At 68.7% G+C, this 56,292-nt stretch carries 53 protein-coding genes (2 of these 53 cut by a window edge); 26 read left to right on the top strand and 27 right to left on the bottom strand.

Annotated features, from left to right (window positions below; all coding sequences use genetic code 11):
- Positions 1-809, bottom strand: partial view of an ATP-binding cassette domain-containing protein gene (locus ACQPYM_RS20695; protein ID WP_433023110.1) — the 5' portion only. 127 nt of this gene lie to the left of the window's left edge; 809 of the gene's 936 nt are visible here — the first part of the coding sequence; it begins with the start codon at positions 807-809; the stop codon falls past the left edge of the window.
- Between the two features lie 142 nt (positions 810-951).
- Here ACQPYM_RS20695 and ACQPYM_RS20690 point away from each other — a divergent pair, with 142 nt between their 5' ends.
- On the top strand, positions 952-1,614 hold the full coding sequence (locus ACQPYM_RS20690) for a response regulator transcription factor (protein ID WP_433023108.1): 663 nt from the start codon (positions 952-954) through the stop codon (positions 1,612-1,614).
- Positions 1,611-2,786, top strand: coding sequence for a sensor histidine kinase (locus ACQPYM_RS20685; RefSeq protein WP_433023106.1), 1,176 nt, complete (start codon positions 1,611-1,613; stop codon positions 2,784-2,786). Before ACQPYM_RS20690 ends, ACQPYM_RS20685 begins: the two co-directional genes overlap by 4 nt.
- Here ACQPYM_RS20685 and ACQPYM_RS20680 read toward each other — a convergent pair.
- Both ACQPYM_RS20680 and ACQPYM_RS20675 read right to left on the bottom strand, forming a co-directional pair.
- Complete coding sequence (locus tag ACQPYM_RS20680; protein WP_433023104.1) at positions 2,773-3,732, bottom strand: phosphotransferase enzyme family protein; 960 nt, start codon at positions 3,730-3,732, stop codon at positions 2,773-2,775. The two genes, ACQPYM_RS20685 and ACQPYM_RS20680, sit on opposite strands and share 14 nt — an antisense overlap.
- Before the next feature lie 71 nt (positions 3,733-3,803).
- A complete protein-coding gene (locus ACQPYM_RS20675; RefSeq protein ID WP_433023102.1) occupies positions 3,804-6,524 on the bottom strand; it encodes a GNAT family N-acetyltransferase in 2,721 nt (906 codons plus the stop codon).
- A 45-nt stretch (positions 6,525-6,569) separates the two neighbouring features.
- Here ACQPYM_RS20675 and ACQPYM_RS20670 point away from each other — a divergent pair, with 45 nt between their 5' ends.
- The 4 genes from ACQPYM_RS20670 (at position 6,570) to ACQPYM_RS20655 (ending at position 10,656) form a co-directional block, all read left to right on the top strand.
- On the top strand, positions 6,570-7,718 hold the full coding sequence (locus tag ACQPYM_RS20670) for an SLC13 family permease (RefSeq protein ID WP_433023100.1): 1,149 nt from the start codon (positions 6,570-6,572) through the stop codon (positions 7,716-7,718).
- A gap of 61 nt (positions 7,719-7,779) precedes the next feature.
- Positions 7,780-9,489: an AMP-binding protein gene (locus tag ACQPYM_RS20665; protein ID WP_433023098.1), complete on the top strand. Its 1,710-nt coding sequence runs from the start codon at positions 7,780-7,782 to the stop codon at positions 9,487-9,489.
- Positions 9,490-9,524: 35 nt separating this feature from the next.
- Complete coding sequence (locus ACQPYM_RS20660; protein WP_433023096.1) at positions 9,525-10,292, top strand: ABC transporter permease; 768 nt, start codon at positions 9,525-9,527, stop codon at positions 10,290-10,292.
- A 115-nt stretch (positions 10,293-10,407) separates the two neighbouring features.
- Positions 10,408-10,656, top strand: coding sequence for a DUF2630 family protein (locus ACQPYM_RS20655; protein WP_433023090.1), 249 nt, complete (start codon positions 10,408-10,410; stop codon positions 10,654-10,656).
- Here the strand turns inward: ACQPYM_RS20655 and ACQPYM_RS20650 are convergent.
- The 3 genes from ACQPYM_RS20650 to ACQPYM_RS20640 all read right to left on the bottom strand — a co-directional run bounded on the left by ACQPYM_RS20650 (position 10,653) and on the right by ACQPYM_RS20640 (position 13,056).
- Positions 10,653-11,075, bottom strand: a complete 423-nt coding sequence (locus ACQPYM_RS20650) for a TIGR03667 family PPOX class F420-dependent oxidoreductase (protein ID WP_433023088.1) — start codon at positions 11,073-11,075, stop codon at positions 10,653-10,655. The genes ACQPYM_RS20655 and ACQPYM_RS20650 overlap by 4 nt on opposite strands.
- Before the next feature lie 65 nt (positions 11,076-11,140).
- Positions 11,141-11,794 (bottom strand): LuxR C-terminal-related transcriptional regulator, encoded by a 654-nt coding sequence (locus tag ACQPYM_RS20645; RefSeq protein WP_433023086.1) that lies wholly within the window; start codon positions 11,792-11,794, stop codon positions 11,141-11,143.
- The gene (locus ACQPYM_RS20640) at positions 11,776-13,056 is read right to left on the bottom strand and encodes a sensor histidine kinase (RefSeq protein WP_433023084.1); all 1,281 of its coding nucleotides are present in this window, start codon (positions 13,054-13,056) and stop codon (positions 11,776-11,778) included. The genes ACQPYM_RS20645 and ACQPYM_RS20640 overlap by 19 nt, the downstream gene beginning before the upstream one ends.
- Before the next feature lie 110 nt (positions 13,057-13,166).
- On the opposite strand from ACQPYM_RS20640, the gene ACQPYM_RS20635 reads away from it, so the two are divergent.
- The 9 genes from ACQPYM_RS20635 (at position 13,167) to glnII (ending at position 23,999) form a co-directional block, all read left to right on the top strand.
- On the top strand, positions 13,167-13,934 hold the full coding sequence (locus tag ACQPYM_RS20635) for an ABC transporter ATP-binding protein (protein ID WP_433023082.1): 768 nt from the start codon (positions 13,167-13,169) through the stop codon (positions 13,932-13,934).
- Positions 13,934-15,913: an FtsX-like permease family protein gene (locus tag ACQPYM_RS20630; RefSeq protein ID WP_433023080.1), complete on the top strand. Its 1,980-nt coding sequence runs from the start codon at positions 13,934-13,936 to the stop codon at positions 15,911-15,913. The genes ACQPYM_RS20635 and ACQPYM_RS20630 overlap by 1 nt, the downstream gene beginning before the upstream one ends.
- A 121-nt stretch (positions 15,914-16,034) precedes the next feature.
- Positions 16,035-16,274, top strand: a complete 240-nt coding sequence (locus ACQPYM_RS20625) for a hypothetical protein (protein WP_433023078.1) — start codon at positions 16,035-16,037, stop codon at positions 16,272-16,274.
- 261 nt (positions 16,275-16,535) lie between these two features.
- Positions 16,536-18,986 carry a DNA gyrase/topoisomerase IV subunit A gene (locus ACQPYM_RS20620; RefSeq protein ID WP_433023076.1) on the top strand — a complete coding sequence of 817 codons (2,451 nt, stop codon included), beginning with the start codon at positions 16,536-16,538 and terminating at the stop codon, positions 18,984-18,986.
- Positions 18,987-18,990: 4 nt separating this feature from the next.
- Positions 18,991-19,701, top strand: a complete 711-nt coding sequence (locus tag ACQPYM_RS20615) for an LppX_LprAFG lipoprotein (protein ID WP_433023074.1) — start codon at positions 18,991-18,993, stop codon at positions 19,699-19,701.
- Positions 19,702-19,733: 32 nt separating this feature from the next.
- Positions 19,734-21,410: an MFS transporter gene (locus ACQPYM_RS20610; protein ID WP_433023072.1), complete on the top strand. Its 1,677-nt coding sequence runs from the start codon at positions 19,734-19,736 to the stop codon at positions 21,408-21,410.
- 5 nt (positions 21,411-21,415) lie between these two features.
- A complete protein-coding gene (locus tag ACQPYM_RS20605) occupies positions 21,416-22,351 on the top strand; it encodes a sucrase ferredoxin (RefSeq protein WP_433023070.1) in 936 nt (311 codons plus the stop codon).
- Positions 22,348-22,857, top strand: coding sequence for a beta-class carbonic anhydrase (locus ACQPYM_RS20600; RefSeq protein WP_433023068.1), 510 nt, complete (start codon positions 22,348-22,350; stop codon positions 22,855-22,857). Before ACQPYM_RS20605 ends, ACQPYM_RS20600 begins: the two co-directional genes overlap by 4 nt.
- A gap of 122 nt (positions 22,858-22,979) precedes the next feature.
- Positions 22,980-23,999 (top strand): glutamine synthetase, encoded by a 1,020-nt coding sequence (gene glnII, locus ACQPYM_RS20595; RefSeq protein WP_433023066.1) that lies wholly within the window; start codon positions 22,980-22,982, stop codon positions 23,997-23,999.
- A 27-nt stretch (positions 24,000-24,026) separates the two neighbouring features.
- Here glnII and ACQPYM_RS20590 read toward each other — a convergent pair whose 3' ends face one another.
- Positions 24,027-24,734 carry a carbonic anhydrase gene (locus ACQPYM_RS20590; protein WP_433023064.1) on the bottom strand — a complete coding sequence of 236 codons (708 nt, stop codon included), beginning with the start codon at positions 24,732-24,734 and terminating at the stop codon, positions 24,027-24,029.
- A 132-nt stretch (positions 24,735-24,866) separates the two neighbouring features.
- Between ACQPYM_RS20590 and ACQPYM_RS20585 the strand changes: the two genes are divergently transcribed.
- Positions 24,867-26,177 (top strand): hypothetical protein, encoded by a 1,311-nt coding sequence (locus tag ACQPYM_RS20585; protein ID WP_433023062.1) that lies wholly within the window; start codon positions 24,867-24,869, stop codon positions 26,175-26,177.
- 8 nt (positions 26,178-26,185) lie between these two features.
- Here ACQPYM_RS20585 and ACQPYM_RS20580 read toward each other — a convergent pair whose 3' ends face one another.
- The 3 genes from ACQPYM_RS20580 to ACQPYM_RS20570 are packed head-to-tail and all read right to left on the bottom strand — an operon-like array spanning position 26,186 to position 29,434.
- Complete coding sequence (locus ACQPYM_RS20580) at positions 26,186-26,644, bottom strand: VOC family protein (RefSeq protein WP_433023060.1); 459 nt, start codon at positions 26,642-26,644, stop codon at positions 26,186-26,188.
- A gap of 41 nt (positions 26,645-26,685) precedes the next feature.
- On the bottom strand, positions 26,686-27,339 hold the full coding sequence (locus tag ACQPYM_RS20575) for an HAD family hydrolase (protein ID WP_433023058.1): 654 nt from the start codon (positions 27,337-27,339) through the stop codon (positions 26,686-26,688).
- 10 nt (positions 27,340-27,349) lie between these two features.
- Positions 27,350-29,434: a DNA gyrase/topoisomerase IV subunit B gene (locus tag ACQPYM_RS20570; protein ID WP_433023056.1), complete on the bottom strand. Its 2,085-nt coding sequence runs from the start codon at positions 29,432-29,434 to the stop codon at positions 27,350-27,352.
- 439 nt (positions 29,435-29,873) lie between these two features.
- On the opposite strand from ACQPYM_RS20570, the gene ACQPYM_RS20565 reads away from it, so the two are divergent.
- A complete protein-coding gene (locus ACQPYM_RS20565; protein ID WP_203590115.1) occupies positions 29,874-30,122 on the top strand; it encodes a DUF7455 domain-containing protein in 249 nt (82 codons plus the stop codon).
- A gap of 87 nt (positions 30,123-30,209) precedes the next feature.
- Here ACQPYM_RS20565 and ACQPYM_RS20560 read toward each other — a convergent pair whose 3' ends face one another.
- Positions 30,210-31,688 (bottom strand): PLP-dependent aminotransferase family protein, encoded by a 1,479-nt coding sequence (locus ACQPYM_RS20560; protein WP_433023054.1) that lies wholly within the window; start codon positions 31,686-31,688, stop codon positions 30,210-30,212.
- A 93-nt stretch (positions 31,689-31,781) separates the two neighbouring features.
- Between ACQPYM_RS20560 and ACQPYM_RS20555 the strand changes: the two genes are divergently transcribed.
- Positions 31,782-32,411: a LysE family translocator gene (locus ACQPYM_RS20555; protein ID WP_433023052.1), complete on the top strand. Its 630-nt coding sequence runs from the start codon at positions 31,782-31,784 to the stop codon at positions 32,409-32,411.
- On the opposite strand, the gene ACQPYM_RS20550 is transcribed toward ACQPYM_RS20555, so the two are convergent.
- Complete coding sequence (locus ACQPYM_RS20550) at positions 32,404-34,398, bottom strand: amylo-alpha-1,6-glucosidase (protein WP_433023051.1); 1,995 nt, start codon at positions 34,396-34,398, stop codon at positions 32,404-32,406. The genes ACQPYM_RS20555 and ACQPYM_RS20550 overlap by 8 nt on opposite strands.
- 42 nt (positions 34,399-34,440) lie before the next feature.
- Between ACQPYM_RS20550 and ACQPYM_RS20545 the strand changes: the two genes are divergently transcribed.
- The 4 genes from ACQPYM_RS20545 (at position 34,441) to ACQPYM_RS20530 (ending at position 37,863) form a co-directional block, all read left to right on the top strand.
- The gene (locus ACQPYM_RS20545) at positions 34,441-34,926 is read left to right on the top strand and encodes a DUF456 domain-containing protein (RefSeq protein WP_433023049.1); all 486 of its coding nucleotides are present in this window, start codon (positions 34,441-34,443) and stop codon (positions 34,924-34,926) included.
- 136 nt (positions 34,927-35,062) lie between these two features.
- Positions 35,063-35,599: a hypothetical protein gene (locus tag ACQPYM_RS20540; RefSeq protein WP_433023047.1), complete on the top strand. Its 537-nt coding sequence runs from the start codon at positions 35,063-35,065 to the stop codon at positions 35,597-35,599.
- A gap of 75 nt (positions 35,600-35,674) precedes the next feature.
- Complete coding sequence (locus ACQPYM_RS20535) at positions 35,675-36,379, top strand: response regulator transcription factor (RefSeq protein WP_433023045.1); 705 nt, start codon at positions 35,675-35,677, stop codon at positions 36,377-36,379.
- Positions 36,376-37,863 carry a sensor histidine kinase gene (locus ACQPYM_RS20530; protein ID WP_433023043.1) on the top strand — a complete coding sequence of 496 codons (1,488 nt, stop codon included), beginning with the start codon at positions 36,376-36,378 and terminating at the stop codon, positions 37,861-37,863. The genes ACQPYM_RS20535 and ACQPYM_RS20530 overlap by 4 nt, the downstream gene beginning before the upstream one ends.
- A 3-nt stretch (positions 37,864-37,866) precedes the next feature.
- On the opposite strand, the gene ACQPYM_RS20525 is transcribed toward ACQPYM_RS20530, so the two are convergent.
- From ACQPYM_RS20525 to ACQPYM_RS20510, 4 genes are all read right to left on the bottom strand, one after another.
- On the bottom strand, positions 37,867-38,502 hold the full coding sequence (locus ACQPYM_RS20525; protein ID WP_433023041.1) for a class I SAM-dependent methyltransferase: 636 nt from the start codon (positions 38,500-38,502) through the stop codon (positions 37,867-37,869).
- A 58-nt stretch (positions 38,503-38,560) separates the two neighbouring features.
- On the bottom strand, positions 38,561-39,901 hold the full coding sequence (locus tag ACQPYM_RS20520; protein ID WP_433023039.1) for an FAD-binding oxidoreductase: 1,341 nt from the start codon (positions 39,899-39,901) through the stop codon (positions 38,561-38,563).
- A gap of 105 nt (positions 39,902-40,006) precedes the next feature.
- Positions 40,007-42,109, bottom strand: a complete 2,103-nt coding sequence (locus tag ACQPYM_RS20515) for a DPP IV N-terminal domain-containing protein (RefSeq protein WP_433023037.1) — start codon at positions 42,107-42,109, stop codon at positions 40,007-40,009.
- Between the two features lie 31 nt (positions 42,110-42,140).
- Positions 42,141-43,643 carry an MFS transporter gene (locus ACQPYM_RS20510; RefSeq protein ID WP_433023035.1) on the bottom strand — a complete coding sequence of 501 codons (1,503 nt, stop codon included), beginning with the start codon at positions 43,641-43,643 and terminating at the stop codon, positions 42,141-42,143.
- Between the two features lie 143 nt (positions 43,644-43,786).
- Here ACQPYM_RS20510 and ACQPYM_RS20505 point away from each other — a divergent pair, with 143 nt between their 5' ends.
- On the top strand, positions 43,787-44,515 hold the full coding sequence (locus ACQPYM_RS20505; protein ID WP_433023033.1) for a TetR/AcrR family transcriptional regulator: 729 nt from the start codon (positions 43,787-43,789) through the stop codon (positions 44,513-44,515).
- A gap of 6 nt (positions 44,516-44,521) precedes the next feature.
- On the opposite strand, the gene ACQPYM_RS20500 is transcribed toward ACQPYM_RS20505, so the two are convergent.
- The 7 genes from ACQPYM_RS20500 to ACQPYM_RS20470 all read right to left on the bottom strand — a co-directional run bounded on the left by ACQPYM_RS20500 (position 44,522) and on the right by ACQPYM_RS20470 (position 50,945).
- Positions 44,522-45,199 carry a YidC/Oxa1 family membrane protein insertase gene (locus ACQPYM_RS20500; protein ID WP_433023031.1) on the bottom strand — a complete coding sequence of 226 codons (678 nt, stop codon included), beginning with the start codon at positions 45,197-45,199 and terminating at the stop codon, positions 44,522-44,524.
- Between the two features lie 47 nt (positions 45,200-45,246).
- Positions 45,247-45,513, bottom strand: a complete 267-nt coding sequence (locus tag ACQPYM_RS20495) for a DUF6412 domain-containing protein (protein WP_433023029.1) — start codon at positions 45,511-45,513, stop codon at positions 45,247-45,249.
- 5 nt (positions 45,514-45,518) lie between these two features.
- The gene (locus ACQPYM_RS20490; protein WP_433023027.1) at positions 45,519-46,850 is read right to left on the bottom strand and encodes an RNA polymerase sigma factor; all 1,332 of its coding nucleotides are present in this window, start codon (positions 46,848-46,850) and stop codon (positions 45,519-45,521) included.
- Between the two features lie 290 nt (positions 46,851-47,140).
- Entirely contained in the window at positions 47,141-47,758 is a 618-nt protein-coding gene (locus tag ACQPYM_RS20485; RefSeq protein ID WP_360274277.1) for an HhH-GPD-type base excision DNA repair protein, read from the bottom strand.
- Position 47,759: 1 nt separating this feature from the next.
- On the bottom strand, positions 47,760-48,188 hold the full coding sequence (locus tag ACQPYM_RS20480; RefSeq protein WP_433023025.1) for a universal stress protein: 429 nt from the start codon (positions 48,186-48,188) through the stop codon (positions 47,760-47,762).
- A gap of 384 nt (positions 48,189-48,572) precedes the next feature.
- Positions 48,573-50,051 (bottom strand): glutamate--cysteine ligase, encoded by a 1,479-nt coding sequence (locus tag ACQPYM_RS20475; protein WP_433023024.1) that lies wholly within the window; start codon positions 50,049-50,051, stop codon positions 48,573-48,575.
- A gap of 105 nt (positions 50,052-50,156) precedes the next feature.
- The gene (locus ACQPYM_RS20470; protein ID WP_433023022.1) at positions 50,157-50,945 is read right to left on the bottom strand and encodes an MBL fold metallo-hydrolase; all 789 of its coding nucleotides are present in this window, start codon (positions 50,943-50,945) and stop codon (positions 50,157-50,159) included.
- 71 nt (positions 50,946-51,016) lie between these two features.
- Between ACQPYM_RS20470 and ACQPYM_RS20465 the strand changes: the two genes are divergently transcribed.
- Together ACQPYM_RS20465 and ACQPYM_RS20460 are read left to right on the top strand one after the other, a co-directional pair.
- Positions 51,017-52,375 (top strand): DNA polymerase IV, encoded by a 1,359-nt coding sequence (locus tag ACQPYM_RS20465; protein ID WP_433023020.1) that lies wholly within the window; start codon positions 51,017-51,019, stop codon positions 52,373-52,375.
- Positions 52,368-53,324 carry a tetratricopeptide repeat protein gene (locus tag ACQPYM_RS20460; RefSeq protein ID WP_433023018.1) on the top strand — a complete coding sequence of 319 codons (957 nt, stop codon included), beginning with the start codon at positions 52,368-52,370 and terminating at the stop codon, positions 53,322-53,324. Before ACQPYM_RS20465 ends, ACQPYM_RS20460 begins: the two co-directional genes overlap by 8 nt.
- On the opposite strand, the gene ddaH is transcribed toward ACQPYM_RS20460, so the two are convergent.
- Complete coding sequence (ddaH, locus tag ACQPYM_RS20455) at positions 53,304-54,071, bottom strand: dimethylargininase (protein ID WP_433023016.1); 768 nt, start codon at positions 54,069-54,071, stop codon at positions 53,304-53,306. The two genes, ACQPYM_RS20460 and ddaH, sit on opposite strands and share 21 nt — an antisense overlap.
- Before the next feature lie 86 nt (positions 54,072-54,157).
- Between ddaH and ACQPYM_RS20450 the strand changes: the two genes are divergently transcribed.
- Positions 54,158-54,676, top strand: coding sequence for a hemerythrin domain-containing protein (locus ACQPYM_RS20450; protein WP_433023014.1), 519 nt, complete (start codon positions 54,158-54,160; stop codon positions 54,674-54,676).
- Between the two features lie 123 nt (positions 54,677-54,799).
- On the opposite strand, the gene ACQPYM_RS20445 is transcribed toward ACQPYM_RS20450, so the two are convergent.
- The 3 genes in view from ACQPYM_RS20445 to ACQPYM_RS20435 are tightly spaced (each overlapping or abutting the next) and all read right to left on the bottom strand, a layout consistent with a single transcriptional unit that may run on beyond the window.
- A complete protein-coding gene (locus ACQPYM_RS20445) occupies positions 54,800-55,528 on the bottom strand; it encodes an MBL fold metallo-hydrolase (RefSeq protein ID WP_433023012.1) in 729 nt (242 codons plus the stop codon).
- The gene (locus ACQPYM_RS20440; protein ID WP_433023010.1) at positions 55,525-55,917 is read right to left on the bottom strand and encodes a YccF domain-containing protein; all 393 of its coding nucleotides are present in this window, start codon (positions 55,915-55,917) and stop codon (positions 55,525-55,527) included. Before ACQPYM_RS20440 ends, ACQPYM_RS20445 begins: the two co-directional genes overlap by 4 nt.
- Positions 55,914-56,292 carry the end of an alpha/beta fold hydrolase gene (locus ACQPYM_RS20435; RefSeq protein WP_433023008.1) on the bottom strand. It continues 476 nt past the right edge of the window, so 379 of the gene's 855 nt are visible here — the last part of the coding sequence; the start codon falls outside the window, past its right edge; its stop codon occupies positions 55,914-55,916. The genes ACQPYM_RS20440 and ACQPYM_RS20435 overlap by 4 nt, the downstream gene beginning before the upstream one ends.

The raw sequence follows: 56,292 nt of genomic DNA, 5'->3' as shown, positions 1-56,292 counted from the left end.
AGCAACTGCACCATGCGTTCGGCCGGGAGGCCGGAAACAGTCAGGGAATCCGGGCCTGCGGCAACGACCTTGGCGCCGGCCCGCGTGAGCACCCTGATCGCCTCCGGGCAGGCCGTGGTTCGCAGGGACACCCGGTCGCGGGACGCCGCCGCCAGCAGGTCGGCCACGCCGGTGTCGGCGATGGCCTTGCCGCGTCCGGCCACGATCAGGTGATCGGCGGTGTCCTGCACCTCGCTCATCAGGTGGCTGGACACCAGGACGGCTCGCCCCTCGGCGGCCAGCGACCGCAGGAAGCCACGCAGCCAGATGATGCCGTCGGGGTCCATGCCGTTGAACGGCTCGTCGAGCATGATGATCGGCGGGTCGCCAAGGAGGGCCGCGGCGATCCCGAGTCGCTGCCGCATGCCGAGCGAATAGCCGCCGGCCTTGCGCCTGGCGGCCGAAGTCAGGCCGGCCTGTTCGATCACCTGGTCCACGCGGCGCGCAGGCAAGCCCTGCGAATGCGCCAACCAGAGCAGGTGGTTGCGAGCGGTCCGACTGGGATGCAGTGCGGCTGCGTCGAGTAGTGAGCCGACGTGACTCAGCGGACGCCGCAGGCGGTGGTACGGCTTGCCGTCGATTAGGGCAGTGCCGTCGTCGACCGCATCCAGACCGAGGATTACCCGCATCGTGGTGGACTTCCCGGCGCCGTTCGGCCCGAGGAATCCGGTCACCAGGCCCGGGCGAACAGTGAAGGTCATGCCGTCGAGGGCTTGGGTCGTCCCGTAGCGCTTGCGCAACCCGGCGACGACGATTGCTGTGCCGCTCATCTGGGCAGGTAGTTGGTCGAAGGTCTCATCTGGCTAGTTCTAGACAGCGGCCGGTCGCAGCTCCGTCGCGGTGACTGCGACCTGGTTGCAACCGGGCGCCTGGCATCGTGGCGTAGGTGAGACGTCGAACGGGTGGACCGCGATGAGAGTTCTGGTGGTCGAGGACTTCGAAGTACTGGCTCGGTCGATCGCGACCGGGCTGAGGCGTGAGGGCATGGCCGTCGACGTCGTACTGGATGGCGACGCTGCCGTTGATCGGCTGGCTTCCACCCGGTACGACGTGGTGGTTCTCGATCGCGATCTGCCTGGCGTCAGCGGCGACGACATCTGCCGGGAGCTTGCGCACGGACGCGCCGAGACCCGGGTGTTGATGCTGACCGCGGCCGGCACGATCGAGGACCGGGTCGACGGGCTGAGTCTCGGCGCCGACGACTATCTGGCCAAGCCGTTCGCCTTCGCCGAACTGGTCGCCCGGGTCCGCGCCTTGGCGCGCCGCGCCGCCCCGCCGCTTCCACCGACCCTCACCTGCGGCGACATCGTCCTGGATCCGGCTCGCCGGACCGCCTTCCGCGCCGGCCGGCGGCTCGAGCTGAGTCCCAAGGAGTTCGCACTGCTCGAATGCCTGCTCGCTGCGCCAGGGCTGGTCCTGTCCGCCGAGGAACTGCTCGAACGAGCCTGGGACGAAGCCGCCGATCCTTTCAGCTCCGCGGTGAAACACACCATGCACCGGCTCCGGGCCAAACTCGGCGCCCCACCCGTCATCGAAACCATCCGCGAAGGCGGCTACCGAATCGGACCGGCATGACCGACCCGACCGGCCGATCCCGGCAGCCCCTCGCCGTCACCAGCCAGGAGCCAGGTGCTACGCAGCGGCCGCGGCGCTCTCTGCAGGCCCGGCTCACGCTTTTCTATGCCACCGGCATCTATCTCGCCGGGCTCGGGATTCTTGCCCTCGTGACCATCCCGCTCACCGGCCTGCAGAAGACCACGGCCGCCGGCAGCGCCACTCCAGGCGTGGTCACCGGAGCCGGGCGAGGGATCGACCCGCAGCAGCTCGTGATCGGCGCCGCCTTCGCCCTGGTTCTGCTCATCCCGATCGCCTGGGCAGCGGGCTGGTACGTCGCCGGCCGCTTCCTCAGGCCGCTGCGAGCCGTCACCGCTACCGCCAAAGCGATCTCGGCCGGCAATCTCGATCAGCGGCTCGACCTCGGCGAACCCACCGATGAGCTGACCGAACTCGGCTCCATCCTCGACGATCTGTTCGCCCGCCTCGAAGCCTCTTTCACCGCGCAACGGCACTTCGTCGCCAACGCCTCGCACGAGCTCCGCACGCCACTCGCCGGACTGCGGACCCTGCTGGAAGTCACCCTCGCCGATCCGGACGCCGATGCGGCCACCCTGCGCTCGGTCTGCCAAGAAGCACTCGCACTGGGCGAGCACCAGGAGCGTCTTGTGCAGGCATTGCTCACCCTCGCCACCAGCGAACGGGGCGTCACGAACTGGGACGCTGTCGACCTCACCGCCATCGTTGGCGAGGTAGTTGACTCGCACCGCGACCAGGCGCGACGGAAAGGCATCGACCTCACCGAGCACCTCGCGCCCGCGGTGACGGCCGGCGACCCGCGACTGATCGGAAGCCTCGTCACCAACCTGATCGACAACGCCATCCGCCACAACAACTCAGGCGATCGCGTAGAGATCACCACGCAGACCGTCGGTCCCCAGGTCGTCCTCGCGGTCGTCAACAGCGGGCCGGTCATCCCCGATGACCACCTCCAGCGACTCTTCCAGCCCTTCCAACGCCTGGCGCCCGACCGCAGCGGCCGCCGCGACAGCTACGGTCTCGGACTCGCCATCGTCAAGGCCGTTGCCGAAGCGCACCGCGCCACTCTCACCACCACCGCCCGTGCCGAAGGTGGCTTGGCCATCACGGTGCGATTCATGCGCCCCGACCTGGCCCCACCTAGGTCCGGCTGATGCCGGCGGCTGTCTTCAGTTGTGCGAGGTCAGGGAGGCCTGAGATCAAGCCGTGGATCTGGCGGGTGGCGTAATCGCGGTGGGCCTCGGAGTGGGTGGGGTCCATCGCGAGGCTGGCCTGGCCGTGGAGGAAGTTGAGGGTGATCGCGAGGCCGGTGGCGAACGAGGCCGGGCCGGTGATCTCGGCTGGTCCGCCCGCCGCGTGATAGGCGGTCACGATGCGCCGGAGGTTGGCTGGGTTGTGCAGGTGCCACATCAGCAGCGCACCGAGTTCGCGCTCGGGTGAGAGTGGACCAACGTTGTCCCAGTCAACCAACCAGTTGCCCCCAGCAACGTTGCGCGCGGGCCGCAGTACATTGGTGTTCTTGAGGTCGCGGTGGCACCAGACCTGGTCGCCGACCGGTTCCGCGTTGACGAGCGCGGTCAGCTCGGCCAGCTGTGGTTGGGCCTGTTGAAGGTCGTCGGCCCAGTCGACGCCGGCCTGCTGCGCCTTGTCTGCCAGCTCGTCCCAGTCGACGTCGACCCAGTGGTAGAACGGCACCGGCTCGAGCTCGCCACGGGACCAGTCGAGGGTGTGAATGACCGCCATCTGCTGAGCGAGCCACGTGGTGATCTCGACGTCCGAGTGGTCCGGCACCTCACCGTCAGCCCACTCGTACATCCGCCACCACACACCTTCATGCAGTACGACGTACTCGCCGCTGACATTCGTCAACGGCTCAGGACTCCGCACCCCGGCCACCGCACATGCGGTCCGGAACGCGACTTCCCGCCGTACCGACGCGACGTCACCTTCGAACCAGAACAACTCCTTGGCAGCAAAGACCCCCGACGCGGTCTCCAACCGCCAGACAGCCCCCATCGCTCCCCGCATGGCCTCCCGCATCCCACACGGTTCCCCCACCCGGAACAACTCCGCCAGCCCCGTCGCGTCCGCCCTCAGCATCAGCTCAGCCTAGACGGCCGAAGCATCTCCGCGCGCTGCAAATACGCCCGGCCGAAACCAGCCCTCCGAGGTCAGGTGAGGCGACGGGCCGGCGTGTCTTGGCGGGGCTTTTCGTTGGGAGCGATGCGGATGCTGGTGTCCAGGACGGTGGCGCCCTGGGCTGCGACCAGGACGGAGCGGAGGTCGCAGCGGACTACCTCCTCCAGTTCCAGGGTCAGGCGGGACACTCGATGGAGCAGGTCCTCGATGGCGGGGATGTCGACCGGGTCGGAGCCGCGATAGCCGTACAGGAGTGGAGCCGCTCGGACTTCCCGGACCATCTCGGCCGCGTCGACCGTGGTGAGCGGGGGCATGCGGTAGGCGCGGTCGCCGAGCAGGTCGGTGGCTACGCCTGAGAGGCCGAAGGAGACAACCGGGCCGAAGGCAACGTCCTCCAGGGCCGAGATGACCACCGGTACGCCGGGCGGTGCCATCTTCTGGACGACGAACTGGGCCCGGCCCGGATCCGACGCGACGCCGAAGGTCCGGGTCATCTCCGCCCATGCCTCGCGCATGTCGTCCTCGTCGTGGATGTGGCGCCAGATGTCGGCGAGGTCCGGCCGCATCCGCCACTGCTCGGCGGTCGCCTTCAGGATCACCTCGAAGCCGAGCTCCTCGGCGCGCGCGACCGCCTCGTCCGCCGACAGCACCGGGAACGCGGGCAGCACGGTGATGTCGTAGAAGCTCAGCAACCGCTGCCGGTCGGCGTCGTCGAGGTCGGCGCCGTTCGGGTGGCGCTGCAGGAACTCCGCGACGAAGTCCTCGGCGCCGGTGGTGTCGACCCCGGGCAGGTCGGGGATGCTGCTGTCCGCGCGACGCCGCCACTCGGCGTACATGGTGGCCTTGGCGAGCGCGCCGACGGCGTACTGCGGGGAGGAGAACGACGGGATCGAGCCGCGGGCCGCGCCGCCGTGCTCGTCGGGGACGCGGAGCTGCTCGGGGACGCTGCGCGAGGCGAGGAAGGTGGAGACGACCGGCTTGTCGGACTCGGCGGCCGCGGCCGCGAGCACCTGGGCGACCTCGGCGCCGTTGGACTGGACCGGCGGCGTGAAGATCACCACGACCGAGTCCACCCGGTCGTCGGCGAACACCTCGCCCAGCGCGGCACCGAAGTCGGCCGCGGTCGCCTCGGCGTTCAGCGTGCGCGGCTCCCCCGCCACGTCGAGCCCGCAACCGGCCATCGTGTCGAGGGCCAGCAGGGTCAGCGCGTCGGAGTTGCTCACGATCGCGACCCGCCGGCCCTTCGGCAACGGCTGGTGCGCGACCAGCTGCGCGACGTCGAACAACTCACCGGGAGTGTCGACGCCGATCAGCCCGCTCTGCCGGAACAGCGAGTCAATGGTTGCTGAAGGCAACGTACTGCGACGGACCGTGTGGCCGAGCGGGACACCTTGGGTGGCGCGACCGGACTTCAGCGCGATCACCGGCTTGCGACCGGCCAGCCGGCGCGCGACCCGGCTGAACTTGCGCGGATTGCCGAGCGACTCCAGGTAGAGCAGGACGACCTCGGTGGCCTCGTCGGAGTACCAGTACTGCATCAGGTCGTTGCCGGAGACATCGGCCCGGTTGCCGGCCGAGACGAAGCTCGACAGGCCGAGCCCGCGCCCGACCATGTCGGCCAGGATCGACACACCGAGCGCGCCGGACTGGCAGAAGAAGGCGACCCGCCCCCGGCTGGGCATCAGCGGCGAGAGCGTCGCGTTGAGGCTGACCCCGGACGCGGTGTTGATCACGCCCAGCGCGTTCGGGCCGATCACGCGCATCCCGTACGACCGGGCCAGCCCGACCAGGTACCGCTGGCGTTTGCGTCCCTCGTCACCGATCTCGGCGAAGCCGCTCGACACCACCACCAGGCCACGCACGCCCTTGGCCGCGCAGTCCAGGATGACGTCCGCAACCATCTCGGCCCGCACGGCAACGACGGCCAGATCGACCGGCCCGTCGACGTCCCGGATCGTCGGGTACGCCGGTACGCCGGCGATCTCGTCGGCCTGGGTGTCGGTGTTGACGGCGTACAGCCGGCCCGGGAAGCCACCGTCGCGCAGGTTACGCAGCAACGCGTTGCCGATCGTGCCTTCACGCCGGCTGGCGCCGATCACCGCCACTCCCGCCGGAGTGAGCAGCCGCGCGATCGACAGCGCCTCCGAGCGTTGCTCGCGCGCCTGCATCACCCCGAACGAGGTGTCGGTCGGCGCGATGTCGAACTCGACCATGATCACGCCGTCCTCGAACTCCCGGGCGACCTTGTAGCCGGCCTCGGTGAACACGGTGATCATCTTGCGGTTGTCCGGCAGCACCTCGGCGACGAACCGGGCGATACCGTGCTCGCGGGCCGCCTGGGCCAGGTGCTCCAGCAACAGTTGTCCCAGGCCCCGGCCCTGGTGGGCGTCCTCGATCAGGAAGGCCACCTCGGCCGTCCGCCGGCCGGTCCGCTCGTACCGGCCGACGCCGATCATCGCGTCCCCGACCGTGACGATCAGCGCGAGCCGGTCGACATAGTCCACCTGGGTGAAACGCGCCACATCGCGGTCGGACAGCCGCGGGTACGGCGCGAAGAACCGGTAGTACTTCGACTGCTCCGAGACCCGTGCGTAGAAGGCCACCAGCAGGTCCGCGTCACCCGGCGTGATCGGCCGCAGATGCGCTGTCGCCCCGTCCCGCAGGACGACGTCCGCCTCGTACTCCGCCGGATAGCCTTCCGGGTGGTCCGGGACATACTGGGCCGGCCGCTGAGGTTGCTCCGGCGCTGTCACGCGGCCAGCGTACTCACTCACCGGACTTCGGAGGGCGGCAATTCCATGTGGTGGCTGAGTGCGCTCGGCGGTCTCGCCGCGCTCGCACCCGGTGTGCTCGGTCCGTCGCAGGCGCTGGCCGTGCTCGAGCGGATCGCTCCGGTCCTGGTCTTCCTGGTCGCGGTGACCGTGATCGCCGGCCTGGCCGACGCCGCGAAGGTCTTCGAGGTCGCCGCCCGGGAGGCGGCGCATCTCGGGCGTGGCCGCACCTGGCGGCTGTGGCTCCTGGTAGTCGCACTGGCCACGGGTCTGACCATCGTGCTGTCCCTGGACACCTGCGCAGTACTGCTCACGCCGGTCGTGCTCGCGATGGCGCGCCAGCTCGACATCCCGCCGAAGCTGTTCGCCTTCACCACGGTGTGGCTGGCCGGCACCGCGTCGCTGCTGCTGCCAGTGTCCAATCTCACCAACCTGCTCGCGCTGCACCAGTTCGACCGGCTCGGTCTCGGGCTGCGCGACTATCTCGGTCTCAGCTGGCGACCGGCCGTCGCCGCGATCGTGATCACCGTGGCTGTCCTGGCCGTTCTCTTCCGTCGCGACCTGCGCCGGACGTACGTCGTACCGGCGACTCCTGAGCTCGACGACAAGGTGCTCTTCTGGGGCTCGGCGGCCGTCTGTCTCGCGCTCGGGCCTGCCTTCGTCACCGGCATCGACGTGGCTTGGCCGGCGAGTGCGGGCGCCCTGGTGCTCATCGTCCTCTTCGCCGTACGCCGACGCCGCGAGCTGACCTGGTCGCTGCTCCCCTGGCGGCTGGTTGTCACGGTCGTCGGACTGTTCCTCGTCGTCGGCGCCTTCACGGCTCACGGCCTGGAAGGCGTCCTGAGCCAGGTCGCCGGCACCAGCCCAGAAGGTCTCGCGGCACAACTGCGCCTGACCAGTACGGCGGCGCTGGGCGCGAACGCCGTCGACAACCTCCCCGCCTACCTCGCGATGGAACCCGTGGCCGCGGCAGACGCCACCCGGATGATGCTGCTCCTGATCGGCGTGAACTGCGGCTGCCTGCTCACCCTCTGGGGCTCCCTCGCCACCCTCCTGTGGCGAGACCGCTGCCGAGCCGCCGGCATCCACATCTCCTGGTGGTCCTTCCTCTGGCGCGGCCTCATCCTCACCCCACTCGTCCTGACCGGCGCGGTCCTGGCCGTCAACCTCGGCTGACAACCAGCCGCCCGGAGGGGTGGGTCGACAGGGGTGGTGGGGCTGGGGAAGAGTTCGGGGCATGAGCGAGGAACAGAGCACCTCGGAGAACACCCGGTCGTTTCGTGAGGCGCGGGACTTCCTGGTTGCCCATCGCGAGGACTACGAGACCGCCTACCGCGACTTCGCCTGGCCGGTCTTCGATCGGTTCAACTGGGCCAGGGACTGGTTCGACGCGCTGGCCGTCGAGCAGGCGGAGGTGGCCGCGCTGACCATCGTCGAGGAGGACGGTGAGGTCAACTCGCTGACCTATGCGGAGATGGCCGAGCGCTCCCGCCAGGTGGCCGGGTGGCTCACCGAGGCTGGTCTCCAGCCCGGCGACCGGGTGCTGATCGTGCTCGGCAACACCGTCCCGCTCTGGGAGGTGATGCTCGCCTGCATCCGGGCCGGCGCGGTGATGATCCCCGCCACCACCCTGTTGACCGATGCCGACCTGGCGGACCGCATCGTGCGCGGCGGAGTACGGGCTGTCGTCACCAGCAGCGGTGATGCTGCTCGGTATGAAGGGATCGCCGATCACTGCCTCCGGGTCAGCATCGGTGGAGCTGTGGACAACTGGCTCGACTACGACAAGTCCCGCGAGTACGACGGGCCGGTGCCGGAGGTCGACACGTCGGCCGCCGACTCCCTGCTGCTCTACTTCACCTCCGGTACGACGAGTCAGCCGAAGCTCGTCGAGCACACACAGGTCAGCTACCCGGTCGGCCACCTCTCGACGATGTACTGGATCGGCCTGCAGCCCGGCGACGTGCACCTCAACGTCTCCTCGCCCGGCTGGGCCAAACACTCCTGGAGCAACGTCTTCGCGCCCTGGAACGCCGGCGCGACCGTCTTCCTCCACAACTACCAGCGGTTCGACGCCGAGAAGATGCTGCAGGTCCTGCAGACCTACGGGGTGACGACGTTCTGCGCGCCGCCGACGGTCTGGCGGATGCTGATCCAGGCCGACCTGTCCGCGGTCACGGTGGCGATCCGCGAGTGCATCTCGGCCGGCGAACCGCTCAACCCCGAGGTGATCGAGCAGGTCCGCAATGCCTGGGGTGTCACCATCCGCGACGGCTACGGCCAGACCGAGACGACCGCGCAGATCGGCAACCCGCCCGGCCAGCCGGTGAAGCCGGGCTCGATGGGCCGGCCGCTGCCGGGGTACTCGATCGCACTGGTCGATCCCGGCACGGACGAGGTCGGCGACGACGGCGAGATCTGCATCGAGCTCGCTCCCCCGCCGGTTCCGCTGATGCGCGGTTACCGCGATGCCAAGGAGCTCACGGACGAGGCGATGCGTGGCGGTTACTACCACACCGGCGACGTCGCCAGCCGCGACGAGGAGGGCTACATCACCTATGTCGGCCGCTCCGACGACGTGTTCAAGGCCAGCGACTACCGGATCTCGCCGTTCGAGCTCGAGTCGGTCCTGATCGAGCACCCGGCCGTCGCCGAGGCGGCCGTGGTGCCGTCGCCCGATCCGGTCCGGCTCGCCGTACCGAAGGCGTACGTCGTACTGGCGGCCGGGCGGGAGCCGTCGCGGGAGCTGGCGGCGGAGATCCTGCAGTTCTGCCGCGAGCATCTCGCGCCGTACAAACGGATCCGGCGGATCGAGTTCGCCGAGTTGCCGAAGACCATCTCGGGCAAGATCCGGCGGGTCGAGCTGCGCTCGGACGAGGCCGCCAAGGTCGACTCCGGTGAGCGCGGCGAGTACTCCTTCGACGAGGCCGACTTCAGTCCCGAATAGCCGGAATCGGGGGCGCGGCGTGCTGGAATGGGCGGATGTCGCTCGACACCGGTCTTGGGTTCGCCGCGCTGATCGTCCTGCCGCTGCTGATCGCGATCGGGGTGGCCGGCTCCCGGTACGCCGGTCTGCGGCACGACAAGGGGATCGTCACCGCGGCACTGCGCGCGGTCGTGCAGCTGGCCGCGGTCGGGCTGGTGGTCGGGTTCGCGCTGCAGCACACGCTCGGGGCGATCGCGTTCGTCCTGCTGATGTTCGGCGTCGCGACCTTCACCAGCACCAGGCGGTTGCACCAGACCGCGGTGGTCCGCCGTCAGTGGATGTACTGCGGCGCCGCGATCGGGGCCGGTGCACTGAGCGTCCTGCTGCTGCTCATCCTGCCCGGCGTGGTGCCGCGGAACCCGGCCACGATCCTGCCGATGGGCGGCATCATCGTCGGCGGCGCGATGACCGCCACCACGCTGGCCGGCCGGCGGGTGCTGAGCGAGTACGGCGGCCGGTTCGGCGAGTTCGAGGCCGGCCTGTCGATCGGCCTGCTCCCCCGCGACGCCTTCAAACTCGTCGTCGGCCCGGTCGCCGGTGACGCCCTGCTCCCAGCACTCGATCAGACCCGCACGGTGGGCCTGGTGTCCCTACCCGGCGCCTTCGTCGGCATGGTCCTAGGCGGCGCCTCCCCCGCAGCCGCCGCAGCCCTTCAGCTAGTCGTACTGGTCGGCCTGATAGCCGCCGAAACCATCGCCATCCTCACCATCACCGAACTACTGTCCCGCGCGCCACTACCCGACGGGCGTACCGTTTCCCCATGAGCTGTATTGGATGCCGCGCTCCGCGCGGCGGGTCATGGGGCTGTAACTCCTGGCCTTCCCTCGTCACTCCAGTCGCTTCGCTCCTTCCGCTCCTCAGTCCAGGCCAGGAGGCCCCATGACCGACGACAACACCATCTTCAGCAAGATCGACGCCTTGGTCGCGGAGGAGCACGAGTTGCGGGCCAAGCATGCGGCCGGGAGCGTTGCCGACGACGACGAGCGCGCCCGCCTGCGCGCACTCGAGGTCGAGCTGGACCAGTGCTGGGACCTGCTCCGCCAGCGCCGCGCCAAGCGCGAGTTCGGCGAGGACCCGGACGCCGCCGAGCCCCGCTCCGCCGACACGGTCGAGGGCTACCTCAACTAGAAGCCGCGGAGTTTGTCCGGGGTGACGCGGATCAGGACCGAGTAGTCGGCGTGGAACTGCTCCGTCGTCATCCCCAGACCGGCGATGGGGTCGCCGTACTTCGCGTTGTACGCCGCCAGCGCCTCGCCGCTGATCGGGTTCGGGTCGATCACCGCGGTGCCGGAGATCACGCCGACGTCTCCCCCCGTGTGGGTGGCGTTGAAGTTCAGGGAGACCTGCGGACGGGCGGCGATGTTGCGCAGCTTGGCCTTGTCCGGCTGGCTGCTGATCAGGATCTCGCCGTCGTGCCAGAGGAACCACACGGGCGTCGGTACCGGCGTACCGGACTTGGCGACCGTGGTCAGCCAGAGCACCAGTTCGTCGTCCAGTTGCCGCGCGATCCGCTTGCCGAAGGCCGTGGAGGTGTCGAGGTCGATCATCAGAGCCTCTCGTGGTGGTGGTCAGCTACGTCAAGCAGCAACCGACCCCACCACTCGGTGATTCCCTATCCGCGCAAATACGTGAGCACGGCCGAGACGCGGCGGTCGCGGCCGTCGTCGAGCTGGAGCTTGGCAAAGATGTTGCCGACGTGCTTGCGGACCGCCGCCTCGCTGACCACCAACTGCTCCGCGATCGACGAGTTCACCCGGCCCTCGGCCATCAGCGCCAGTACTTCGAGTTCGCGCGGAGTCAGAGCCGCCAGCGGCCCGTCGTCGCGGCGGCGAGCCAGCAGCTGGCGAACCACCTCGGGGTCGACGACCGTGCCACCGTGGGCGACTCGGTCGAGCGACTCGAGGAACTCGGCCACATGGCCGACCCGGTCCTTCAGCAGGTAGCCGATCCCACCGGTCGTTGTCTCCAGCAACGATGACAGGTACGCGTCGGCGACGTACTGGGACAGCACCAGGATGCCGATCTCCGGCAGCTCGGCGCGGATGGCCGCGGCCGCGCGCAGTCCTTCGTCGCTGTGGCCCGGAGGCATCCGGACGTCGGTGATCACGACATCCGGCGGCTCCTTGCGGACGACGGCCAGCAGGGTGTCCGCGTCGCCGACGGCGTCCCTGACCTCGTGGCCGGCCCGGTCCAGAATGCTGGCCAGCCCTTCGCGCAACAGCAGTGAGTCTTCAGCCAGGACGATGCTCAGTCGTCGAGCCGGCACGGGCACTCCATCCTCAGTCGGGTCGGCCCACCGGGTGGGCTGGACAGGTCGAGTGTGCCTCCCAAGGCGTCCAGCCGGGTCACCAGCCCGGCCAAACCGGTCCCCGTCGTGCTCTCCAGCGTCGCGCCACCGACCCCGTCGTCGGTGACCGTGACGACCAGCCGGTCGCCGGACACCCAGCCCTCCACCGCGCAGTGCGTCGCCTGGGCGTGCTTGGCGACATTGCCCAGCGCCTCGCTGACGACGAAGTACGCCGCCGCCTCGATCGGCGTGGCGAACCGCTGCGGCAGCGCCATCCGCACGCTCACCGGCAGTGGGCTCCGATCGGCGACCTCCCGTACTGCGGCCTCCAGCCCATGATCGATCAGCACCCGCGGATGGATGCCGCGCACCGCTTCGCGAAGATCCGCCAGTGCGGCCTCGGCCTCACCATGCGCCTTCACCACCAGCCGCTTCCCCTCCCCCTCGGGCAGATCCAGCTCGGCCAGGCCCAGCGTCATCGTGAGCCCGACGAGCCGCTGCTGGACTCCGTCGTGCAGATGCCGCTCGATCCGCGCCCGCTCGGTCTCGAAGGCGTCGACCAGATCGAGCCGCGACCGGCGCAGTTCGGCGACGTTCCTGCGCAGCTCCTCCTCACGCGGTCCCAGCAAAGCCTTGGCGAGTTCGGCCTCCGCTCCGGCGAGCGCACCGAGGATGTACGAGGTGACGACGTACCAGGGCGGCGCGAAGGCGACCAGGAAGATCACTCCTTCGAGCGTCGTGTTCAGGATCCACGGCCCCATCCCGACTTCGTCGACCGACGCGACGAAAGGGGTGGCCAGGGTGACGCCCAGCACCGCCGCGCTCAGACCTGCGAAGACCGTACTCAACGGCCAGACGAAAACCCCGAGCAGTACTCCGTAGCCGAGTGCGCGGATCGAGGCCCGCTCCCGGCGGCGGAAAGTGAGCCGCGCCCGGCGGCTGTAGCCCGGGAGGATCGCCGCGTGCGGGCTGGGTACGCCCGCCGGGATCATCAACCGGACGCGCCACCGCTCGACGACTCCGATCGCGACTCCGATCAGCGGGAACGCCGCCATCAGCAGGATGCCGACCAGGATCGGGCTGAGCACCGCGCACAGCGCCGCGGCGCCGACGAGGAGGGTGATCGTCAGCAGGCCGACCGGAACCGAGCTGAGTAGGTAGGCATAGCTGCGCCAGGGCCACGACGACACGAGGTAGCGCCGCGACCTGAGGGCGGCCCAGGCCGTGTCAGGTCTCTCCACTCGCTCAACCCTAGGTCCGCGACCGGCCCCTAGTCGGTAGCGTGCGCGCTACCGCAGGTCTAGCCCCAGGACCAGGGTTCGGACCGGCCGTTCACGGTTGGCTGGGAACCATGACCAGTACCGCGCCGATGCGCCCCCTCGCCGGACCAGGTGAACCGCCCGCTCTCCTGCTGGACGGGATCACCAAGACCTACCGCTCCAAGGCCGGAGCGGTGGAGGCGCTGCGAGGCGTCAACTACCACTTCGTCCGTGGCTCGTTCACCGCTGTCATGGGTCCGTCCGGCTCCGGCAAGTCCACGCTGCTGCAGTGTGCGGCCGGACTCGACCAACCGACCTCCGGCCACGTGATGCTCGGCGGGACCAGCCTGCACGGACTCGGCGAGGTGGCGCTCACCAAGCTGCGCCGCGAGCAGATGGGGTTCGTCTTCCAGGCCTACAACCTGCTGCCTTCACTCACCGTCTACGACAACGTCGCGCTGCCGCTGCGACTGACCGGCCGCCGCCCGCGCCGCGGCGACGTGCTCCAGGTCCTCGACCAGGTCGGCCTCGAAGGCAAGGCCCGGCGGCGCCCGGCCGAGCTGTCCGGCGGTCAGCAGCAGCGGGTCGCGATCGCGCGGGCCCTGATCACCCGGCCGGCCGTCTTCTTCGCCGACGAGCCGACCGGCGCGCTCGACAGCAGCACCAGCCGGCAGGTCCTGAGCTTGTTGCGGGAGGCAACCGATCGGGCAGGTCAGACGGTCGTGATGGTCACCCACGACCCGGTCGCGGCGGCGTACGCCGAACGGGTGCTGTTCCTGTCCGACGGTCTGGTGGCCGGCTCCCTCGACCACGGCAACCCGGCCCAGATCGCCGCTGCCATGAGCGATCTGGAACGCTGATGCTCTTCCTCAGCCGGCAAACCGTCCGCCGCCACCTCTCCCTGTACGCCGGTTCGTTCGTCGCGCTCGCCGTCGGCGTCTTCCTGCTCGGCCTGGCCGCGACCGCGACGGCCGCCACCATCGCCTATCGCGGACCCGCGGCCGACAGCATCGTGGTCAAGCTGCCGAACGCCGATCCGCCGACCACCGCCCGGGTGCTGCTCTCGGGTGAGGACGCGTCCGGTCTGCAGGTCGTGCTCAGCATGGTCGGCGTGATCAGCGGGTTCATCACGATCTTCGTGATCGCCAGCACGTTCGCCTTCGCCGTGGCGTCCCGGCGTCGCGAGGTCGGGTTGCTCCGGCTGATCGGCGCCACTCCGCGGCAGGTCAAGCGGATGGTGCTGGGCGAGGCGCTGTTCGTGGCGATCGTGGCGTCCGTGGCGGGCGCAGTACTGGCTCAGTTGACTACTCCGCTGGTGCTGGCCAAGGCGTCGTACACGGAATTGGCGCCGGTCAAGCTCGAGCCTGCGAGTCCGTGGGTGCCGTTGGCGATTGCGGTAGGGGCAGGTCTGGTCGTCGCGATGCTGGGTGCCCGGTCGGCTGCGCGCCGCGCCGGACGGGTCGGCGCCGTGGACGCACTGCGCGAGGCCTCGCTCGAACCGCCGCAGATCGGGCCGGTACGAATCACCTTCGGAGTGCTCGTGCTGGCGGGAGCGATCGTGTTGCTGGCCCTGATCCGGCCGGGCACGGGTGAGGCGGTCATGCCGCTGGCCATGTTCACGCCGATGCTGCTGGTGGTCGCCTTGACGCTGCTCGCGCCCATCGTCGTACCGCTGATCGGGCGGCTGTGGGCCTTGCCCCTGGTGACGTGGACGCGGGTTTCCGGGCGCCTTGCCCGCAGCAACGTGATCGCCGCACCGCGCCGGAGCGCATCGCTGGCCGCGCCCATGCTCGGCATCTCGGCCATTGCGGGGTCGATGGTGCTGACCCTCAGCTTCGCGGCCGACGCGTCCGTCGCCACCATCCGCGACACCCTCCGCGTACCCATCGTGGTGACCGCGCCGGAGAACTCCCCGCAACTGTCCGAACGCATCCTCGGCACGCCGGGCGTCGCGGTCGCCGACGGCGCGATCCCGGTCGGCCTGATCCGCACCGACCGCGACACCGCCGACCTCGAGGAAGCCGAAGGCATCGACCCGGCGGTGGCCACCCAGACCCGGGCGATCACCGCGTTGAAGGGCGACCTCGGCAAGCTGACCGGCAAGACTGTTGCCATCAGCAAGGAAGCCGCCGGGTTCGGGAACTACCGGGTCGGCGACAAGATCAGCGTCACCTTCACCGACCGCAGCTCCGACCAGCTCGAGGTGGTCGCCGTCCTGAAGGACGCCGCCGAGATCAACCCGTCGTTCTTCGTACCGGCCGAGCTCGCCCGGCAGCACGCGCCGGGAGCGGGCCCCACCCGATGGTTCATCCAGCCCGCGGAAGGTGTCGACCCGACCGCACTGACCCGAGCGCTCGACGAACGGCTGGCCGGCACCGGCGCGGACGCAGTACCGGCTGCTGAGTGGCAGCAGGCTGAGGGAGAAGGTCTGCGGAAGGGCAATCAGCTGGGGTTGATCCTGCTGCTGGGTCCGGCCGCGTTGTACAGCGCAATCGCCATCGCGAACACTCTGTTGATGGGGAGCCTGCAGCGCCGGCACGAGTTCGTCACCTCACGACTGCTCGGCGCGACTCCGGCCCAGATCCGCCGGATGGTCCTGTGGGAATCGTCCCTGGTCAGCGCGGTCGCGCTGAGCCTGGGAACCGTGATCACCATCACGGTCGGGCTACTGATCCGGCACGCGATGTCGGTCGGCCTGACCGACGTACCGGTGACCGTGCCGTGGGGCACGCTGCTGTCGATCGGAGCGGTCTGCGTGGTGCTGGCGATCGGGGCGGCGCTGCTGCCGACCGCGGTCATCCTGCGCGACTCCCAGCCGTCGGCGGCGCTTCAGCCCTGACCGGGCCGCCCTTAGCGGACGGACGGTTAGAAGCTGGTCTAACCGAGGGACGAAGAGCCGCCGGCCGAGCCACGATCGTCACGCCGGTCCAGGCGGACCGGCGTGACGGAAAGGGGTATCCATGAGGAAGCGCAGCATCATCCTCGGCAGCCTGCTGGCCGGCGGGCTGCTGGCTGTGCCGGTGGCCGCCGCGGCCGACGGCTCGGTCCGGATCACCGGCGGCGAGACGGACTCGGTCCGGATCACCGACACCGGCACCGACTCGGTGCGCATCACTGCCGACGGCACCGACTCGGTGCGCATCACCGGCGACGAGACCGGCTCGGTCCGGATCACCGGCACCGACAACCGGGAGTTCTGACGGCGAACCGGGACTTCTGACCGCCGATCGGGACAACTGACCGACGACAGGGAGTGGTGACGATGGCAAACCGCGAGTTCTGACCCCGACGTTCCGCCCCGCGACCAGCGGGGCGGAACCCCCGGTACGGCGTACGCTGGGCGGTCAAATCGGGAGGACACCCGGGTCGGTGCTGGGTTCGGGTGCCCCCTGCAGTGACAATGGGCCCAGCCGCCACGCAGCTCGACGGAGTTGCAGTCACCGAGGAGCACGCAGAACCGCATGGCACGCCGTACCAGCAGCACCGCCGAACCCGAGGACTACGAGGAGCACATCCTCGATGTCGACGTCTCCGACGAGATGCGCACCAGCTTCCTGGAGTACGCCTACTCGGTGATCTACTCCCGGGCCCTGCCCGACGCGCGGGACGGCCTCAAACCCGTGCAGCGCCGGATCCTGTTCTCGATGGCGGAGAACAACATCCGGCCCGACCGCGGCCATGTGAAGAGCGCCCGCGTCGTCGGTGAAGTGATGGGTAAGTACCACCCGCACGGCGACGGCGCGATCTACGACGCGCTGGTCCGGACCGCGCAGCCCTGGTCGATGCGGCTGCCGCTGATCGACGGCCACGGAAACTTCGGCTCGCTGGACGACGGCCCCGCCGCGATGCGGTACACCGAGTGCCGGATGGCGCCGTCCGCGGTCGCGATGACGAACGGCCTGGACGAGAACGTCGTCGACTTCAAGCCGAACTACGACGGCCGCGAGGAAGAGCCGTCGGTGCTGCCGGCCGCCTTCCCGAACCTGCTGGTCAACGGCGCCGCCGGGATCGCGGTCGGGATGGCGACCAACATGGCGCCGCACAACCTGGTCGAGGTGATCCAGGCGCTACGGCACCTGATCAAGACGCCGGGCGCCGACATCGACGACCTGATGCGGTTCATCCCCGGCCCGGACCTGCCGACCGGCGGCAAGATCGTCGGCCTGGAAGGCATCAAGGACGCCTACCTGACCGGGCGCGGTGGCTTCAAGATGCGCGCCACCGCCCGGATCGAGAACGTCACCCCACGGCGCAAGGGCATCGTGGTCACCGAGCTGCCCTACACGGTCGGCCCGGAGAAGGTGATCGAGAAGATCAAGACGCTGGTCCAGGCCAAGAAGCTGCAGGGCATCGCCGACGTCAAGGACCTCACCGACCGGGCGCACGGCACCCAGCTGGTGATCGAGGTCAAGAACGGCTTCGTCCCCGAGGCGCTGCTCGAGCAGCTCTACAAGATGACGCCGCTGGAGGACTCGTTCTCCATCAACGCGGTCTGCCTGGTCGACGGCCAGCCGCGCACCCTCGGCCTGAAGGAACTGCTCGAGGTCTACCTCGGCCACCGGTACGACGTGACCCGGCGGCGCAGCGAGTTCCGCCGGAAGAAGGCGCTCGACCGGCTGCACATCGTCGACGGTCTGCTGGTCGCGATCCTGGACATCGACGAGGTGATCCAGATCATCCGGTCCAGCGACGACGCGGCCGCGGCCCGGACCCGGTTGATGGACATCTACGACCTGACCGAGGTCCAGACCAACTACATCCTGGACATGCCGCTGCGCCGGCTGACCAAGTTCTCCAAGCTGGAGCTGGAGACCGAGAAGGCCGAGCTCGAGCGCGAGATCGAGAAGCTGACCGCGATCCTCGAGGACGAGTCGCTGCTCAAGAAGATCGTCTCCGACGAGCTCAACGAGGTCGCCAAGACCTACGGCACGCCCCGGCGTACGGTCCTGCTGGAGTCGTCCGGCGCGACCAAGACCGCCGCCGTACCGCTCGAGGTCACCGACGACCCGTGCTGGGTGCTGATGAGCTCGACCGGCCTGCTCGCCCGCACCAACGGTGTCGAGCCGTTCGGGCAAGGCGACGGACGGGCCAAGCACGACGCGATCGTGTCGGCGATCAAGAGCACCGCCCGCGGTCACTACGGCCTGGTCACCAGCGCCGGCCGGCTGATCCGGCTGGAGTCGCTCGACCTGCCCGCCGTACCGACGACCGCCAACGCGCCGAACCTGCAAGGCGGCGCACCGGTCGCGGAGTTCATCTCCCTCGAACCGGGCGAGAAGGCGATGGCCCTCACCACGATGGATCCCGACTCCGTGGGCCTGGCCCTCGGTACGGCGACCGGCGTCGTCAAGCGGGTCACCCCGGATCACCTCAGCAACCGCGACTCGTGGGAGGTCATCCGGCTCAACGACGGCGACGAGGTGGTCGGCGCGGTCGAGTTGACCACCGGTGAAGAGGAGCTCTGCTTCATCACCAGCGACGCGCAACTGCTGCACTACAGCGCGTCAGTGGTCCGCCCACAGGGCCGTACCGCGGGCGGTATGGCGGGCGTCCGGTTGTCGGCCGGGGCCAAGGTGACGTACTTCGGCGCTGTCGATCCGGGCAAGGAGTCGCACGTCGTGACGATCTCCGGCTCGACGTCGGCACTGCCCGGCACCGAGGTCGGCGCGGTCAAGGTGACGCCCTTCAGTGAGTACCCGGGCAAGGGCCGCGCGACCGGCGGTGTCCGCTGCCACCGGCTGCTCAAGGGCGAGGACGGGCTGCTGCTCGCCTTCGTCGGACCCGCCCCGATCAAGGCCAGCGCCAACAGTGGCGCCCCGGTCGACCTTCCCCCGCTGGACCCCCGCCGCGACGGTTCCGGCGTACCGGTGGCACAGCCGATCGCGGCCTGTGCCGCAGACCTGGCAGGCTGAGGGTATGAAGAGACTGCTCGCGCTTTCCGCGGCACTGCTGCTGGCCGGCTCCCTGGTCAGTTGCAGCGACAAGAAGACCGATGATGCCGACGGCAAGAAGGGTGACGACCCGGTCGCCCTGCTGACCGAGGTCAAGAAGACGATCGACGAAGCCGCCAGCATCCACCTGGTGATCACCGGACGGGACCTGCCCGACACCGGCCAGGTGCTCGCCAGCGGCGACGGCATCGCCACCCACGCCCCGGCGTTCAAGGGCAAGCTGACGGTCCGCTCCTCCGGCGCGCCGATCGATGCCGAGGTGGTTGCGGTCGGCAGCAAGGTCTACGCGAAGCTGCCGTTCACGCCGAGCTACATCGAGCTGCCGCCGTCACAGCTGGCCGGTCTGGGCGCGCCCGACCCGGCGGTGCTGCTCGACCCGAACAAGGGGCTCACGTCGGTCCTGCCGACGCTCAAGGACCCGCAGATCAAGGGCGAGACCCGCGAAGGCGCGAAGGTCCTGACCGAGGTCACCGGCGCCGTCCAGGGCAAGACGCTGCAGGGCATCTTCCCGAAGGCGCCGGCCGACCAGGACTTCCCGAGCACCTTCAAGATCGACAAGGACACCAAGCAGTTGGTGTCGGCAACGATCACCGGCCCGTACTACGACGGCGCCACCAGCAGCTACGACGTAACCCTCGACAAGTACGGCGAACAGGTAGAGATCACCAAGCCGTGAGCAGTCCCAGGACGCGGCTGACTCTCGCGTCGGTGGCAGTCGCGTTTGCTGCGGCGGACACCTACGTCGTAGTACTGGCACTGCCGGACATGATGGCCGGGGTCGGCCTGTCTGCGGACCAACTGCAGCGAGCCGCCCCGATCGTCTCGGGCTTCCTGCTCGGCTACATCGCAGTGCTGCCCCTGATCGGCCGCATCGCCGACGTGGTCGGCCGTACGCCGGTCCTGGTCGGAGCGCTGATCCTGTTCGCAGTCGGCTCGTTGATCACCGCCGGGGCCTATGACCTGTCGCTGGTCGTCGTTGGGCGGTTCCTGCAAGGTGTCGGCGGCGGTGGACTGGTCCCGGCCACACTGGCGCTCGTCGCCGACCTCTGGCCGGCTGAGAGACGAGGACTCCCACTCGGCGTCGTGGGAGCGGTGCAAGAGATCGGGTCGGTTCTAGGCCCGCTCCTGGGTGCTGCTGTGCTCGCTGTCGCCGACTGGCGCTACATCTTCTGGCTGAACCTCGCCGTCGCCGTCGTACTCGCTCTGTTCCTCCGTGGCCTGCAGCGGCCGCCACTCTCGGCTGCCGTTGGGTTACTAGCTTGCATAGCGCTCGGTCTCACCCTGACGGCGCCAGAGCGACTAGCCAGCGGCATCACGCTGGGCCTGCCGTTCGTGCCCTTCAGCGGTGACTCCCGGCTCCTCACCCCGATCGGTGTGGCCACCCTCGTGCTGCTGCTCTTGTGGCTGGCCCTGATTCTTTTCAAGGCACGCGCGAGCCTCGCGGACCTGGTGAAGAAGGTCGACCTGTTCGGCGCACTGCTGCTCGCCTTGGCGTTGGCCGGCGTCGTACTGGCGTTTGCGACGGCCGATCCCGAGCGAGAGGTCATGGCACCGGCCGGACCGTGGCTACTGGTCGCCGCTGCGGTCTTCGCGGTCGCCTTCGCATTGTGGCAGCGCCGTACTGCGCAAGCGATCGTCCCGCCCGGCCTGCTCGGCGCCAGACCAGCGTGGGGCTCCCTCCTGGTCAGCTTCCTCGTCGGCGCCGCCCTGATCGCCGCACTGGTCGACGTCCCTGTCTTCGCCCGTACTACGCAGAGCGGCGGCCAACTGGCAGCCGCACTCGTCCTGCTGCGCTTCCTGGTCGCCCTGCCGATCGGTGCCGTCGTCGGAGGCTGGCTGACGCGTCGCTATGGCCTGGGGCTGATCACGGGTGCCGGGCTGGCACTGGCGGGAGCGATGTTCGTCCTGATGGCCTTCTGGGACAAGGACGCGCTGAAGCATGCCCCGGCCACTATCAGCCTGCTCGCCTGCGGTTTCGGATTCGGCCTCGCGCTGTCACCGGTCAACACCGCGATCCTCGGCGCTACAAGGCCCGACAGCCACGGCCTGGTCAGCGCTCTGGTCGTCGTCGCCCGGATGGTCGGCATGCTCGTCGGCGTCTCGGCCCTGACCGCGATCGGTTTGCGCCGCTACTACACGCTGGTCGCTGACATTCCGTCACCGAACGAACTCTGTCCGGGCAACGCCGCGACCTGCCGGCCGTTCATCGACGCGCTCCGCGAGGCAGGCATTTCACAAGTGCACACGATCTTCGCCGGGGCGGCGGTCTGCGCGTTCGCGGCCGCAGTACTGGCGGTCCTGCTGCTCGGCCGGCAGCCGGCGATCGCGACGCTGTCCACAGGTGACGGCGGTCATGGGGACGGGGAGTCTGCTCGCGTACGGTAAAGGCTGTGAGTGCACCGACAATCGGCAGGCCGGGCCTGTGCTCGACCTATTGCCGTGAGCTGCGGGAGCCGATGGCCGGTACGGCGCCCGAGGCGACCGGCTGGCTGGTCGTCGAGCAGCCCGGCCCGTGGGGCAAGAAGGCGCCGACGCAGAGCCATCTGGATCCGGAGTTCGGTGCCAAGATCGACACCGACGCGCAGAAGGCCGACCTGCGCTTCGGCCTGATCCGCTCCCCTGGCAGGCATCCGGACGCCCATCCGCGATCACACCAGGTGTACGTCGCCAGCACGTTGCCCGGCCGCAGCTGGCTGCTCGGCGGCAGTGTCGCCGACCCGAAGATGCTGACCGAACTCGATCTCATGGCGGTCAGCCGTGGTGATCGCGCCGCGGCCATCAGGTCTCTGCCAGAGCTTGCCCCGGTCAACGAACCCGTGCTGCTGGTCTGCACCAACGGGAAACGCGACGAGTGCTGCGCCCTGCTCGGCCGGCCGATCGTGAAGGCGCTGGCCGCCCAGGCACCGGGACGGGTGTGGGAAGCGAACCACCTGGGCGGGCACCGGTTCGCGCCGACCGCTACTCTGCTGCCCGCAGGGATCATGTACGGCCAGCTCGACGTGGAGACGGCCGCCACCCTCCTCGCCGCGGCCGACCGCGGCGAGACCGTCCTCGAGAAGCTGCGCGGCCGGTCCACCTGGACCAAGCGCGGCCAGTTCGCCGAGATCACCGTCCGCAACCTCATCGGCGAGGCCGGACTCGACGCCCTCAGCGTCGTGGCGGAAGACCTGGAGACCGTCACGGTCAGGCACGCCGACGGCCGGCTGTGGACCGTCGAGGTGACCAGCGAACCCGCCGACCCACCCCGCCCGGAATCCTGCGGAAAGGAACCCTTCGCCATGTCGATTCTGCGCGCCGGAACAGTCACCACCGGAGAGTCACGATGACCGACGAACCCCAGACCGGTTTCGAAGACCTGCTCGCCGCCAACGCCGACTACGCCAAGCACTTCCAGTACAGCGGGTTCGACGGCATCGCCCACGCCGGCGTCGGCGTGGTCACCTGCATGGACTCCCGGATCCCGCCGCTGGAGCTGCTCGGCCTCAAGCCGGGCGACGCCAAGGTACTGCGCAGCGCCGGGGCCCGGGTCACCGAGCTCACCCTGACCGGGCTGGTCCTCGGCGTCCAGCTGCTCGGCGTCCGCCGGATCATGGTCGTCCCGCACACCCGGTGCGCGATGGCCGCGATGACCGAGGACGAGATGCGCGCGAAGGTCGAAGCCGCCGCGGGCAAGCCGGCCGGCTACCTCCCGCTCAACGTGATTCCCGACCAGCTCGAGGCCCTGCGCCGCGATGTCGCCGCGGTCCGCGAGCACCCGCTGATCGGCGACGAGATCCTGGTCGGCGGCTTCATGTACGACGTCGACACCGGTCTGCTCCGCCAGCATGTCTGATCCGTCAGGCGGTTTACACGCCGTTCACAATGGGGCAACAGCTCTGTAACGGCGAATTGACACTGTCGGTCGTGGTCGGTTCAGGGACCCCTGAGGGACGGCCTCGACGAAAGGACAGACGGTTGACGTACAAGGCCGAGTACATCTGGATCGACGGGACCGAGCCGAGCGCGCGGCTTCGCTCGAAGACCAAGATCCTCGCCGACGGCGAGACGCTGCCGGACTGGGGTTTCGACGGTTCGAGCACCAACCAGGCACCTGGTGACAACTCGGACTGTGTCCTCAAGCCGGTCTTCTCCTGCCCCGACCCGATCCGCGGCGGCGACCACAAGCTGGTGCTGTGCGAGGTCTACCTGGTCGACGGCACCCCGCACCCGACCAACAACCGGGCCGCGCTGCTGCCGGTCGCCGAGCAGTTCGCCGAGCAGGAGTCCTGGTTCGGCATCGAGCAGGAGTACACCTTCTTCCAGGAAGGCCGCCCGCTCGGCTTCCCGGCCGTCGGCTTCCCCGCTCCGCAGGGCCCGTACTACTGCGGTGTCGGCGCCGACGAGGTGTTCGGCCGCGAGATCGTCGAGAAGCACCTGGACGCCTGTATCGAGGCGGGCCTGAAGATCTCCGGCATCAACGCCGAGGTCATGCCCGGCCAGTGGGAGTTCCAGATCGGCCCGGCCGGTCCGGTCGAGGTCGCCGACCACCTGTGGGTGGCCCGCTGGCTGCTCTACCGCATTGCCGAGGAGTTCGACGTCGCCGCCACCCTGGACGCCAAGCCGGCCAAGGGTGACTGGAACGGCGCCGGTGCGCACACCAACTTCTCCACCAAGGCGATGCGCGAGGGCTACGACGCGATCGTCACCGCCTGCGAGGCGCTCGGTGCGCCGGGCAAGGTCGAGGAGCACATCGCCGGTTACGGTCACGGCATCGAGGAGCGCCTCACCGGCGCCCACGAGACCGCCCCGCACGACGTCTACAGCTACGGCGTCTCCGACCGCGGCGCCTCGGTGCGGATCCCGTGGCAGGTCGAGGTGGACAAGAAGGGCTACATCGAGGACCGTCGCCCGAACGCCAACATCGACCCGTACAACGTCACGCGTCTGCTGGTGAACACCTGCTGCACCGCCCTGGAGAAGGCCGGCCAGGTCTGACCCACGCAACTCGACACCGGCAAGGCCTCAGTTGAAGAGGACCTTGCCGGTGTCCAGTTCGTAGTACGCGCCAACGAGTTTGACCTTGCCGGCCTTCTCCAACGGACCGATGACGGTGGACTTGCGGAGCTGGGCGAGGACCAGGCCGACGTTGGCGTGGACCGCGTTGGCGAGGCGGTCGCCGGTGGAGCCCGAGACCTGGCGCACCGCCGGGGACAACGCCTCGACGAGGTAGCCGATCTCCCCCTCGGCTTCGGAGTGCTTCGCGTCGACCGCCTTGATGGTGGCGTCGAGCGCGCCGCACCGCTGATGACCGAGGACCACCAGCAACGGCGTACCGAGCTCGGCGATGCCGAACTCCAGGCTGCCGGTCACGGACTGATCGAGCACTCCCCCGGCGCTGCGGACGACGACGAGATCGCCGAGGCCGCGATCGAAGACCAGCTCGATCGGCACCCGCGAGTCGACGCAACCCAGCACAGTCGCGAAGGGATGCTGGGCTTTGCTGACGGCGACTCGACGCTCGGTGCCCTCGTCGCTGTGCAGGCCGTGGTCGGCCGCGAACCGCTCATTGCCTTCCTTGAGCCTCCGCAAGGCCTCCTCGCCGGTGGTGATCGGCGGCTCGGCTTGGGGTGCTGCACGGTCAGTGCCGCAGGCCGTTACGAGCGTCGTACCCAGTGTTGCGGATACCGCTGTGATCAGGAAACGGCGACGTGATGAGGCGGGAACGGTCACGGCTTGCTCCTCACGAGCTACAGGGCGTTAGTGCGGCGCCACTCCCGACCATAGGGGATTGCATACTGTCTGCCATAGACCGCTCTGTTCGAATCTCTCGGTATCGGGCCGGAGATCTGATAGACAACGGGTATGAGACTCCGCCCAAGCTCTCTTCCGCGCTTCGCACTGCTCGGCGCCCTGGCCCTGGCCACCGCTCTGACCGGTACTCCGGCCGCTACGGCCACCCGGGTCCCGGACCAGTCCACCAAGCCGACCTGCTTCGACACCGGCGTCGCAGGCACCGTCGAGGAGCAGCGGCTCGACAACGGCGTGGCCGGCGGTCCGTCGGTACCGGCCGAGATCCTGTCCAGGAGCGGCTTCGACCGTCAGGTGGCGCTGTTCACCAAGCTGCTCTGCGCAGTACCGAGCCGTGCCGCTGCCAGCACTCTCGTCCGGGTCCAGGGTGAGGCGCTGTGGCGCACTGCCACCCACCGCGCCCAGCACCCGCAGGTCGCGCCTGCACTGCCCTCCACGGACGACCGAGGCTTGTACTGGGCCCGCATCTCCATGGCACTCGCGCTCCGTCAGTGGCAACCCGGCTTCGGGCTCGGTACTACGGAACGCGCCGAGCTGATCCGCAGCCTCGAGTACTCCTCCCGCGGGATCACCAGCACCCGGTTCTCCCCCGGCGTACGGAAGATCCTGGTGACCGGGTTCGACCCGTTCACGCTGGACGCCGACATCCGGATCGGCAACCCGTCGGGGGCGAACGCGCTCACCCTCGACGGTCAGCGCTGGAAGGTGAACGGCACGACGTACGAGATCCAGACGGCCGTGTTCCCGGTCCGCTACACCGACTTCGACGAGAACATGGTCGAGAACGCGCTCCGGCCGCACTACCGCGGCGGACCGCAGCACGCGGACCTGGTGATGACAGTGAGCCAGGGCCGGGTCGGCATCTTCGACCTGGAGGCGTTCAACGGACGTCGCCGCTCGGTCAGCTCGATCGGTGACAACAACAATCTCTGGGGCGGTGGCACCATCACCGCGCCGGTCGTCTCGCCGAGCATGCCGCCCGGTCCCGAGTGGCTGACCGCGAGCCTGCCAATGGCCCGGATGTCAGGCGCCGCAGTACCGGCTCAGTTCCGGACCAGGGTCAACACGTCGGTCCTGGAGATCCCCGCGGGCGAGACCACGCCGGTACGCCGTCCGGACGGGCCGACACCTGGCTCGATCGCCTCCGAGGGCGCCGGCGGCGGCTACCTCAGCAACGAGATCGCCTACCGCAACACCCTCCAGCGCGATCTCCTCGACCCGTCGATGCCGGCCGGCCACCTGGACGTGCCGGTACTGCGGTTCGACGCGGCGAACACGACGCAGATCACCGACCCGACCTACGAGACCAACCGCGACCAGATCATCGAGGGCTCCCACTCGATCCTGCGAGCCGCCCTCCGCTGATCGCTGCCCTAGTTGTCGGCGAAGCCGGCCTTGGCAGCCTCCAGGGCCTCTTCGCCGACATCGCGCAGATGGGTGGCGACCGACCAACGGACGCCGAACGGGTCGCGGAGGGTCGCCGAGCGGGCTCCGAAGAACGTGTCCGCGAGCGGTTTCTCGATGATCGCTCCGGCCTTCTCCGCGGCCGCGACCGTCGAGTCGACGTCGGGCACGTACAGATTCAGGGCGTAGGTCGGCAGCGCGTCCTCGGCCGGCGCCGCGACCCCGACCTCGGGATAGGCGTCGGCCAGCATGAAGCCGGTGCCGGCGATCTCCAGTTCCGCGTGGCCGATCCGGCCGTCGGCACCGACGAACGGCGTCTCGGTCGGACGCGCACCGAACACCTCGCCGTACCATTCGATCGCCTTGGCGGCGTCACGGCAGTACAGGTACGGCGTCAGCACACGCCCGTGCGGCGGCAGGTAGCTCATGACGCACATCCTGTACCACCCCGGCCCGCAAAGACCACGGCTCAGCGACCGAGAATCACCTCGAATGCCTGCAGTACAGAGCTGAAATGATGGGTGGGCGTGTGCTCCGGAGCCGCCTGGTGATGATCCCCGACGAGAACAGTCGACAGCCCCGCGGCGGTCCCGCCCGCGATGTCGTACGCCGGATGGTCGCCCACCATCCACCCGCCGGCCAAGGTCGCGCCCGTCCGGGCCGCCGCGATCTTGAAGATCGTCGGATCGGGTTTGCGCACCCCGACCTGCTCGGAGATGCAGCAGTAGTCGACCGCCGCGCCGATCCCGGTGCGGTCGAGCTTGAGGGACTGCTGGACAACCCCACCGTTCGTGACCACGGCAACCCGCCACCCCGCAGTACGGAGTGTTGCGAGCCCGTCGAGCACGGCCGGGTCTGCCGATGTAAAGGGCGGATGCTCCCGGTCATAGGCATCCACGAGCTCCTGTACTTCGGCAGCCAGCCCGAAGCGCTCCTTTGCCGCGGCGAACAACTCAGGCCGTGGCCGGAAACCACCCTGGTCGTGATCGAGCAGCCATTCGACCGCCTCGTCGCCCAGCCCTTCACGCCGCGCCCACCACTGCGCCCACGCGACGAACGCCCCGTCCCGATCGATCAATGTGTTGTCCAGATCGAAGCAGGCAAGCCGGGGCGTCGTCGTCATCGTGGCTCCGTCAGGCGTCGATGCGGGTCTCGTCGAGTTCGTAGGCACCCTGGACGATGAACTCCTTGCGCGGGGCGACGTCGTTGCCCATCAGCAGGTCGAAGACTCCCGCTGCCGCTTCGCCGTCGTCGACGGTGATCCGGCGCAGGGTGCGGTGCCGCGGGTCCATCGTGGTCTCCGCCAGCTGGTCCGCGTCCATCTCACCGAGACCCTTGTAGCGCTGCGGGGGCTCTTTCCACTTGACGCCCTTCTTCATCAGTTCGGCCGACTTCCGCTGGTACTCCGCATCGGAGTACGTGTAGATGTACTTGTCCTGCCCCTTCTTCGGGTTGGTCAGCTCGAAGCGGTGCAGCGGCGGTACGGCGGTGTAGACCCGGCCCGCGTCGACCAGCGGGCGCATGTAGCGGAAGAACAGCGTCGCCAGCAGGCACCGGATGTGCGCGCCGTCGGAGTCGGCGTCGGCCATGAAGATGATCTTGCCGTAACGCGCCTGCTCCAGATCGAAGGTGCGGCCGGAGCCGGCGCCGACCACCTGGATGATCGAGGCACACTCGGCGTTCTTCAGCATGTCGCCGACGGACGCCTTCTGCACGTTGAGAATCTTGCCCCGGATCGGCAGCAGTGCCTGGAACTCCGAGCTGCGCGCCAGCTTCGCCGTGCCGAGCGCGGAGTCACCCTCGACGATGAACAGTTCGGAGCGGTCGACGTCGTTGCTGCGGCAGTCGGCCAGCTTGGCCGGCAGCGCTGACGACTCCAGTGCCGTCTTGCGCCGCTGCAGCTCGCGATGCTGCCGGGCCGCCACCCTGGTCCGGGAGGCCGCGACGACCTTCTCCATCACCGCACGGGCCTGGGCCTTCATCGTGCCCTTGGTCGAGGTGAGGAAGGTCTCCAGCTCGGTCTGCACCACCTTCGCGACGATCCGCGACGCGGCCGGCGTGCCGAGCACCTCCTTGGTCTGGCCGTCGAACTGCGGCTCGGACAGCCGCACCGTCACCACCGACGTCATGCCCTCGAGCACGTCGTCCTTGATGATCTCCTCGCCGCTCTTCAGCAGCCGCGTCCCGGTCAGCACGTTGCTGAACACCTTCGGCAGCGCGCGCTCGAAGCCGGCCACGTGGGTGCCGCCCTTCGGCGTGGCGACGATGTTCACGAACGAGCGCAGCTCGGTCTCGTAGCCGTCACCCCAGCGGACCGCGATGTCGACCTCGAGATCGCGCTCGACATCGGTCGGCGTCATGTGGCCGGCGTCGTCGAGCATCGGCACGGTCTCGGTGAAGTGGCCGGTTCCGGACAGCCGGATCACGTCGGTGACCTTCTGGTCGGTGGCCAGGAACTCGCAGAACTCGCTGATCCCGCCGTCGTGCTTGAACGACTCCTCGGTCGGCTCGTCACCGCGCTCGTCGCGCACCACCAACTCGAGACCGGGCACCAGGAACGACGTCTGCCGCGCCCGGGTGACCAACTCGTCGTAGTTGAAGGCGGCGTCCTTGGTGAAGATCTGCCGGTCCGCCCAATACCGGATCCTGGTGCCGGTGACGCCCTTCTTGGCCCGGCCGGCCTTGCGCAGGCCCTTCGCCGGGGTGAAGCTCGCGGACGCGCCCTCGGCATCGAACTCACCGGCGACACCCCGCCGGAACGAAGTGGCCCACGTCACACCACCACGGTCGACCTCGACGTCGAGCCGCGCGGACAGCGCGTTCACGACCGACGCGCCGACACCGTGCAGACCGCCGGAGGCGTTGTACGACCCGCCGCCGAACTTGCCGCCGGCGTGCAGCTTGGTGAAGACCACCTCGACACCGCTGAGCTTCGTCTTCGGCTCGATGTCGACCGGGATGCCGCGGGCCTTGTCGCGGACCTCGACCGAGCCGTCGCGGTGCAGCACCACGTCGATCCGGTCACCGTGCCCGGCGAGAGCCTCGTCGACGGCGTTGTCGATGATCTCCCACAGGCAGTGCATCAGGCCGCGGCTGTCGGTCGAGCCGATGTACATACCCGGCCGCTTGCGGACCGCCTCCAGGCCTTCGAGGACCAACAGGTTGCGGGCGTTGTACGTCGGGTCGAGCTCGGTACTGCGAGGCGTCGGGGCGGCCACAGGGCTCCTTCACTGGTTCACAAGCAGACAACGCGATGGCCGGAACCATCACACCCGGACAGCCTACGCAGGCGCACCCCCAAAACCTGGCAGGGCCACCCTGTGGCGCTGGTGTATCCACTATCCGGGCGGGGTACTGAGGAGGGACCAGATACGGTGGCAGAGAAAGGTGCTTCAACAGATATCGATCCGGACTCGATCTTCGTGTTTTCCGACACTCCGTCCATGCGCAACCAGTGACCGGATTGTGGCGCACAGTGAGAGAAGACACGCCCGACACCCGTTGGAAACAGCGGATCGCCCGAATCCGAAACGATTCCCCGTCAATATGCGTCATAAGGGAACAGGTGGTTCGTCTCACATTCGGACACGCTGCACCAACCGGGAAGCGATCCGCATGTCAGGATGTTGCTATCTGGTGAGTACGGAACTAGATGAGATGAGGCCTCAAGTGACTACAGCACTCGCCCCGAGTTCGACCCTGTCGGCTGCGGACCGTTGTGACCGCTGCGGCGCGCAGGCCTACGTTCGGGTGACCCTGACCTCCGGTGGGGAGCTACTTTTCTGCGCCCACCACGGACGGGAGCACGCGGACAAGCTGCGCAACATCGCGATCACCATCCACGACGAGACGGGCAAGCTGGAAGACAAGCCCGCCGAGTCGGTCCCTGCGGAGGGCGACCGGTAACCCGGCCTCACGGCGCCAACGAGGGCGCTTCCCCAACCTGAACTTTCGATGGCGGTCACCCGGACAGGGTGGCCGCCATCCGTCTGTTCAGACAATTTCCGGTACTACGTCCGCCGGCCCGTGCCGCCGCAGCTCACGCCAGGCCGACGCGAGCCGGTCGACAGCCTCCGTCATCACCTCCGCCGAGTAACTGAACGGCACCCGCAGGTAGTCGTCATGTTCACCCGTCGGATCCATCGCCCGGCCGGCCACCACCTCGACGCCATGCCGCAACGCCACCTGAGCGAAGACCCGCGCATCGGTCTGCGGCAACCGGATCCACAAGGCCGAGCCGCCGACGGGTTCGGTCCACTCCCATTCAGGTAGACGTTGTGTCAGCAACTGACCCATCAGCTGTTTTCTGTTGGTCGCCAAGATCGCCCGGGCCGCGGTGAGTTCGGTCAGTCGCGGCAACAAACGCGCGGTCAGCGCCTGATCGATCACCGGACTGCCCAGATCCGCGAGGGCCTTGTGCCGCGCGAGTCGCTCGGCCAGCGGCCGCGGCGCACGGATCCAGCCGATCCGCAGACCGCCCCAGACGGCTTTCGACACCGACCCGATCGTGAAGACCTCGGCGTCTTTTGGAGCAAAGGCAGCCAGCGGCGCCGGTACGTCGGGCCCGGTGGGATCCCAGGTCGAATAGGCGTTGTCCTCGACAACGACCACACCATGCTTCGCGGCCAGTTCGGCAACCTGTCGCCGGCGCGTTGCGGACATCAACAGTCCGGTCGGGTTGTGGAACGTGGGCATCACGAACAACATCGCCGGCTGATGCTCCCGGAATGCCACGGCGAGCAGGTCGGGCCGGACACCGGCATCATCGAGCGGTACGCCGACCACGCGTCCGCCGGCTGCTCCGAACAGGTCGAAGCAGCCGGGCCAGCTCGGCTGCTCGATCACCACCGCAGCTCCTGATCGCAGGTACATCTGCGTCACCAGCGCGATCGCCTGATGCGCTCCACTCGTCACCACGATCTCGTCCGGGCTGGTCGGCAGGCCGGACTCGGCGAAGTGTTCGGCGATCCGCTCCCGCAGTACGTCGAGACCGCGCGGGTGATAGCCGACGCCTTGCAGCAGCAATGGCAGGTCGGTGCGCGCCAGCTCTTCCACCTCGGCCGCCAGCTCGGGGATGCCGGGGTCGACGGCGTACGTCATCGCGATCACCTCGCTCGGGCCGTGCGCGATCCGGTGGAAGAGCGATTCGCCGTACCCGGCGGGCATGCGTTTATCGGCTCGCGACCGGCCCTTGGCGGCGGCCTGGGCGACCGTCGTACCGCTGCCTCGGCGGCTCTCGACGAGGCCGCGGGCGCGCAGTTCGTCGTACGCCGCGACGACGGTGGAGCGGCTGATCGCGAGGGCTTCCGCCAGCGTTCGCTCGGCGGGCAGCCTGGCGCCGACCGGTAGCTCGGACGAGCCGATCAGCGCGGCGATCGTGTCGGCGAGGCGGCGGTAGAGACCGCCGGAGCGGCCGGTGAGCTGGTGGCCGATCAGGTCGGCGAGGGCGGCGGGGTCGTCAGAACGGTCCACTTCTCCTCGGATTGGCTCGGGTGGACTGCTTCGGATCTCGCCAGGCTAGTCGTAGGCAGTCCAATTCGGGAGTTTCGAGAGTGAGGCAACACGATGGGGATCGGACAGGCGCTCGGGTTCGTCGGCGCGACGGTGGTACTGGTCGGGATGCCGGGGCCGAACAACATCTACATCTCGCTGCGCAGCCTGACCCAGGGGCGCCGCGCGGGCGTGGTCTCCGCGTTCGCCATCGAGACCGGGTCGGTGGTCTACATCCTGCTCGCGGCACTCGGGCTGGCCGCGGTCGTGCAGGCTTCACCACTGGTCTTCACCGTCATCTCGCTGGCCGGTGCGGCGTACCTGGCCTGGCTCGGTGTGCGGACGCTCCGCTCGAACGACTCGAGCGGAGTCGGCAGCATCAAGGTGACCACGCTCGGCCGGGTGTTCCGCGAAGGCGTCCTGGTCAACCTGCTGAACCCGAAGGCAGCGCTCTTCTTCCTTGCCTTCCTCCCCCAGTTCACCACCCGCGACGCCGGGACGGTCCAGGTCCGCAACGAAATGCTGCTGCTCGGCCTGGCCGTGCTCGCGATCGGGCTGTTGCTCGACCTCTGTTACGCGGTCGGTGCAGACGCCATCGGTCGTCGCTTCCGGACCGCCGGGCGGTTCAGCGGTCTTCGCAAGTACGTTGTCGCCGGCATCTACCTCACGATCGCCGCGGTCGCCGCGGCCGGCGTCCTCACCTAGTCAGGTCCTCGACGCTCAGGACTCCGTCGCGGAGCTCGATGGAGAGCCTTCGCTCGCCGACCCGGACTCCGTCGAGGCGAAGCCGCTGCCAGGGCAGGTCGGCAGCCGGAGTGATGTCGAGGGTGCCGGCCGGGACGTTCGGTTCGATGCCCAGGGCAGCGATCACCACGGCGATCGCCGAGGCCGCCGCCCATGCTTGCGGACGACAGGACAACGGGTACGGCGTGGGCTTGGTCTCCTGCTCGCTGCCTTCGCCCCCGTAGAGCTCCGGCAGCCGGTACTCGAAGGCCTCGGCGGCATCGACCAGCCCGCGCGCGTACGACGTCGCGGCCGCGGCGTGACCCGAGGCGTACAGACCCTGCACGGCCATCGCGGTGTCGTGCGGCCAGACGCTGCCGGTGTGGTAGCCGAGCGGGTTGAACCGAGTCATTGCCTTTGACAACGTTCTGAGACCGAAGCCGCTGTCCAGGTCCGGGTCGGCCAGCACCTTCGCGACCGCTGCTTCCTCGGCCCCGTCCAGGATGCCGGTGCCGAGCAGGTGCCCCATGTTCGAGGCGGCACCGGCGACCGGGCGCTTCGCGCCGTCGAGCGCGATCGCCGGATAGCCGTCGATCCAGAAACTCTCCCGGAACCGCTCTTTGAGTTGTGCGGCCCAGCCTCGCCAGGTCTCGCCGCCGTCCAGTCCGAAGGCCTCCAGCAACTCGGCACCGGCGACCGCCGCGGCGTACGCGTAGCCCTGCACCTCGCAGAGCGCGATCGGCGCGTCGGCCAGCGTGCCGTCAGGCCATTGGACCGAGTCGCGAGAGTCCTTCCAGCCCTGGTTGGCCAGGCCGTGACCGGACTCGTCGATGTATTCGAGGAAGCCGTCGCCATCGGGATCCGCGAAGTCCCGCATCCAGGCGAGCGCCCCCTGAAGATTCGGGAGCAACACCCGTACTTCGTCCGCCGGCATCCCCCAGCGCCACGCCTTGTGCAAGGTGGTGATCCAGAGCTGGGTCGCGTCGTGCGTTCCGTAGTACGCCGCCGGAAGCACGAGCCCTCCCCCATGGTCGGCGACCTCGGAGCGCAACTCGTGCGGGATCTTGCCGGGCTGCTCGGCCGAACTGGGATCGACCCGACTGCCCTGGTACGCCGCCAACGCGCGCAATGTGCCGGCTGCCAACTGCGGGTCGACGGGGAGCACCATGCCGGAGGAGATCAGTGAGTCGCGGCCGAAGAGGGTCAGGTACCAAGGCGGTCCGGCGCCGAGGTAGCGCTCTCCCCCATCGGCGGACAACTGCAGGCCGGCCAGATCGGCCAGCGACCGGCGTACCCACCGCTCGACTCGCCGGTCGTCGCACTCGAGCTCGACGTCGTCGTACGACGGCCTGGTGGTCGGCGGCTCGATGGCGAAGGCGTCAGCGGCCGGGAAGCTCGCGGTCAACCTGAGCGTCACCGTTGTTTCCTGTCCCGGCTCGACCTTCAACCTCCAGCTCTGGTTGAGGCTTGGGGCCGGGGTGAAGGTGGCTCGCACTCGCAGGCCGCGGCCGTCGTCCCACTGCAGGCCATCGGCGTCGGTGACCGGCTCGACGACCGGCAGGTCGGCGGCGGCTCCGCTGCGCACCGCCGCGGTACCGGCAAGATCCGTGCCCAGGGCAATCATCAGTTCGCAGTCGACGGTGTCGTGCGAGTGGTTCACCAGGGTGATCCGCTCGGTCATGCCCTCGCCGTCCACCCGGCGGGTACGCCGCAGCGTCACCGTCGGGTCGTGACCCACGACGTTGAGGCCGTCGAGCACAGCGCCGTACCGGGTGGTGCCGGCCGCGGGCTCGTCGACCAGGACCGGGGTCGGTGGCCGGCCGTCGACGGTCACCTCCAGCCGGGAGAGGATGCGGCGGTCCCGGGCGTAGACACCCTCGGCTCCGGTGCCGGTGAGCTGCCCCGATCGCGGCGACAGCACCACCCAGGGAGCGGCGAGCGTGGTGACGAGATCGTGAAGGTCAGGCATAGCTCCACCCTAAGACTGCCGATGTACGGCAGAGTGGCAGGTGTGAACAGCGTTGCGACTCTCCTGGTCGGGGTGGCGATCTTCGTCGGCATCCTCGGCATCGTCATCCCGGTACTGCCCGGTGCCATCCTCAGCCTGGCGGCGATCCTGGTCTGGGCGCTGGAGGTGCAGAGCCCGACCGGCTGGTCCGTGCTGGCCGCCGCCGTGGTGCTGATCGGGGCCAGCCAGGTGGTGAAGTACATCGTGCCGGAGCGGCGGCTGCGCGAGTCCGGCGTGCCGAGACGGTCGATGTTCGTCGGCGTCGTGCTCGGCATCGTCGGCTTCTTCGTGATCCCGGTGGTCGGCATGTTCGTCGGCTTCCCGGTCGGCGTCTACCTGGCCGAGCGGCACCGCCTCGGCGGTCACGACGCGGCGTGGACGTCGACCAAACACGCCCTGCGCGCGACCGGGCTGTCGATCCTGATCGAGTTCATCGGTACGTCGCTGGCGGCCGCCGTCTGGCTGTTCGCCGTGCTCTTCCTGGTCTGACCCCGGGTCGCCTGAATCCCGGGTTGCCAGGATTTTGCCAGGTTCGGCGCAGGCTGGTCTCAGGTCCAGCAGGGATCTTGGGATCACCAGCACCAGGTGACCCGCTTGGTGCGCAGTACCGGGAGGCAGTACACGCATGGCGTCGAACCAGAAGCTCACCGACAAACGCTGGCGAGTGGCCGGCACGATCGCGGCGGTAGTGGTCACCACCGGGGCCGGTGGCGTCGCCTGGGCGACCACCAACGCCGATCCGACCCCGACCCCGTCCGCCTCACCCTCCGCACCCAACTCGGCCGAGCCGGCGAAGCCCGGCGGTCCTGGTGGCCTCGGCCGGCACGGCGCGTTCGGCTTCAAGGGCGCGCTGCACGGCGAGTTCACGGTGGAGAAGGAGGGTGGCGGCTACCAGACCGTGGCGACCCAGAAGGGCGAGGTGACCGCGGTCAGCAAGGACGCGATCACCGTGAAGAGCGCCGACGGCTACACCAAGGAGTACGTCGTCACCGCCGACACCCTGGTCAACGCGACCCGGGACGGAATCGCCAGCATCAAGACCGGCAACACCGTGATGGTGGCGGCGACCGTGGCCGACGGCAAGGCAACGGCCGCCACGATCAGCGACGGGACACAGCGCAAGGCGGCGCACGAGAAGTGGGGTTTCAAGGGCCCGCGCTGATCCGGGGCGGACACTCACAGCGGATTGCCAGGAACCTCCCAGGCGATGGCAGGGTGCGGGCGTAAGACTGGAACCATGAGCCCGCACCTGCTGGTCGTCGACGACGAACCGAACATCGTCGAACTGCTGTCCGCGAGTCTGCGCTTCGCCGGGTACGACGTGACCACGGCCACGCACGGCGCCGAGGCGCTGCGCAAGGCGCGGGAGGTGGAACCCGACCTGGTCGTGCTGGACGTGATGATGCCCGGCCTGGACGGGTTCGAGGTGGTCCGCCGGCTGCGCGGTGAGGACCGGCACGTACCGGTGCTGTTCCTCACCGCGCGCGACGCCGTCGAGGACAAGGTCCTCGGCCTGCAGACCGGCGGTGACGACTACGTGACCAAGCCGTTCAGCCTGGACGAGCTGGTTGCCCGGGTCCGCGCCCTGTTGCGCCGCTCCGGCCATCGCGAGCAGGCCGCGACAGAGCCCGCAGTACTGCGGTATGCCGACCTCGAGCTGAACGAGGACTCCTACGAGGTGTTCAAGGCGGGTGAGGCGGTGCAGCTCTCGCTGACCGAGTTCAAGCTGTTGCGCTGCCTGCTGGAGAACGCGGAACGGGTGATGTCCAAGGGCCAGATCCTCTCGGCCGTCTGGAACTACGACTTCGCGGGCGACGCCGGCGTGGTCGAGTCGTACATGTCCTACCTGCGCCGCAAGGTCGACACCGGCGACCAGAAACTCCTCCACACAGTCCGCGGGGTCGGCTACGTCCTCCGCACTCCCCGAGGCCCGAACGGATGAACGGCCACCGTCGCTTCACCGAGCGCTACCCGTTGCGGATCACCATCGTCCTGGTGCTCCTCACGCTGGTGACGGCGGCGCTGCTCGCGTCGGGTCTGGTCGCGACGACGATCATGCGCGGCTACCTGATCGACCGGGTGGACACCCAGCTGCAGACCACGGCCAAGGACCTGGCCAAGCCCAAAGGCGCCTGGCAGGGACCGGTTCTCGACGGCCGGGGCCCAAGGCTTCCCAGCCCCTTCATCGCCCAGGCCTTCGATCCGGCCGGCACCCGGTTCAAAGGGCCGATCCAGCAGCGGCTGAAACCGTCAGCGGTGCAGCCGGTCCTGCCGTCGCTGACCCTGGCGCAGGTCGTGGGCCGCGACGGGGAGCCGTTCGACGTACCGGCGTCGTCGGGTAGTGAGACCTTCCGGGTGGTGGCGGTTCCGTTCGCCAACGGCGACGGCTATGTGATGGTGGCGCAGAGCCTCGGCGACATCAGCCAGACGATCCGGCGGCTGGTCGGAGTACAGATTGCCGCGGGCATCATCTTGCTGGTGTTGCTGGCGGGGGTGGGGACCTATGTTGTGCGGCGGAGTTTGCGGGGGCTTGAGGATGTTGAGCACACGGCGGTGGCTATAGCGGGTGGGGATCTGAGTCGGCGGGTGCCGCAGCGGGATCCGCGGACCGAGGTGGGGCGGTTGTCGCTGGCGATCAACCAGATGCTCGGGCAGATCGAGGGGGCGTTCGCGCAGCGGACCGCTTCGGAGTTCGCGGCCCGCCGGTCCGAGGATGCGGCGCGCCGGTCGGAGGAGAACGCGCGGCAGTCGGAGGAGCGGATGCGGCGGTTCATCGCCGACGCGAGTCACGAGCTGCGGACGCCCTTGACCTCGATCCGCGGGTTCGCGGAGCTGACCCGGCAGCAGGGCGCCGCGGCCGATCCGGCCACGATGAAGCGGATCGAGGACGAGGCCAAGCGGATGGGCTTGCTGGTCGACGACCTGCTGCTGCTCGCGCGACTCGACCAGCAGCGTCCGCTTCAGCGCCAGCCGGTGGATCTCCTGACGCTCGCGGGCGACTCGGTGCACGACGTACAGGCTGTTCAGCCTGGGCGTGAGGTCAAGCTCAGGATCCTGCCGGATTCCGGCGCGCCGGTCGTCAATGGCGATGAGGCGCGGCTGCGGCAGGTGCTCGGCAATCTGGTCAGCAACGCTCTCCATCACACTCCGGTCGATGCACCGATCACCATCTCGGTCGGCACTCGCGACGGCCTGGCGGTGGTCGAGGTGGCGGACACCGGTCCTGGTCTGAGCCACGAGCAGAAGGCCCGGGTGTTCGAGCGCTTCTACCGAGCCGACTCGGCGCGCACCCGTTCCACCGGCGGGTCCGGCCTCGGGCTGTCGATCGTTGCCGCGTTGGTCGCGGCGCACAACGGCAAGGTGACCGTGACCGACACGCCCGGCCACGGCGCCACCTTCACCGTCCACCTGCCCCTGGCGGACTAGCCGTCAGACGGCCAGCCTGCGCGCCTTCACCGTGCTGTCGCGACGGGTGAGCTGCTTCCCGTCGATGACCTGCTCACGCTCGTGTTCACGGCTGACCAGGATCTCCCAGCGGCCGTCGTCCAGCCCGACATCGGCGATCACCTCGGCCGGCGTCGGGAAATGGATGTCGGCGTGGTCCGCGTGCTTCTCCACGTCAGGGAAGCCCAGGTGTCCCTCGATCAGGAGGATGCCACCCGGCGCCACCAGCTCGGCCGCCGCGCGGAGGATCGCCTCACGCGGAAGCTCAGCCAGCGAGTGCAGGAACTGCGCCGACACCAGGTCGAAGGTCCCCTCCGGCAACGACTTCCCGAGATCGTGCTGCTGCCAATCGACCCGGTCGGCAACGCCGGCCTCCTCGGCATGCTGCGCCGCGCGGGCGAGAGCAACCGACGAGACGTCCACGCCGGTCACGCGCCACCCCTGCTGGGCAAGCCAGATCGCGTCGGCGCCCTCCCCACATCCGAGGTCGAGGGCCGTTCCCGGCGTCAGGCCCTCGACCTCTCCGACCAGTTCCACATTGGGCTTCCCGCTCCAGATCTGCGAAGTCTCGCTGTAGCGGGCGTTCCAGTACTCTTCAGCGGCTCTGTTGTCGACAGTCATGTCCTCAGCATCGGCCGAGCTTCCAGGTCCGACAAACTTTGTTGCCGTTCCGGCAAAGCTAGGCCGGCTGGATGTTGTGGTTGGCCGAGAACAGGTTGGCCGGGTCGTACTGCGCCTTGACCGCCGCGAGCCGCTGGTAGGTCTCGGTCGGGTAGACCGCAGCGACATCCGCCTCGGTGATGGTCCCGAGGAAGTTGCCGTAGGCGCCGCTGACGTGCGGTGCAAGCCGGTCCCAGAGGACGTCCAGCGACGGCTTGCCCGCGGCGATGGCCGGCGGCGGGCCGACCAGGTTCGTCACGAACATCAACGCCGCCTGGCGATGCGCGTACGCCGTTGCGTCTGCCGGCACCCGCGAGACCGCTCCCCCGACGCTTCGGACGGAGATGATCGGGGGGCGTTCCGATCGCCCGGCCTCGGCCAGTTGCCGGAGTACCTCAGGCACCGAGTCCTGGTTCACGAAACCGCTGCGGGCGACGAACTGGATGCCCGGTGGCGGGACCATGCCCTCCTCGAGAATCTCCGGGTAGGCCTTCAGGGTGACGTCGTCCTCGAGCACCGTGCCGAGTGCGCGGAGTGGGTCGATCGCCGCCGCGGCGAGGTCGGCGTCATCGCCGTCGAAGGCGAGGTGGACCTCGACCGGCGCCTCCCGGCCGCCGGCGAACGGGTTGGCGAAGCTCACGATCGAGGTGAGCTCCTCGGGCGCGGTCCGCAGGTAGTCGGCCCAGCCCGGGAGCACGGTGGCCAACTCGGCCGCCGGGAAGGTGAGCTTCCCGAAGTACACGTCGGTGGTCGGATGCGCCGCGAACTCGAAGGCGGTCACGATCCCGAAGTTGCCGCCACCCCCACGGATGGCCCAGAACAGGTCGGCGTTCTCCTCCGCGCTCGCCCGCACCACCTCGGAGGCAGCGGTGACGATCTCGACGGCGACCAGGTTGTCCAGCGCAAGGCCGTACTTCCTGACCTTCCAGCCGATGCCGCCGCCCAGGGTCAGCCCGCCGACACCGACCGTCTTGGTGTCACCCGAGGAGATGGCCAGGTTGTGCGGGGCCAGTGCGGCCGCGACCTGTCCCCAGATGGCGCCACCACCGATCCGTACGACGTGCCGCTCCTTGTCGATCACCTCGACACTCGCGAGGCCACGCAGATCGATCACCACGCCGTCCTCGTTGGTACCGAACCCCGGGAAGCTGTGGCCGCCGCCGCGCACGGACAGCTTCAGCCCGCTCTCGACCGCGAACCTGACGGCTGCTTGCACGTCCGCAACGCTCGCCGGCCGCAGTACGCAGACCGGGGTCCCCAGAGCCAGGACCGCTCGGCTGGCTGCTTCGTACTCCGCCGCGCCCGGCTCGATGATGTCGCCGCCGAAGCCGGGGCGAAGTGTTTCCAGCGCTGAACTCATGACTTCCTTCCACACAGGACAGATGCAGGTCTCTTCAAGGTCTTCATGGGTCTGACGGAACGGAGCCGCCAGATGTGACACGACCGGGAAGATTCACCGCGAGGATCAGCCGAACAGGGCTGCCACCAGGGCGAGATCCACGGGCGCCGGCGTGAGACGGTAACCCGCGGGAGGCTCGGCAGCCAGCAGATTTCGGACCAGGAAGTCCCACTTCCGGCGGTTCACGTGGTGCTCGTAGCCGAAGAAGATGTGTTCCGCTCCGGGCACGACGACCAGGTCGAAATCCTTGTCGGCGGCAATCAACCGGTCCACCAGCCGGAGCGTGTGGTGCGGATTCACACTGGTGTCGAGACCGCCGTGGACCAACAGCAGCTTGCCCTCGATCCGGTCCACCACCGCGCCGTTGTCCGACTCGGCGTAGTCGCGCTCGCCCGCCGGGCCGTCGTACGCCTCGACCCACGCCTGGCTGAACACCCGGTTGTCGTGGTTGCCCGCCTCCGCCACGCCGACCCGGTAGAAGTCGGGGAAGTCGGCCAGCGCCCGAACCGTGGCGAACCCGCCGCCGGACTGGCCGAAGATGCCGACCCGGTCGAGATCCATCCACGGCCGCGTGGCCGCGAGTTCACGGATGCCCGCAACGTGGTCCTCCAGGCTGCCCGCGCGGTCGTATCGCCGGTACGTCGCGTCGTGGAACGCCTTGCTCCGCCCCGGATTGCCGCGCCCTTCGATCACCACGGCGACGAACCCGAGCGCGGCCATCGACTCGACCTCGACGCCGTAGAGCCCCGGGTCGTAGGTCGGGACCAGCCGGCCCTGGTGCGGACCGGGGTACGGGTGATCGACGATCGGGTAACGCTTGGTGGGGTCGAACCCGTGCGGCTTGTAGAGCAGGCCGTAGACGTCCGTCGTGCCGTCGGCCGACTTCACGCGGAATTCTTCGGGCGGGTTCCAGCCGGTGGCGAGCAGTTTCGAGGGGTCGGCTGTTTCGAGGTCGACGAGCACCTGCCCGTCCCAGCCGCGGACGGTGATCGTCGGCGGCTGCGCGGTGGTCGAGGCGGAGTCGACGAAGTACTGCTCGTTCTCCGGCACGGTGACGACGTGGTCGAGCTCGTCATCGGTGATCCGCGCAAAGCCGGTCCCGTCCAGGCCGATCCGGCAGACGGTCCTGCGATAGGGGTTCGAGGCAACCAATCCGGTGGCGACGAAGTAGACCGATCGGGTGGCCTCGTCGACCCGGAGGATCTGCTGGACGGCCCACTCCCCCTGGGTGACCTGGTTGCGGAGTTCGCCGGCGGCGTCGTACAGGTAGAGGTGTCCCCAGCCGTCGCGCTGCGAGTACCAGAGGATGCCGTCGTCGATGATCTTGACCATCGGGGCCTGACCGAAGCCCTGGGCCGGCTCGACGCGGGTCTCACCCGTCTCGGTCAGCAACGTGGTCACCTCGCCGGTGACGGGATTGAGCCGTCGCAGGCTCAGGGCGTGCAGGCCCCGCGGTTGCTGGAGGAAGTAGACGGCATCACCGGCTTCGGACCACCACGCCCACTTGATCAGCAGCGGCGACAGATCGCCCATCGCAAACGGCTCGGACCTCACCGTAGTACCGGCGTTCACATCCAGTACGACGTACTCCGCCATGGGCAGCTGCTCGTCACCCGGGTAGGGCAAGCGCTGGCTGTAGAGGCTGGGCTCGTCCGTCGTCACGTCGATCATGTGAACCGTGCGGACCGCGCGCTGGTCGAGTTGGTGGGTCAGCACCTTCGTCGAGTCGGGCGACCAGGCGACGGACGCCGGGAGGTGCGGGATGCCCAGCTTCTTCAGCAGCACGTCCGGCGAGAACGGCGCCGTGCCGTACTCGTGGTCTTCGGCTCCATCGGTGGTCAACGGACGCTCAGATCCGTCGGCCAGCGAGCGCAACCAGAGATCGTGGCCGCGACGGAACACCTCGTGCTTGCGGTCGGGCGAGACGACGGCAAGGAAGTCGCCCGAGCCGACTGTCTCCGCTGGCTCGGTGGTGATCTCACGCGTGCCGGCCAACGGATCCACCAGAACGCTCTCCGGGTTGCCCGCCCGCTCGGTCTCGTAGCGGAGCCGGGCGCCGCCGTCGATCCACTGCGGGGTGACCACGGCGTTCTGCACGAGCTGCGGGCGGTTGTGGCGGAGGAACTGCTCGGCGGTCTGGTAGACGGAGGCTGCGAGCTGGTCGGTCATCAGCGGAATCCCTTTGATTTGTTGGGGTTTGTCAGTGCGCGTCGGTGACGAGGGCGCGGTCGTCGCTCTGCTCCGTCGGAGCGTCGGTCTTGCGGTCGCGGAGCAGGACGAAGGCCAGCACCGCGGAGCCCAGTACTGCGATCGCTCCGGCGAGGAAGCTGCTCGACATGGCCTCGGCGAAGGCGACTCGGGCGGACTGCGCGAGCCCGGCGTCGCCGGTACTGGCGGCGATGGCCAGCGCTTCGCCGATCGACTCGCGAGCACCGGAGGGAGTGCCCTCCGGCATCTTCGCCGTGAAGTTGCCGGCCAGGACGCTGCCGAGGATCGCGACTCCGAGAGCCGCGCCGGACTGCTGGAGAGTGTCGTTGAGAGCAGAGCCGACACCGGCGTGCTCGTGCGGAACGGCGCCCATCAATGCCGCGGTTGCGGCCGGCTGGGCCAGACCTCCACCGATGCCGAACAGTGCGAGCGCGATCGTCACCATGCCGAAGCCGTCGTCGGCGCCGAGCGTGGACAGGAACAGGAAGCCACCAGCGAGAACGACCAGTCCCGCGGCGGTCATCGGCCGGTTGCCGATCTTCTGACCCAGCGTCGCGCCGATCCCGTTGACCAGGATCACCGCGATGGCCATCGGCGCCAGCGCCAGACCGGCCTTGGTCGGGGTGTAGCCGAGCACGAACTGCAGGTACTGCGTCAGCGCCAGCACCAGGCCGCCGTTGCCGATCTGGACGAGCAGCAGCGACAGGCTGCCACCGGAGAAGTTGCGATCACGGAACAGGTTGAGCGGGACCATCGGTACCGGGGTATGCAGCTCCCAGGCGACGAACCCGGCCAGGCCGACGAGGGCGACCGCGAGCATGGGCCAGTCGACGCCGCGGTTCGGTACCTCGATGATCACCCAGACCAGCGCGACGAGGCCGACCATCGAGAGGATCGCACCGAGCGGGTCGGGTTTGCGCCACGGGCCCTTCGACTCCGGCATCCAGATCATCGCCGCGGCGATCGCGAGCGCGGCCACCGGCACGTTGATCAGGAACACCGAACCCCACCAGAAGTGCGCGATCAGGGCGCCACCCATGATCGGCCCACCGATCAGGCCGACCATCAGCACCGAGCTCCAGATCGCCAGCGCCTTGCGTCGTTCCTCGTCGTCGAAGACCGTGATCAGGATCGACAGCGTGCTCGGCATCACCACCGCTCCCCCGATGCCCATCAGTACCCGGCCCGCGATCAGCGTCTCCGGGCTGTTCGCGTAGGTGGCGAGCAGCGAGGCGGCGCCGAAGATCGCCAGGCCGACGATCATCACCTTCTTGCGTCCGTAGCGATCGGACAGGCTGCCCGCGGTGAGCAGCAGGCCGGCGAAGACCAGGATGTAGCTCGCGATGATCCACTGGATCTCCTGGGCGGTGGCGCCCAGGTCCTCGGTCAGCGACGGGATCGCGACGGTGAGCACACCGTTGTCGAGCACCAGGACGAGCGTGCTCAGGCAGAGCACGATCAGGATCAGCCAGCGACGCGGATGACGACCAGTCATCACGCACCTCCTCAGGTGGGGTTGTTATTGAACGGTGTGCAGCTTGCTTGAACAGTGTGCATGCGACTTGAACGCCGGTCAACTCCTGCACGCTGTTCATGAAATGCGGTAGGCTGGCGCCCTGATTACTCAGAGGAGGCGTGATGGCGGAGGAATTCGCATCGGTCTGGACCCGGCCGAAGCGCAGGCGCCGGGAACAACCCGCGCTCAGCCAGGAGCAGATCGTCGCCGAGGCGATCAAGCTGCTCGACGCGGACGGGCTGGAGGCGCTCAGCATGCGCCGGCTCGGCGCCGCTCTGGGCGCGGTCGCCACCGCCGTCTACTGGCACGTCGCGAACAAGGAGGAGCTGATGGAGCTCGTGATCGACCACGTGTACGGCGAACTGGAGATCGCCGAGCTCAGCAACTCCGAGGAGTGGCGACAGGGTGCGACCGACTTCGCCCACAGCTTCCGCGCCATGATCCTGCGCCACCCCTGGATGGGCTCCACCCTCGCCGATGTGGGCGTCACCTACTTCGGCCCGAACGTGCTCCGGATGTCGGACAGCATGCTGGCGCTGTACGAAGCCGCCGGCTTCGACCTGCTCGAGGCCAACCAGGCCTCCACCGCCGTGCTCGCCTACGTCGTGGGCATCGCCTCCACCGAGGCAGCCACGCTCAGCAAGATCAAACGCAGCGGCATGTCCGCCACCGACTGGATGACCAGCGTCTGGCCGGCCGCGGAGCAGGCAGCCGAGCCGTACCCCCGAGTCAAGGCTTTGTACGCCGCCCACAGCGCCACAGAAACCGCCGACAACGGAGACGAGACCTTCTACTACGGCCTGGCCCGAGTCCTCGACGGCCTGGAAGCCCGGCTGGCCACTCAGCGCTGACCTCAGCTAGCGCAGCAGAAGGGTTCGTTCCAGCAGGGTCCATGCCGTCGTTGTCAGGAGGTAGAGGCCGGCGGCGAGTGGGATGAAAGCTGCGGTGATCAGCGTGCCGTACGGCAGGAAACGTGCCAGTTTCCGCGCCATCGGAGTCGCCGTTTCGTCGAGGAGACGGAGCTGGCGGCGGGAGGAGAAGTAGGCGACTACCGCGAGGACCAGTGCCAGTCCCAGGTACGCCGGGGTCGAGGCGAACAGCGGCCAGTGGATGCCGAGCGGGGCGCCGAAGATTGTTCCCGCGAGCAGTTGATTCGCCTGGCCGGCCACGATCGTGGTGCTGAACAGCGTGTACAGGACCCAGAAGAACGGCAGCTGGGCGAACATCGGCAGGCAGCCCGCCAGCAGAGTGGTCCCGGACTCCGCCTGGAGCTTCGCCACCTCGCGCTGGACCCGTTCAGGATCCTTGCCGTGGCGCTCGTTGATCTTGCGGATCTCCGGCAGCAAAGTTGCCCGGGACTTCTCGCCGCGGATCGCGGCCAGGCTCAGTGGGAGGAGCAGGAGGCGGACGGCGATCGTGCAGAGGACGATCGCCACAGCAGCGGCAGAGACGCCGGTGAGAGGTTCGATCGTCGTGGCGATTCCGTTGACGAGGTAGTAGGCAGCGCTGATCGGCGCGTCGAGAAAAGCAGGCATGGCGAAACTCCACGAGTGCGGAAGGGATGGGGCAGCGAGGAAACTCGCTACCGTCCCGGTGCTCGTGGGCGTGCCCGGCCGGCGGCGTCAGGATCGCGGAGCTGGAGGTACGCAGTACGGCGGGAGTTCGCGCGGGTCGCGCTGGCTCGCGCCGGCAACGGCGAGGCGAGCGGACGGTGCGCCGCAGTACTGGAGAGCTGGACGACGGCAAACAAAACGGCCGCCGCCGTGAGAACGGCGGCGGCCAGCAGACCGGAGTCCGGACCGAGGGCGGGCAGGGCCGTCGAGACGGCGGCCGCTACCTTCCCCAGCATGTCGATCAGTCTAGATAGTCACGCAAGACCTGCGAGCGCGACGGGTGTCGCAGCTTCGACATCGTCTTCGACTCGATCTGGCGGATCCGCTCGCGAGTCACGCCGTAGACCTTGCCGATCTCGTCCAGCGTCTTCGGCTGGCCGTCGGTCAGGCCGAAGCGCATCGAGACCACGCCGGCCTCCCGCTCGGACAGCGTGTCCAGGACCGCGTGCAACTGCTCCTGGAGCAAGGTGAACGAGACGGCCTCGGCCGGCACGATCGCCTCGGAGTCCTCGATCAGGTCGCCGAACTCGGAGTCGCCGTCCTCACCCAGCGGGGTGTGCAGCGAAATCGGCTCGCGACCGTACTTCTGCACCTCGATGACCTTCTCCGGGGTCATGTCGAGCTCCTTGGCGAGCTCTTCCGGAGTGGGTTCGCGGCCCAGGTCCTGCAGCATCTGGCGCTGGACGCGGGCCAGCTTGTTGATGACCTCGACCATGTGCACCGGGATCCGGATGGTGCGGGCCTGGTCGGCCATCGCGCGGGTGATCGCCTGCCGGATCCACCAGGTGGCGTAGGTCGAGAACTTGTAGCCCTTGGTGTAGTCGAACTTCTCGACCGCGCGGATCAGACCGAGGTTGCCCTCCTGGATCAGGTCCAGGAACAGCATGCCGCGGCCGGTGTAGCGCTTGGCCAGCGAGACGACCAGTCGCAGGTTGGCCTCGAGCAGGTGGTTCTTCGCCCGGCGGCCGTCCTCCGAGATCCACTCGTACTCGTCCTTGACCTTCTCCTTGAGCTTGGTCTCGGCGTCGGAGATCTGCTCCTCGGCGAACAGGCCGGCCTCGATCCGCTTGGCGAGCTCGACCTCCTGCTCCGCGTTCAGCAGCGGAACCTTGCCGATCTGCTTCAGGTAGTCCTTGACGGGGTCGGCTGTCGCGCCGGCCACCATCACCTGCTGCTCGGGCTCGTCGGTCTCGTCGGCCTCGGAGACGATGAAGCCCTGGTCCTCGGTGAGTTCCTTCTCCAGGGGCTTCACGGCCTCCGGCTGGAAGTCCGACTCGTCGACCTCGTCGAGCGCACGCGGCTTACCGGTCTTCGGGTCGATCGACAGACCCGCCTCGGACACGGCCTTCTTCGCCGGCGCCTTCTTCGCGGCGGCCTTCTTCGCGGGAATACCGTCCTCCTTGGTGGACACAGCAGCCTTCTTGGCGGCGGGAGCAGCAGCCTTCTTCACGGTAGCCTTCTTGGCGGCAGGGTCATCGACCCGGGCGCTGGTCCTGGGAGCCGTGCTGCGGGCGGTGGCGGCCACGACCCGGGGGGACTCGGCGGGAAGGTTCTCGGACGAGCTGGACGACACGAATTACCTCTCGTCTGACGATTCAGTCTGCAGGGTTACTGGTACTGCGTTACGACGTTACTGTGGTGCTGGTGGTGCCCCTCGACACATGAGTTGGGTACCTCGAACCGGGGGCCACTTCGCTGGTCAGGCGGCAGCAACACTCCATTGTAATCCGCGGACCAAGCCCAACCCTTCCGCGACCCCCTTCACGGCGTGCCTACCGGTACCAGTCCACCGTTCGCACTGGTACCGGCATGGCTCTACAAATGCTGACCCCCACCCACCGCCCCGGTCAGGCGATTCAGTGCTCAACTGTTCCTGGTCTGCCGCAGCGGCCTGGCCACGACCCGCTTCTCGACCTGCTGTTCCTGCTTGAACTGTCTCACCTTCACCAGTGACGCCACGTCGATCACGTCCGCGACCGACTTGTACGCACCGTCCTCGCCGTACGGCTCGGACGCCTCGCGCCAGCCGCGCGGTCGGACCTTGAGCTGCTTGCCGAGCAGCGCGACGAAGATCTTCGCCTTCTGCGCGCCGAACCCGGGCAGGGCCGACAACCTGGCCAGCAGGTCGTCCCCACTCTTCACATCGGCCCAGACGGCCGAGGCGTTACCGCCGTACTCCTCGTCCAGGTGCTTGGCCAGCGTCTGGATCCGGGCCGCCATCGCGGTCGGGAACCGGTGCACCGCGGGCGGGCCGGCCACCACCTCGACGAACCCGTCGGGGTCGTAGGCGGCCACCGTGGACGGATCGAACGGGCCGTCCATTCGTTGCGCGATCGCAACCGGACCGGCGAACGCGCGCTCCATCGGGATCTGCTGGTCGAGCAGCATGCCGACCAGCAACGCGAACGGGTCTCTGCTCAGCATCTCGTCGGCGTCGGGCTGCTGTGCGAGGCACAGCTTCCTGCTGCGTGTCGAAGTCACCTCAGTCCTCCCCATTTTCGGTCAGCACAGCGTCGGCCTTCACGGCCAGCACGGGACACGGGGCCTCCAGCAGCACCCGCTGGGCGTTGCTGCCGAGAATGAGCTTGCCGACCGGGGACCGGCGCCGCAGACCGATCACGATGAACTCCGCGTGCACCTGCTCGGCGACGGCCACCAGGTCCTCCGCCGGATCGAGTCCACGCACCAGTTGCCGTACCTCGTACGGCACGCCGGTCGAGTCGAGCTGCTCCCGTACCTCCGTCAACGCGGCGTCACTCGCCTCGGCCTCGTCGCTGTCGAAGCTGCGTCCACCCCGATGCGAGTTCACCACCACCAGCTTGGCGTCGCGCAGCTTCGCCTCCTCTGCCGCCCGCCGCAGTGCCGCGCGACCTTCCGCCTTCGGCACATAACCCACGACGATGGTCGTCATCGACTTGCCTCACCTCCGGGTGTCCATCACCTGAAACGGTCGACCCGTTCCGAACGATACTGCCCTGAACCCACTCCGGCATCTGTGGAAATGCACGATCTGTGTCGCGACCGTGACGCTTGGGCGATTGCGCCCGCAACATGGCCGTCCCGCCGTCGTGCCAACAGGTCACCGTCCCCCGACGGTTCACGACTGCATACCCGCCCTGTCGCGGTCTAACCGTCGTGGCGGACACCTTTGCAGGGTTGGGACCCGGCGCGCCAGCCCCCTGTACGCCGTTGCCTTGGGCAAGGGCGTGCTGTTCCGCCGGGCTGACCCCGGTTCCGGCGCTGTCCTTCGTTGTCTGCAGTGAGTTACGCGGTTAACCGAACCCGGGGCGGACGATCAGTCGATCGGCCACTCGTGCACCGGCGTGTTGTCGTGCATGTGGTCGCGGTACCTGCTCAGCATCCCGCGCAACGCGTCGCGGCGGCCGTGGGATCCCTTGGTATACAGCCGGTGGAACTCGTCGGCCTGCCAGGAGGCGCCGTTGCGGTTGGTCAGGCAGCGCTGCTCGATGATGCCGAGCAGCCGGTCGCGGACCGCCGGAGCGACTCCCCAGGCGTCCAGGCCGCGGGATGCCATCGGCAACAGGCGGCGCAGGACCAGCTCGGTGGCGCGCACGGTGCCTACTCCGGGCCAGAAGACCTCGGCGTCGATGCCCTGCCGGGCCGCCTCGTGGAAGTTCTCCTCCGCGGCACTGAACGACATCTGCGACCAGATCGGCCGTTCGTCGTCGGCCAGCGCCCGGACCAGGCCGAAGTAGAAGGCGCCGTTGGCCATCGTGTCGACGACCGTCGGGCCGGCCGGCAGCACGCGGTTCTCCACCCGCAGGTGAGGCTTCTCCCGGACAACGTCGTACACCGGGCGGTTCCAGCGGTAGATCGTCCCGTTGTGCAGCCGCAACTCCGACAGGGCCGGGGTGTCGCCGCGGTCCAGGACGGCGATCGGATCCTCGTCGGAGGTGACCGGCAGCAAGGCCGGGTAGTACCGCGAGTTCTCCTCGAACAGGTCGAAGATCGAGGTGATCCAGCGTTCGCCGAACCAGACCCGCGGCCGGACGCCCTGGGTCTTCAGCTCATGGGTGCGGGTGTCGGCGGCCTGCTCGAACAGCGCGATCCGGGTCTCCCGCATCAGCTCCTTGCCGAACAGGAACGGTGAGTTCGCGCCGATCGCGAGCTGTACTCCGGAGATCGCCTGGGCCGCGTTCCAGTACCGCGGGAACGCCTCCGGCGTGACCTGCAGGTGGAACTGCGTCGACGTACAGGCGGCTTCGGGGACGATGCTGTCGGCGGTGACCTGGAGCCGCTCGATCCCGTCGATGGCGATCTGCACGTCCTCGCCCCGGGCCTGGAACACCTGGTCGTTCAGCAACGTGTAGCGCGGGTTCGCGCTGATCGCCTCGCGGTTGATGTGCTCGCGCATCAGCGTGGGCAGGATGCCGATCGTCACCATCGTCGAGCCGGTCCGGGCGGCCTTCTCGTCGGCCGCGTTCAGGCTCGCGCGGATCGCGGCCTCCATCTTCTCCAGCCCGTCACCGTCGATCTGGCCCGGGGGCACGTTGATCTCGATGTTGAACTGGCCCAGCTCGGTCTGGAACGCGTCGTCCTCGATCGCCTTCAGCACCTCGGCGTTCTTGAACGCCGGGTCACACGCCTCGTCGACCAGGTTCAGCTCGATCTCGATCCCGGTCATCGGGCGTTCGGCCTCGAACCTGGCCTCGCGCAGCATCCGCGCGAACGCGTCCAGGTTGCGATGGACCTGATCGCGGAACGCGGTCCGGTCCGCCCGGGTGAACTCGACCCGGTCGACTTCCTCGCCCATCAGCGCCTCCCCTGTCGGGTTACTTGCCTCAGTCTGCCCGAACCACGCCCGCCGTGTGGGCGTGGTCGCGTCGCAGCTCACCAGCTGGTACCCCGGTCCGCCCGGTCACAACGGCTCCCCGCCGGCCGAGAGCGGAAAGACGATGAAGTCGTCCCGGACGATCCGTTGCGGCGTATCCCCTGCGGCGGCGAGAACGTCGGCGAGCTCGGTCAGTACTGCGGGGTCCAGCTGCAACGCGTGCTCGCCTGGATGCCGGTCGGCCCCCATGGCGAAGTCGATTCCGGGCTGGTCGGTCAGCTCGATGTGCGCACCGAGCACCAGTTCCACCGGATTGCCCGCGGCAACAAAGTCGGTCAGCCGCGCGATGCTCGCCCGGAAGGCGGGCCAGTCGACGACGTACAACCGTCCCGGGTACAGGGAGTCGCCGGTGAGCAGCAACCGTGTCGAGCGGTCGTACACGGCGATATCCGAGGCGTGGTGCCCCGGAATCGGGATCAGGTCGAGCACTCGGTCCCCCAGGTCGAACTGCACGATCTGCTCCGGCCACCCGGTGATACCGAAGTACTGCGCAACCTCTTCGGCCGACTTGCCCACCACGGTGTCGAACTGCCCATCGCCGCCGACGTGGTCCCGGTGTCCATGAGTGTGCGCGACGACCAGCTCCACCTCACGGCCGGCCAGCAGCTTGTCCACGACCGCCCGAAGGTCGATGTCACCGGTGCCGGTGTCGAGCAACAAAGCTCGCTCCGAGCCGATCAGGAGATAGCTGAACGGGCCCTCGAAGTTGGTGTGCAGGGCTTGCCGGATGATCACCGTGCGGTCGTCGTACCAGTGGAGCTGGTGGTCCGGGCTCGCGGCGGTCGTGCCGTCGTCCCAGACGGGGAAGGCTGTCATCGGCCGATCATCTCAGCCGGGGAAGGTTGTGCCGGGCGGGAATTGTCGGTGCGGCCGGGGAGACTTGGGTGGTGCGCAACGATCCGTCCATCCTGCATGTCGACCTGGATGCGTTCTTCGCAGCCGTCGAGCAGCGGGACAAGCCCTCGCTGCGTGGGAAGCCGGTGGTTGTGGGCGGCATCGGGCTGCGTGGCGTCGTCTCGACGGCGTCGTACGAGGCCCGCAGGTACGGCGTCCGGTCGGCGATGTCGACCGCCGAGGCGCGCTCGCGGTGCCCGCACGCGGCGTACCTCGGGACGCGGTTCGAGGTCTATCGGGCGACCAGTCAGGCGGTGATGGCGCAGATGCGGGCCCTGTCGCCGCTGGTCGAGCCGCTCTCCCTGGACGAGGCCTTCGTGGATCTTGCCGCCGCGGGGCTGAGCAACCTGACCGTGGACGACGTCGAAGCCATCTCGAACGACCTCAAGGCGGCGATCAAGGAAGCGAGCGGCGGCCTGACTGCCTCGGTCGGCGCCGGTACGTCGAAGCTGGTCGCGAAGATCGCCAGTGATCTCGACAAGCCCGACGGGGTGGTCGTCGTACCGGCCGGCACCGAGGCGGAGTTTCTCGCCCCGATGCAGGTGACCGTGATTCCCGGGGTCGGTCCGGCGACCGCGCAGCGGCTCAGCATGGCCGGGGTGCGCACGGTGGGCGACCTCCAGCAACTCGACCTCGACGAGCTGGTCCGGCAGGTCGGTTCGGCCCACGGATCGAGCCTGTACCGGCTGGCGACCGCCTCCGACGACCGGGCGGTGGTCAGCGACCGGGAGACCAAGTCGGTCAGCGTCGAGGACACCTTCGAGACCGACATCATCGACCGGTCGCTGCTCTCGGCCATCGGCGACCGGATGGCGCACCGCGTCGCGGAGCGGCTCCAGAAGGCCCAGTTGTCCGGCCGGACGGTGACGGTGAAGACGCGGATGCACGACTTCACCACGCACACCCGCTCGTCCACGCTGGCCGGGCCGACCGACGATCCCCGGGTGATCGCCCGGGTGGCCAGACGCCTGCTCGAGGACAGCGACATCTCCGGCGGCATCAGGTTGCTCGGCGTCGGCGTCTCGTCCCTGGCCGACTGGATCCAGGACGATCTGTTCACCGAGTCCGAGGACGAGGAGCTGCCGGTCGAGGTCGTCGAGCTGCCGGAGCGGAGCCGGGACCGGCCGGCCGGCTACTACCCCGGCCAGGATGTGGTGCACACGCAGTACGGCGAAGGCTGGGTCTGGGGGTCGGGCCGCGGCCGGGTCACGGTCCGATTCGAGACAGCGCAGACCCCGCCCGGTCCGGTCCGCACCTTCGCGGTCACCGACCCCGAGCTGACAAAACGGGTGCTCCACGTCACCGAGGACGACAAATTGGCCGAAACCAGCCAAGATGGGACGAATGAGTGACGTCCGCGGCGGGATCTACCCGTTCTGTCGAGCCTGTACCGCGTCGTCGACGGCCTGGCGCGCGCCCGACGCGATGAACAGGCTGAGCGGCGTCGGCAGCCGTTTCTACGGCCATCGGGACGTCTGCGCCGACTGCGGATCGTCCGTCCGCACGCTCTACTCGACCTTCCTGCTCATCCCGGTCGCGCGCCGCGGGCGGTTCCGGATCATCAGGACCGGCGGCCGCAGCTACGTCGGCCGCCGGCTGCTCGAGGGGCCCGCCGCGGTGCCCGAGCCGGCGCACGAGCCGCCGATCTCGGACTTGAAGAACCACCCGGAGCTGGTCGACTCGACGTACGAGCAGGCCGAGGCGCAGTGGACCGCCGGCGACTCGGCCAATGCGCTGCCGCTGTACAAGGCGTCGCTCGCGTCCTGCGAGAAGGTGCTGAAGGCCGATGATCCGGCGACGCTCAAGGTCCGGCTCCGGGTCGCGCAGGCGTTGCTCGCGACCGGTGACTACGGCTCGGCGATCGGGTGGTTCGAGCTCATCACCCCGCAGCTGACCCGTGTGTACGGCGCCGAGCACGACCTGACCCGCGACGCGGTCGAAGGCGTGACCGGTGCCCAGCTGATGGTGGGCGGACCGCGGGCCGAGGCGAAGCTGCTGTCCGAGTTGCTCGAGCAGGACGAGAAGTCGCTCGGCCGCTACAACGCGAAGGTACTGCGAACCCGCGCCGCGCTGGGCCGAGCGACGATGTTCACCGGCCGGCTCGGTGCCGCGGTGGAAATGCTGGACGCGACCCTTGCCGACAGCATCGAAAGTCTCGGCGCGGACCATCCCGACACCGAGACCTTCCGCGGTGTGCTTCTGGAAGCGTGCAAGGCCGCGGACACCCGAGGCAAGAAGAAGGATCGCGACCTGGCGACCGCCGCCCGCGACCGCTGGTCGCTACTGCCGAAGACGAACTGACAAACACGTCACGCAGCCTTCGAGCTTCTCGAACTCGCTGATGTCGACGATCACGGGCTGATAGCCGCGCTCGCGGAACAGCTCGGCGGACTTGGGTGCCGACGCCGCCATCAGCAGCCGGTCCTCCCCCAGCAACACGACATGCGCGCCGCCCTCCTCCGGTACGGCGAGGAACTTCGGAAAGGCAGCCGGGTCGTCGGTCAGCGGCTCGTACCCGATCACCGTGCCGTCCGGCAATGCGGTCACCGCCGACTTGAGATGCAGAACCTTGCGAACCGGTACTGCGATCACGTCAGCTCCGAGTGGCGCGAGGTGCTCCCGCAACTGGTCGATCCCGGACTGGTTGGTGCGGCCGCCGAGCCCGGCGTACACGGTGGTTCCGATCTTGAGGATGTCGCCGCCGTCCAGGGTTCCCGGTTCGGTGATGTGAGCGATCCGGTAGCCCTGCGCGGCCACGGCCTGCTCCGCCTCGGCGGCTTCCGGGCGTCGCTCGTCGGCCCCGGACCGGGCGATCACGGCCAGGTCGCCGAACACCACCATCGTGTCCTCGACGAACACGCCGTCGGGGCAGTCGTCGATCGGCGGGACCTCCACACAGTCCCAGCCGGCCTCGGCGAGCGCGTCGACGTACTGCTGCCACTGCCGTACTGCGAGGTCCGGGTCGACCGGGACGCGTTCGAGATGGGTCAGCAGGCCGTCGGCCAGACGTGGGCTGGGGCGGCGGACGAGTGCACGGGCAGTGGCCATTCCCGCAGGCTAACCCGGCCGTGAATGGGCTCGCCGGGCGCGGGTACCGGGGTCCGACAGTCTCATCACCTGGGAGGACATCAGAAATGCCGAAGATCCTGCAGCACACCGGCGGCGACGTGGTCGAGATCATCCTGGCCGACCACCGGTGGTTCGAGGAGGCACTGCGCGAGTTGCGGGACGTGCAGTCCGACCGGGCCGTGGTGCTGGCGGATCTGGCCACCGTCCTGATCGCCCACGCCGAGGCCGAGGAGTCGAAGGTCTACCCCGCGCTGCGGAAGAAGGACGCGATCGACGCCGAGGAGGTCGAGCACTCCGAGCACGAGCACGACGAGGGCAACGAAGCGCTGCTGGCGTTGATGGAGGTCGAGGACCCGCAGAGCGAGGAGTTCAGCGAGAAGACGCACGAGCTCTCCGAGGCGTTGTCCCACCACCTGGACGAGGAGGAGCGCGACGTGCTGAACCCGGCCCGGACCGAGATCGGCGAGGACGTCCGGCAGCAGCTCGGCGAGGCCTTCGCCACCGAGCGCGCCCGCTGGATCGAGAGCGGCTGCGGCTCGATCGAGAACGTCCGCAAGCTGGTCGAAGCAGCCAAGCAACCCTGACCCTGGTACTCCCACCGCCGGCTGGGCGGGGTGCCGCGGTGGAGCCTGCGGCCTTGAGCACGGGCCAGTCGCCAGAATCGGCGTCAGCGCGACTGGTCCGTGCCCAAGGCGGCGGGATCCTGCTCAGAGCTTGAGGACGAGGCCCTCCTCGGCAGCGATGACCTCGCCGGGAAAGACCTTCTGCGCCTCTGCGACCGAGACCGAGCGATCTGAGCCGGGCCAGAAGTGGGTCAGGAGAAGCCTTGTCGCGCCGGCGGCGGCCGTGGCTGCTTCGGTTGCGGTCATCACGTAGCGAGGGGTCGTGTCCGGTGAAGGTCCCTGCAGGGTCGCGTCGCAGATGAACAGGTCCGCTTTGTCCGCCAGCGCAGCGGCTTCCGGGCCTGGCCCGCTGTCGCCGGTGTAGGCGACGGTCAGTTCCGGCGCACTCAACCTGATGCCCAGGTTGGTCACGTAGTGCGGCAGGAGTGCGGTCTCCAGCCGGAACGGCCCGAGCTCGGCCGGTGCCAGGTCCCGTACGTCGAAGACCGTCGCCGGGTCCGGTCGTGGTTCCAGCGTTCGCAGTACGTCGAGAACGCCGGGTGGGCAGTAGAGCGGGATCGGCGCCGCGTCGCGGGCGAGGTAGTAGCGGACGCGGGCCAGTGCGCTCACGTCGACGCAGTGGTCCGGGTGCTGATGCGTGACGATCACCGCGTCGACCGCGCCGTCGGGGCAGTGCTTCAGCAGTTGCGGCAACGCGGCGTAGCCAAGGTCGAGCACGACCTTGAAGCCGTCGTACTCGAGCAGGAAACCCGCGCAGGCGCGACCCGGCTCGGGCCACGCGCCGCAGGAACCGAGAACGGTCAGCGACCTCATCGGCCGGCGAAGGCCGCGTTCGACGGCACGATCTCCTTGCCCAGTGGGAGCAGCGAGATCGGGATCAGTTTGAAGTTCGCCAGGCCGAGCGGGATGCCGATGATCGTGACGCACAACGCGATCCCGGTGATCAGGTGGCCCAGCGCCAGCCACCAGCCGGCGAAGATCACCCAGATGATGTTGCCGAGCACCGAGCCGGCGCCGGCACCGGGCTTGTCGACCATCGTCCGGCCGAACGGCCACAACGCGTAGCCGGCGATCCGGAACGACGCGATGCCGAACGGGATGGTGATGATCAAAATGCAGCAGATCAGGCCGGCCACGACGTAGCCGACAGCCAGCCAGAAGCCGGCGAACACCAGCCAGATCAGGTTCAGAATCGTTCTCATGCCCTCCAGCCTGCCACCCGGCGGGTGTGTTCCAGGACCAGACGGGCCACGACTCCGGGATCATTCCGGGGCAACCAGTGGCCACCCCTGACCACCTGGACGCTCAGGTTCGATGCCCACCGCGCCACATCGGTCTGCAGCGGCGTCGTCACGAATGCGTCCGCGTCGGGCGAAACAGCCAGCACCGGTACGCCGGTACGTCGCTCCCGCGGATGCAACAGCCGGGACACCACGTTCGCGCGGTACAGGTTCAGCCCGTTGACGTAGTCGGCCATGGAGCGCTCGGGACTCGTTCCACTGGCGCTGCCCTCGAGCTTGCCGAACACCCGATGCGCCCAGCCCTTCCGCCAACCGCGTTCGGGTAGCCATGGGAGC

The sequence above is a fragment of the Kribbella sp. CA-294648 genome, assembly GCF_050943845.1.
Classification (GTDB): Bacteria; Actinomycetota; Actinomycetes; order Propionibacteriales; family Kribbellaceae; genus Kribbella.
This window is presented reverse-complemented; position numbering and strand designations above follow the sequence as displayed.

Bases quoted from the DNA above. Each gene is read 5' to 3' on its own strand.
- ACQPYM_RS20690 (WP_433023108.1), top strand. From the start codon at position 952: ATGAGAGTTCTGGTGGTCGAGGACTTCGAAGTACTGGCTCGGTCGATC.
- ACQPYM_RS20685 (WP_433023106.1), top strand. From the start codon at position 1,611: ATGACCGACCCGACCGGCCGATCCCGGCAGCCCCTCGCCGTCACCAGC.
- ACQPYM_RS20680 (WP_433023104.1), bottom strand. From the start codon at position 3,732: ATGCTGAGGGCGGACGCGACGGGGCTGGCGGAGTTGTTCCGGGTGGGG.
- ACQPYM_RS20670 (WP_433023100.1), top strand. From the start codon at position 6,570: ATGTGGTGGCTGAGTGCGCTCGGCGGTCTCGCCGCGCTCGCACCCGGT.
- ACQPYM_RS20665 (WP_433023098.1), top strand. From the start codon at position 7,780: ATGAGCGAGGAACAGAGCACCTCGGAGAACACCCGGTCGTTTCGTGAG.
- ACQPYM_RS20660 (WP_433023096.1), top strand. From the start codon at position 9,525: ATGTCGCTCGACACCGGTCTTGGGTTCGCCGCGCTGATCGTCCTGCCG.
- ACQPYM_RS20655 (WP_433023090.1), top strand. From the start codon at position 10,408: ATGACCGACGACAACACCATCTTCAGCAAGATCGACGCCTTGGTCGCG.
- ACQPYM_RS20650 (WP_433023088.1), bottom strand. From the start codon at position 11,075: ATGATCGACCTCGACACCTCCACGGCCTTCGGCAAGCGGATCGCGCGG.
- ACQPYM_RS20635 (WP_433023082.1), top strand. From the start codon at position 13,167: ATGACCAGTACCGCGCCGATGCGCCCCCTCGCCGGACCAGGTGAACCG.
- ACQPYM_RS20630 (WP_433023080.1), top strand. From the start codon at position 13,934: ATGCTCTTCCTCAGCCGGCAAACCGTCCGCCGCCACCTCTCCCTGTAC.
- ACQPYM_RS20625 (WP_433023078.1), top strand. From the start codon at position 16,035: ATGAGGAAGCGCAGCATCATCCTCGGCAGCCTGCTGGCCGGCGGGCTG.
- ACQPYM_RS20620 (WP_433023076.1), top strand. From the start codon at position 16,536: ATGGCACGCCGTACCAGCAGCACCGCCGAACCCGAGGACTACGAGGAG.
- ACQPYM_RS20615 (WP_433023074.1), top strand. From the start codon at position 18,991: ATGAAGAGACTGCTCGCGCTTTCCGCGGCACTGCTGCTGGCCGGCTCC.
- ACQPYM_RS20600 (WP_433023068.1), top strand. From the start codon at position 22,348: ATGACCGACGAACCCCAGACCGGTTTCGAAGACCTGCTCGCCGCCAAC.
- ACQPYM_RS20585 (WP_433023062.1), top strand. From the start codon at position 24,867: ATGAGACTCCGCCCAAGCTCTCTTCCGCGCTTCGCACTGCTCGGCGCC.
- ACQPYM_RS20580 (WP_433023060.1), bottom strand. From the start codon at position 26,644: ATGAGCTACCTGCCGCCGCACGGGCGTGTGCTGACGCCGTACCTGTAC.
- ACQPYM_RS20575 (WP_433023058.1), bottom strand. From the start codon at position 27,339: ATGACGACGACGCCCCGGCTTGCCTGCTTCGATCTGGACAACACATTG.
- ACQPYM_RS20565 (WP_203590115.1), top strand. From the start codon at position 29,874: ATGAGGCCTCAAGTGACTACAGCACTCGCCCCGAGTTCGACCCTGTCG.
- ACQPYM_RS20555 (WP_433023052.1), top strand. From the start codon at position 31,782: ATGGGGATCGGACAGGCGCTCGGGTTCGTCGGCGCGACGGTGGTACTG.
- ACQPYM_RS20550 (WP_433023051.1), bottom strand. From the start codon at position 34,398: ATGCCTGACCTTCACGATCTCGTCACCACGCTCGCCGCTCCCTGGGTG.
- ACQPYM_RS20540 (WP_433023047.1), top strand. From the start codon at position 35,063: ATGGCGTCGAACCAGAAGCTCACCGACAAACGCTGGCGAGTGGCCGGC.
- ACQPYM_RS20535 (WP_433023045.1), top strand. From the start codon at position 35,675: ATGAGCCCGCACCTGCTGGTCGTCGACGACGAACCGAACATCGTCGAA.
- ACQPYM_RS20530 (WP_433023043.1), top strand. From the start codon at position 36,376: ATGAACGGCCACCGTCGCTTCACCGAGCGCTACCCGTTGCGGATCACC.
- ACQPYM_RS20525 (WP_433023041.1), bottom strand. From the start codon at position 38,502: ATGACTGTCGACAACAGAGCCGCTGAAGAGTACTGGAACGCCCGCTAC.
- ACQPYM_RS20520 (WP_433023039.1), bottom strand. From the start codon at position 39,901: ATGAGTTCAGCGCTGGAAACACTTCGCCCCGGCTTCGGCGGCGACATC.
- ACQPYM_RS20515 (WP_433023037.1), bottom strand. From the start codon at position 42,109: ATGACCGACCAGCTCGCAGCCTCCGTCTACCAGACCGCCGAGCAGTTC.
- ACQPYM_RS20510 (WP_433023035.1), bottom strand. From the start codon at position 43,643: ATGACTGGTCGTCATCCGCGTCGCTGGCTGATCCTGATCGTGCTCTGC.
- ACQPYM_RS20505 (WP_433023033.1), top strand. From the start codon at position 43,787: ATGGCGGAGGAATTCGCATCGGTCTGGACCCGGCCGAAGCGCAGGCGC.
- ACQPYM_RS20500 (WP_433023031.1), bottom strand. From the start codon at position 45,199: ATGCCTGCTTTTCTCGACGCGCCGATCAGCGCTGCCTACTACCTCGTC.
- ACQPYM_RS20495 (WP_433023029.1), bottom strand. From the start codon at position 45,513: ATGCTGGGGAAGGTAGCGGCCGCCGTCTCGACGGCCCTGCCCGCCCTC.
- ACQPYM_RS20480 (WP_433023025.1), bottom strand. From the start codon at position 48,188: ATGACGACCATCGTCGTGGGTTATGTGCCGAAGGCGGAAGGTCGCGCG.
- ACQPYM_RS20475 (WP_433023024.1), bottom strand. From the start codon at position 50,051: ATGGGCGAGGAAGTCGACCGGGTCGAGTTCACCCGGGCGGACCGGACC.
- ACQPYM_RS20470 (WP_433023022.1), bottom strand. From the start codon at position 50,945: ATGACAGCCTTCCCCGTCTGGGACGACGGCACGACCGCCGCGAGCCCG.
- ACQPYM_RS20460 (WP_433023018.1), top strand. From the start codon at position 52,368: ATGAGTGACGTCCGCGGCGGGATCTACCCGTTCTGTCGAGCCTGTACC.
- ddaH (WP_433023016.1), bottom strand. From the start codon at position 54,071: ATGGCCACTGCCCGTGCACTCGTCCGCCGCCCCAGCCCACGTCTGGCC.
- ACQPYM_RS20450 (WP_433023014.1), top strand. From the start codon at position 54,158: ATGCCGAAGATCCTGCAGCACACCGGCGGCGACGTGGTCGAGATCATC.
- ACQPYM_RS20445 (WP_433023012.1), bottom strand. From the start codon at position 55,528: ATGAGGTCGCTGACCGTTCTCGGTTCCTGCGGCGCGTGGCCCGAGCCG.
- ACQPYM_RS20440 (WP_433023010.1), bottom strand. From the start codon at position 55,917: ATGAGAACGATTCTGAACCTGATCTGGCTGGTGTTCGCCGGCTTCTGG.